A 55,414-nucleotide genomic window follows, 5' to 3' on the forward strand; every position below is an offset into this window, starting at 1 on the left:
GCTGGACGATGAACAGGTTCATCCCCAGCGGCGGGGTGATCAGGCCGATCTCCACCACCATCAGCGCCAGGATGCCGAACCAGATCGACTTCGAGGACTCGTCCAGGCCGAAGAAGTCCAGGCCCATGATCATCGGGTAGAAGATCGGGATGGTCAGCAGGATCATCGCCAGCGAGTCCATCACGCAGCCGAGGATCAGGTAGGTGACGAGGATGGCGAGCAGCACCAGCATCGGCGCCATGCCGCTGTTCTTCACCCATTCGGCCAGCTCGGTGGGCATCTGGGTCAGCGCCAGGCCGGAGTTGAGCAGATCGGCGCCGAGCAGCACGAGGAAGATCATCGCGGTGGTTTCCGCGGTGCCGAGCAGGCTGGTGCGGATGCCTTCCCAGCGCATGCCGCCCTGGACCACCGCGAGGATGCCGCAGGCCGCGGCGCCGATCGAGGCCGCCTCGGTGGGGTTGGACCAGCCGCCGTAGATGCCGACGATCACCACCACAAACACGCCGATCACCGGCAGCACGTTGACGAAGGCCTTGAGGCGTTCGGCGCTGCCGGCCTTGGCCTGCTCGTGGTCGTGACCGCCCTCGCGGGCGACCATGATGCGCAGCACGACCATGTAGCCGATGGCGGCGAGGATGCCGGGGATCACTGCGGCGACGAACAGCTTGGCGATCGACTCCTGGGTCAGCACGGCGTAGATGATCAGCGGCACCGACGGCGGAATCAGGATGCCCAGGGTGCCGCCGGCCGCCACCGTGGCGGTGGCCAGACGGCCGGAGTAGTTGTGCCGGCGCAGCTCGGGCAGCGCCACGTGGCTCATGGTCGCCGCGGTGGCCAGCGAGGAGCCGCAGATCGCGCCGAAGCCGGCGCAGGCGCCGATCGCCGACATGCCGATGCCGCCCTTCCAGTGGCCGATGAAGGCCGCCGCGCAGCGGAAGATCGCCCGCGACAGGCCGCCGTGGGTGGCGAACTGGCCCATCAGCACGAACAGCGGAATCACCGCCAGGTCGTAGTTGGACAGCCGCGAGTAGGCGAGGTTGTTGAGGGTAAACAGCAGCGACGACAGGTCGCCGTCGTTGACCGCCCAGAAGCAGGCCGCGCCGCCGATCAGCATGGTGATGCCGATATGCACGCGCAGCGCCAGCAGGGTGAGGGTGATCGCCAGGGCAATCAGGCCGAGACTCAGACCGCTCATGCGCGACCTCCCGGAGCAACACAGATGAAGATCCGGTAGGCGCTGGCCAGCGCCAGCAGGATCAGGCTGGGGACGATCAGCAGCAGCGGAATCCACAGCGGAATCGACAGCAGGGTGGAGACGTCGCCGTACTCCAGGTTGTCGAACAGCTGCAGGCCGGTGCGCCAGGCGAGGATCAGCGCGGCGAGCAGGCACAGCAGATGGCCACAGGCATCCAGGCTGCGCTGCACGCCGGCGGACATCTTCATGGTGAAGGCGTCGACCTTGATGTGGGTGCCGCGCAGTTCGCACAGCGGCAGGAAGGTGGCGATCGCCACCGCCGCGCCCATCTCCATCAGCTCAATGTCACCGCGGATCGGGGTGGCGAACAGCTTGCGGCCGATGATCGAGATCAGCGACATGTTGATCAGCGCCAGCAGCACCAGGCCACCGGCGAGGGCAAAGCCTTGGCAGGCCAGAAAAAGAACGCGGCCCAGTGGGCCGCGTTGCAGTTCCAGGCCGCCTTCGAAGGAAAGCGACTCGGCCATGATGGATTACCGGACCTGGGCCTGAGCCTGCTTCTGGGCTGCGGCAATCTCGCGCACTCCCTGCAGCAGGGCCGCGCCGTCGACGCCCTTGGCGGCGACTTCCTTGACCCAGTTCTGCGCCACCGGCTCGGCGGCCTTCTGCATGGCGGCGTAGTTTTCCGCGCTGATGTTGACGATCTGCTCGGCCGGGGTGGCCTTGATCGCGCCTTCCATGTGCTGGTCCCAGACGTTGCTGATCATGTTGTTGAGCGCCGGGCCGCTGTTGCGCTCGATGATCTCCTGCAGGTCCTTGGGCAGGCTGGCGAACTTCTTCTCGTTCATCAGCATGGTCAGCACGGTGCTGGTCAATGCCGGGGAGCCGGCCGGCGGCTCGCTGTGGAAGCTGGTCACTTCGTCGACCTTGACGTCGCGGATGGTGCTCCAGGTGAACAGCACGCCGTCGATCACGCCCTTGGACAGCGACTCGGTCATCTGCGGCGGCGGCATGCTCACCGGCGCGGCGCCGAGGGCCTCGACCAGCAGCGCCGAGGCGCGGTGCGAAGCGCGCAGCTTCATGCCGGTGAGGTCGTCGAGGCTGTCGATCGCCTTGCTGCGGGTATGGAAGCCCATGCCGCCGTCGCCGTGCATGGCCAGCACCTTGTAGCCCTTGAAGTCGTCCTGGGCGTACTGCTGGTAGAAGTTCCAGATGATCGGGTCGCCGTTGCGCGCACCGTAGGGAATCAGGAACGGCTGCTCGACCGCCTCGATGCGCGGGAACTTGCCCGGCGAGTAGGACGGTGCGGTCCAGACGATGTCGGCGACGCCGTTGCGCACCATGTCGGCCAGCTTGGCCGGGGTGCCGCCGAGCTGCATGGACGGATAGATCTGGCACTGCAGACGGCCGGCGGACTCGTCCTTCAGCTTGGCGCACCAGGGCTCGAACATCTCGCGCTGCTGATAGGAGGTGGACGGCAGGAAGTGACCGAACTTGAGGGTATAGGTCTCGGCGGCCTGGGCGGAGGCGGCGCAAGCAACGGCGGTGACCAGGGCGGCCAGCTTGAGGCGGATCATGGGGTGCTCCCGAATTATTCTTGTATCGGCTTGTTGGGCTTTGGGGGCTCTGGCTGCATGCGCTGCTGCCACAGGCAGTCAGGCAAAGCCGCACGTTCGGAGCATACCCAAAAAGAGATACAGATCAACAGGAAAAAAGTCTATTTAGGTATCCCTTACACCAAAACCCGTGAGCACCGGACAACCGGCCAGGCGCCAGCCGATCGAGCAAAAGCCGTCAAACCCTTGTTTTAGAGCACTTATCAAGCAAGCAGAGACCCGGCACGCCGTTCTGCAAGCGATACAAAAAACATAACCGAAGGCTTTCTATCGAATAAACATTCTTGACCCGCGGCCGCCGCCGACCGCGTGCGCGGGCCTACTGCAGCCCGCCGAAGCGCCGCTGGAAGCTCTCGCCGGCCTCCGGCAGCGGGCCCTCGGCGGTTTCCAGCACCTGGTTCAGCCACTGTTCGGCCGGCGCGCAGATCAGCCGGTAGATGTTGCGGCACAGCTGGCGCGCGGCGCGGCCTTCCCAGTCGCCGGGGAGCAGCTCGTCGGGCAGCTGCGGGTCGCGCAGCAGCAGCTTGCGGTATTCGTGGATCAGCAGGGTGCGGGCCAGGAAGCAGTCCTGCGGATCGAGCTGCGCCTGCTCGCGCAGCGCCTGCCACAGCGGGCGGAACAGCTGGATGAACTCGCTGTAGTGGGAGCCGAGCACGTCGATCTTCCAGCTCTCCTTGACCTGCAGGCGCAGCGCCCGGGAGGCCAGCACCTCCTGGGTGGTGGTCTCGAACAGGATGGTGTCGTCCAGCGCCTCCAGCTCCTGCAGGGTCGCCGCCACGTCGGCGCGGTCGCAGCGCGGGCTGGCCAGCACGGTCGGCGCCAGCGCGCCGAAGCCCTGCCACTCCAGCTCCTCGCGCACCTGCTTGCGCTTGTTGGGCTCCAGCTGCGACAGCACCGCCAGGCACCAGGTGCCGTCCCAGGCCGGCACGTTGCTGCTGTAGATGCGCTTGAAGGCCTTCTCGAAGCGCCGCCGGCCGGCGCCGGTCAGGCTGTAGTAGCTGCGCCGACCGACCTTGTCGGCCTTCAGCCAGCCGTCCTTGGTCAGGCGGAACACCGAGGTGCGGATCAGCCGCTGGTTGATGCCCATCGGCTCGAGCAGCTGGATCAGGCTGCCCAGCCACACCGCGCCGCCATGGGGTTCGATGGCATCGCCATACACGGTGACGATCAGCGAGCTGGCACGGATGGGCGTCTGCTGCTGGAAGCGCTGGATCAGATTGGCCAGAGGGGCGAGGGAAGTCATGGGAGCAGGGAATGGCCGAAAAAACGCGACTATACCTAGGGGATCGGGGCGAATGCTACAACCCGACCGCACCACTCGGACATTCCGCCAGCGCGCTGCACGACCGGGCGCATGGCACAGGCAGACAAGCATTTGGCAGACACAGCAATGCAGCGCCGCCCGCCTGCCGGCAGACTCGAAGTGGCCAATCCACCGCGTCAAGAGCGCGGTCCAACAACTAGAACAGGGAGCCATCCCATGCGAATAAGCCCCATCCTTGCCCGCACCGCGCTGGCGCTCGGCATCGTGCTGGCCGGCGCCGCCCACGCCGAGCTGCCGGTGGAGAAGGAAGGCCAGGTCACCCTGCCCTTCCCGCCGGAGCCGCACCGCGCCTACATCGTCGACGTCGAGTTCGAGAACATGATCGCCACCCGCGTGGTGGTGGTCGATCCGGACAACAAGCGCATGCTCGGCATGCTCAGCACCGGCGGCATGGCGCCGATGGTGCCCTCACGCGACCAGAAGCTGCTCTACACCGCCGACACCTACTGGTCGCGCTACGTGCGCGGCACCCGCACCGACATGCTGACCGCCTGGGACAGCTCGACCCTGTCGCCGCTCTGGGAGGTGGAGATTCCGCCCAAGCGCGCCAACAGCATCACCGAGCGCTACGCGCTGACCACCAGCAGCGACGACCGCTTCGTCTACGTCTACAACTTCACCCCGTCCACCTCGGTGACCGTGGTCGACATCCAGGCGCGCAAGGTGGCCAGCGAGGTCGCCATCGGCGGCTGCATCCTCAACTACCCGGTGGGCGCGCGGCGCTTCGCCTCGCTGTGCGGCGATGGCAGCCTGCAGGTGGTGACCCTCAACGACCAGGGCCAGGAGGTCTCCCGCCACCAGACGCCGATGTTCGACCCCAACCAGGTCAAGATGGTCGAGCGCGCGGTGGCCAAGGGCGACACCTACTACTTCACCACCACCGAGGGGGTGATCCACCCGGTCGACCTGTCCGGCGACAAGCCGAAGTTCCTGCCGACCTGGTCTCTCGTCAGCGACGAGGAGAAGAAGGCCGGCTGGGCACCCGGCGGCTGGCAGACCATGGCGCTGGCGCCCAAGCTCGATCGCCTCTACGTGCTGATGCACCCCGACCACAAGCCGCTGAACTGGGAAGACCCGAGCACCATCGTCTGGGCCTTCGATCTGAAGAGCGGCAAGAAGATCGCCACCCTCGAGGCGCCCGGCCTGATGTGGAGCCTGCACGCCACCAGCGACGACGCCCCGCTGCTGCTCGCCAGCACCGTCACCGGCGGTCTGGAGATCTTCGACCTGAACAGCGGCAAGCACACCGGCAGCATGGAGAAGGTCGCCAAGACCCCGACACTGGTGCAGAGCCACTGAGGAGCTTGCCATGCCACTCGATCCGATCCTGATCTACGCCTGCGCCCTGGCGCTGGCCGCGATCCTCGCCACGGCGGCGACCCACAAGCTGCGCGCGCCACGCTGGTTCGCCGCGCAGCTGGAAGCCTACGCCCTGCTGCCGGCGGCGCTGGTCAGGCCGGCGGCACGCGCCCTGCCGCTGCTCGAGGGCGCCGTCGCCCTCGGCCTGCTGCTGCCGGTCAGCCGCGGCCTGGCGGCGCTGGCGGCGGCGGCGCTGATGCTGGCCTACGCCGGCGCCATCGCCGTCAACCTGTGGCGCGGGCGCCGCGACATCGATTGCGGCTGCGCCGGTCCCGGCGAAAGCCAGCCGCTGCGGCCGATCCTGCTGCTGCGCAATGCCGTGCTGCTCGGCTTCGCCCTGCTCGCCGCGTTGCCCGCGCTGGCCCGCGACCTCGGCGCCTTCGACGGCTTCGTCGCCCTCGCCGCCGCTGCGGTGGTCCTGCTGCTCTACGCGGCGGCCGACGGTCTGCTGACCAACGCCCCGCGCCTGCTCAAACTGACTGGAAGGTAAAAATATGGAAGGCCTGATCATTTCCAACATCCTGCTCTGGGTCCTGCTGATCGTCCTCGCCTTCGTGGTCATGGGCCTGGTGCGCCAGATCGGCGTGCTGCACGCGCGCATCGCCCCGGCCGGCGCGCTGATGATCGACAAGGGCGTGGCGGTCAACGAACCGGCGCCGCAGGTCACCGCCGCCGACCGCCAGGGTCGCCCGGTGAACTTCGGCTACCCCGGCGACCAGGGCCAGCTGCTGTTCTTCCTGTCGCCGACCTGCCCGATCTGCAAGTCGCTGCTGCCGGCGATCAAGGCGGTCGGCAAGGCGCGCCCGGATCTGCAGGTGGTCTACGTCAGCGACGGCGACATGGACGCCCAGGCCGCGCTGATCCGCGAGTTCAAGCTGGACGACGCGCCCTACGTGGTCGGCCCGGAAGTCGGCATGACCTACCAGATCGGCAAGCTGCCCTACGCGGTGCTGATCGACAAGGCCGGCACCCTGCGCGCCAAGGGCCTGGTCAACTCGCGCGAGCATCTGGACAGCCTGTTCGAGGCCGAACAGATGGGCATCGCCTCGCTGCAGGACTACCTGCACGGCCATGACCACGCTCACGTCCATAACCACGACCATGCCGTGAAGACCCACCCCTAACCCGGCCCGAGGAGACACCCCATGAAACTGCTGGATCTGTTGTTCGAGCGCTCCGCGCGCCGGGTCGCCGACGTGACCTCGCGCCGCCAGGCGCTGTCGCGTCTCGGCTCCTGGCTGGTGGCCGGCGCCGCCCTGCCGCTGCTGCTGCCCATCGACCGCGCCGCCAAGGCGCATGCCGGCGAAACCGGCATCCCCGGCGACCCGGGCGATCCGAACAGCTGCGACTACTGGCGCTACTGCTCGGTGGACGGCTTCCTGTGCAACTGCTGCGGCGGCACCGCCACCAGCTGCCCGCCCGGCACCGAAGTGTCGCAGGTGACCTGGGTCGGCACCTGCCGCAACCCGGCGGACGGCAAGGACTACATCATTTCCTACAACGACTGCTGCGGTAAGCACGCCTGCGGCCAGTGCGCCTGCACCCGCAACGACAGCGAGGAGCCGATGTACCGGCCGTTCAACAACAACGACGTCAACTGGTGCCTGGGCGCCAAGTCCAACAGCGTCTACCACTGCACCATCTCGGTGATCCGCGGCGTCGCGACGTGAGGGAGGGAGCCGCCATGCGCCTGCTGATCCTCGCCGGGCTAGCCGCCGCACTGGCGGCTCCCCCGGCACTGGCCCGCGCCTTCCCCGACCCGCAGCAGAAGCCGGCACCGGGCAACGAGGCGCCGCAGACGCCGATCGCCCAGGCCGGCTACAGCGCGGCGACCAACTACCAGCTGCAGTGCCGTGGCTGCCACCTGGGCAGCGGCGAAGGCGCGCCGCGCAACGACACGCCGAAGATGGCCGGTTTCGTCGGCAATTTCCTGCGCGTCGCGGGCGGCCGCGAGTTCCTCGTCCGCGTCCCCGGCGTGGCCCAGGCCGCGCTGAGCGACGCGCAGATCGCCGAGCTGCTCAACTGGATCCTCGAGCCCGGCGGCATGGCCGGCGCCAGCACCCCGGCGAACTTCCAGCCGTACAGCGCCGAGGAAGTGGGCAAGGTGCGCCACAACGCCCTGCTCAACCTGCCCGGCACCCGTGCCGGACTGATCGCACGGATGCGAGAGCAGGGCCTGGCCATCGAGGACGGCATGGGCACGCCGTAGTCTTTGCCGCAGCGGCTGCAACAACGCTCGGGCCGGCTTATGCCGGCCCGAGTCGTTTGTGGCCCTGTTGCGCCCCAGTCGCAGCGCCGCAAACAAAAACGGGCGAGGCATCGCTGCCCCGCCCGTCTTCACGGCCCGCTCGTTCAATCAGTGCGCGATGCACACCGACTTGATCTCGGTGTAGGCCTCGATCACCGCGCGGCCGAACTCGCGGCCGACGCCGGACTGCTTGACGCCGCCGAACGGCATGTTGGGGTCGAGCAGCACGTGGGCGTTGACCCACACGGTGCCGGCCTCGATGCGCGGCACCAGGTTCATCGCCTTGGTCAGGTCGTTGGTCCACAGGCTGGCGGCCAGGCCGTAGGGGCTGTCGTTGGCCAGGGCGATGGCCTCGTCCTCGCTGTCGAAGGCCAGCACCGAGAGCACCGGGCCGAACACCTCGTCGCGGGCGATGCTCATCTCCTGGCGCACGTCGGCCAGCACGGTGGGCTGCACGTAGAAGCCCGCTCCGGCCACCTCGCCGCCGCCGGCCACCACGCGGGCGCCCTCGCGGCGGGCCATCTCGACGTGCGCCAGCACGCTCTGCTGCTGCTTGCGCGACACCAGCGGGTTGATCGCCGCGCTGGCGTCCATGCCCGGGCCGATCTTCATCCCGCTCACCGCCGCGCCGAGGGCCGCGACGAATTCCTGATAGCGCGAGCGCTGCACGTAGAAGCGCGAGGCGGCGGCGCACACCTGGCCCTGGTTGAGCAGGCCGCCGAGCAGCGCGCCCTGCACGGCCTTGTCGAGGTCGGCGTCGGCCAGCACGATCATCGGGTTCTTGCCGCCCAGCTCGAGGGCGAAGCGGGTCATGTTCTGCATGGCGGCGATGCCGACGCCGCGGCCGACCTCAGTGGAGCCGGTGAACGACACCTTGCTGACCAGCGGGTGGCCGGCCAGGGCGTTGCCGATGCGGCTGCCGCGCCCGGTGACCAGGTTGAAGGCGCCGGCCGGCACCCCGGCCTCATGGGCCAGCTCGACCAGGCGCAGGGCCGACAGCGGCGTCTCGCTGGCCGGCTTGATCACCACGCTGCAGCCGCAGGCCAGCGCCGGCATGGCCTTCCACAGGGTGATCATCAGCGGGAAGTTCCACGGGATGATCCCGGCCACCACGCCGACCGGCTCGCGGCGGGCGAAGGCGGTGAAGCGCGCGCCCTGCGGGATAGGGATCGACACGTCGAGGCTCTGGCCCTCGATCTTGGTCGCCCAGCCGGCCATGTAGCGCATGAACTCGACGCTGGCGCCGACGTCGAGCATGCGCGAGACGTTGATCGACTTGCCCTGGTTGAGGGTCTCCAGCTGCGCCAGCTCCTCGCCGTGCTCCTCGACCAGCGCGGCGAAGCGCAACAGGATGCGCTCGCGGTCGGCCGGACGCAGGCCGGCCCATACGCCGCCCTTGAACGCGGCATGCGCCGACTGCACGGCGCGGTCGAGCAGCGCCTCGTCGGCCTCGGCCACCTCGGCGATGCGCTCGCCGCTGGCCGGGTTGACCACCGGGCTGCGCGGGCTGTCGTCGACCAGCCACTGGCCGTCGATGAAGCAGCCGTGGCGGCGCTGGAGAAAGGCCGCAACCTGCGGCAGGACACTGACGACACTCATCTTCACACCTCGTATCCGCTCTGGCGCGGGCGACGCTGGCTGCGCCGCCGCGGGACGCCGGACGGAGGCAAACAGCAACGCCCGGCATGGGCAGGCCATTGTGCGCAGGCGGATGGCGGGGTTCTTGTGGATGCATGCCAGGCGCATTGCTCAGGCTGCCAGCCTGCGCCATGCGCCGGGGATGCGCGCGGGCTCAGCCGTCGGGGCGGTGGCGCTTGCGGTACTCGCCGGGCGACACGCCGAAGCGCGCCTTGAAGGCGGTGGAGAAGTAGCTGGAATCGGAGAACCCCCAGGCATAGCCGAGCGCCGACAGCTTGAGGTCGCTGCCGGCGTGGCGCAGCGCCTCGGCGCACAGGTCCAGGCGGCGGTTGCGGATGTACTGCGCCACCACCAGCTCCTTGCGCGCGAACATGCGGTACAGGCCGCGCAGCGACACGCCGATCTCGCGGGCGAGCAGCTCCGGGCACAGTTCCGGCTCGCAGATGTGCCGCTCGATGAACGCCAGCGCACGGCGGAACAGCCGCTCGTGCAGGTCGTCGACATTCTCGCTGGCGCTGATCGCCGGACGCAGCAGGCTGACCAGCGCATCCAGGGTCGCCTCGCTTTCCAGCAGGCTGAGCCCCTCCTGGCGCGCCGACTCGTGCACCAGGCTGTTGGCCAGCACCGCCACCGGCGTGTGCGCCGCGATCACCTCGCAACTGCGCACCGCGGCGAAGCGCAGGCTGCGCTCGACCACCTCGCGCGGCAGGATCAGGCTGAGCTGGCGCGCCCCGGCGCCATAGCTGAAGTCGCTGGGCCGCGCGGCGTCGATCAGAGTGATGTCGCCCGGCTCGAGCACGATGCGCTGCGCGTCCTGCGCCATGCAGGCGCTGCCGGCGAGCTGGAACACCGCGTAGTAGCCCTTGCCGTCATTCGCCGCCACCTCCTGCGGGGTGCGGTAGAGACGGGCATGGGCGATGTCGACGAAGGACATCTGCAGCGCGCCGCCGCGGTACTGCTCGATGGCGCCGGCGAACTCGGGGCCGAGCGCCTTGGCGCAGAAGCGCCCGCACAGCGCGTTGACCCGCTGCAGCCAGCCGTCGAGCGCCTCGTCCACCGTGGTCTGCCTACTGTTCATCGCTGCTCACCTCGCGCTCGGCGCTGCTCGGCATGCCGGGCAGCGCCCGCTGACGGATCAGGAGGCGTCCTTGGGCTTCACCTCGGAAGCCGGCAGGCTCGGCCGCTCGGCCTCCAGCTCGGTCAGCGGCGCGCACTCCTCCATGGCCTCGCGGCAGCGCTGGGCGAGCACCTGGTACTCGCGGGTGCCGGCCTGCTTCCAGCGCACTTCCTTGTCGGTGAGCTGGCGGCTGACCCGCGCCGGCGCGCCCATCACCAGCGACTGCTCCTCGCAGCTAAAGCCGGCCTTGACGAAGGCGCAGGCGGCGACGATCGAGCGCGGCGCGATCTGCGCGTCGTCCATCACCACGGCGTTCATGCCGACCATCGCGTCCTCGCCGATCTGACAGCCGTGCAGCACCGCGCCGTGGCCGATGTGACCGTTGCGGGCGATACGGGTGACGCTCGCCGGGAAGCCGTGGATCACGCAGGTGTCCTGCAGGTTGGCGCCCTCCTCGAGGACGATGCGTCCGAAGTCGCCGCGCAGGCTGGCCAGCGGACCGACGTAGCAGCCGGCGCCGACGATCACGTCGCCGATCAGCACCGCGGTGGGATGCACGTAGGCGTCGGGGTGGACCACCGGGGTGACGCCGGCGTAACGGTAGCAGGGCATGGGGATTCCTCGTTTCTTGTTGTTGGTCTTTGCGGGTCTCCCCTCTCCCCTTGGGAGAGGGGCCGGGGGTGAGGGTACGCTGCCGGCCACCCTCACCCCAACCCTCTCCCGCCAGCGGGAGAGGGAGCCAAAATCAGGCGTGACGCCGACTCTGCACCACCACGAAGCGCCGCGCCACGAAGGCCGCGTCGGTCAGCGCGGCGTTGGCCGCCGGGTTGCCGCCGGTGCCGTGGAAGTCGCTGAACGCCGCCGACTGGTTGACGAACAGGCCGTTGTCCAGGTTGATCGACAGCGCCACGGCGACATCCTGCGCCAGTTCCTCGGCCTGCTCCAGCACCGCCTCGTCGGTGGAATACACCGCCAGGGTCAGCGCGCCCTTCTCGCCGAGGGTCTCGCGCACCAGCTGCAGGCTGTGCGCGGTGTCGTCGGTGGCGATGACGAAGCTGATCGGCCCGAAGCGCTCTTCCGCATACGCATCGCGCTCACTGGCGTCGACCTTGAGCAGCAGCGGGGTGCGCACGCGCGCCGCGGGGTACTCGGGATGCACGCGCGCCTCGCTGTCCAGGAGCACCTCGCCCAGTGCGCGGCAGGCGTCGATGCGCGCCAGGGTGGCCTCGGACTGGATGCAGCCGAGCACGCTGCAGGCGCGCTCGTTGTCGGCGAGGAACTTGCTCACCGCCGTGGCCAGCGCCTGCGCCACCTCGTCGAAGCCCAGCACGCCCTCCGGGGTGCGGATGCCCCCGCGCGGCACGTAGATGGCCTGCGGGGTGGTGCACATCTGCCCGGAGTACAGGCTGAGGCTGAACGCCAGGTTGCGCGCCACCGCCTTGAGGTCGGTCACGCTGTCGATCACCACGCTGTTGAGGCCGGACTTCTCGGTGAACACCTGAGCCTGGCGGGCGTTGTCCTCCAGCCAGTTGCCGAAGGCACTGGAGCCGGTGAAGTCGATCACCTTGACCCGCGGATCGAGGGCCAGCTGCTTGGCCACCGGCGCATCGAGGGTGTCCGGCACCAGGCTGACCAGCGCCGGGTCGAAGCCGGCCTCGGCGAGCACCTGCTGGGCGACGCGCACGGTCATCGCCACCGGCAGGATGGCGCCGGGGTGCGCCTTGACCAGCACCGGGTTGCCGGTGGCCAGGCTGGCGAACAGCCCCGGGTAGGTGTTCCAGGTCGGGAAGGTCGAGCAGGCGATCACCAGGGCGATGCCGCGCGGCACGATGTGGAAGCGCTTGTCGACCACCAGCGGGTCGAGCTTGCCCTGCGGCTTGGTCCAGCGCGCCGCTTCCGGCACCTCGCGCAGCAGCTTCCAGGCCTGCGCCACCGCCTCCAGGCCGCGGTCCTGGGAATGCGGGCCGGCGGCCTGGAAAGCCATCGGCAGGCCCTGGCCGGTGGTGTGCACGGCGGCGTGGGCGATGTCGAAGCTCTGCGCGTTGAGGCGCTGGAGGATCTCCAGGCACACGCCGATCCACGCCTGCGGGCCGGCGGCGCGCCAGGCCGGCAGCTGCGCCTGCAGGTGAGTCAGCAGGGCGTCGAGGTCCGGCTGATCGTAGGTGATGCCGAGATCGAAGCCGTAGGGCGAGCGCTCACCGCCGACGCGGCCCTTGACCGCCGGGCAGGCCAGCTCGAAGTGGCGGCCTTGCAGCGCCGCGAAGTTGGCCGGGCCGGCGGCCAGCGCCTCCTCGCCATAGGGCCGCTGGCTTTCCGGATAGGGCGTCCAGTGGTCGCGACTGGCGATGGCCTCGATGGCGCGCTCGAGCAGCGGCTGGTGGCGGGCGAACAGGTCGAGTGCGGAGACGGATGCAGGCACGGCGGGGTCCTCGTAAGTGACGGGGCTGACCGACAAACAAGACATTTGTCTAATGCCAGACCACTTTCTTGTATCACATCACGATAACCGCGCCCGACGGAGAAATCCATACACGGGGCAAAGCCCTTGAAAATCAAGGGAATGGCAGGAAAACAGCGCTTCTCAGCGGGATTTTCCGGGCATTCAGGCGCCCCGCCCGGCCTCGCCACCGTCCGTCGGCACTGACACGGATAGCGATAAAACAGACACGGAAAATGACTTTGAATTTATTGATCCGTATCACTTTATGGGTATACTCGACTGAAACGGCTGCTCCGCAAACAGCCTCACAGGCCCCATCCAGAGAGCCTGCTGGCGGACGCAACAACAATTCCAAGAAACGAGCCCGGCCCCGGCCGGCGTGCACCGCGAGGATGTTTCTCCATGCCTCAGACCCTGAGCGTCCTGCCTCCCGAACAGGGCGTGCGCCTGATCACCCTGCAGCGCCCCGAGGCGCTCAACGCCCTCAACACCCAGCTGCTCGGCGAACTCGCCGCCGAACTGGATGCCGCCGAAGCCTGCGCCGACACCCGCGCCGTGGTCATCACCGGCAGCCGCCGCGCCTTCGCCGCCGGCGCCGACATCAAGGAAATGGCCGAGCGCGACCTGGTCGGCATCCTCGAAGATCCGCGCCTGGCCCACTGGCAGCGCATCACCCGCTTCTCCAAGCCGCTGATCGCCGCGGTCAACGGCTTCGCCCTCGGCGGCGGCTGCGAGCTGGCCATGCACGCCGACATCCTCATCGCCGGCGAGGACGCCCAGTTCGGCCAGCCGGAAATCAACCTGGCGATCATGCCCGGCGCCGGCGGCACCCAGCGCCTGCTGCGCGCGGTCGGCAAGTCGCTAGCCATGCAGATGGTCCTCACCGGCGAGCCGATCGGCGCCCGCCGCGCCCTCGAGGCCGGCCTGGTCAGCGAGATCACCCAGCCGGAACTGACCGTCGAGCGCGCCGTGGCCATCGCCCGCAAGATCGCCGAGAAGGCGCCGCTGGCCGTGCGCCTGGCCAAGGAAGCCCTGCTCAAGGCCGAGGACACCGACCTGGCCAGCGGCCTGCGCTTCGAGCGCCACGCCTTCACCCTGCTGGCCGGCACCGAGGATCGCAACGAGGGCATCCGTGCCTTCCAGGAAAAGCGTCGGCCGATCTACAAGGGCCGCTGAGCGCGCCTGTCGCCCGCGAGCATTCCGGGGTCGCCCCGCGCCCCTCTACTAATAAGAGAACGCCTTTCATGAGCTTCGAACACATCCTCTTCACCATCGAGCAGGGCGTCGCCAGCCTGACCCTGAACCGCCCGGACCAGCTCAACAGCTTCAACGCGCAGATGCACAAGGAAGTCCGCGAGGCCCTCAAGCAGGTGCGCCAGAACGCCGAGGTGCGCTGCCTGCTGATCACCGGCGCCGGCCGCGGCTTCTGCGCAGGGCAAGATCTGGGCGACCGCAACGTGGCCCCGGGCACTGCCGCCCCGGACCTGGGCGAGTCGATCGAGAAGAACTACAACCCGCTGATCCGCGCCCTGCGCGACCTGCCGATGCCGGTGATCTGTGCGGTCAACGGCGTGGCTGCCGGCGCCGGCGCCAACATCGCCCTGGCCTGCGACATCACCCTGGCCGCGAAGTCGGCCAGCTTCATCCAGGCGTTCTGCAAGATCGGCCTGGTGCCGGATTCCGGCGGCACCTGGACCCTGCCGCGCGCGGTCGGCATGGCCCGCGCCAAGGCCCTCGCCCTGCTGGGTGACCGCCTCTCCGCCGAGCAGGCCGAGCAGTGGGGGATGATCTGGCGCTGCGTCGACGACGCCGCCCTGCAGGACGAGGCCCTCAAGCTGGCCCGCCAGCTGGCCACCCAGCCGACCTACGGCCTGGCGCTGATCAAGCGCGCGCTGAACGCCAGCGCCAGCAACAGCTTCGACGAGCAGCTCGACCTGGAGCGCGACCTGCAGCGCCTGGCCGGGCGCAGCGAAGACTACCGTGAAGGCGTCAGCGCCTTCATGGCCAAGCGCACTCCTGAATTCAAGGGCCGTTGAGATGAGCGCACTGCATAAAGACGCCGCCATCGCGGTGATCGGCGCCGGCGCCATGGGTGCCGGCATCGCCCAGGTCGCCGCCCAGGCCGGCCATCCGGTCGCCCTGTACGACACCCGCGAAGGCGCCGCCGCCCAGGCCATCGCCGGCATCGCCAAGCAGCTCGGCAAGCGCGTCGACGCCGGCAAGCTGGACGCCGCCGAGCGCGACGCCGTGGTTGCCCGTCTGACCCCGGCCGCCCGCCTCGAGGACCTCGCCGGCAGCGCCCTGGTGGTCGAGGCCATCGTCGAGAACCTCGAGGTCAAGCGCGGCCTGTTCGCCCAGCTGGAAGCGATCTGCGGCGACGACTGCATCCTCGCCAGCAACACCTCCTCGCTGTCGATCACCTCGCTGGCTGCCACCCTCAAGCGCCCCGAGCGCGTCGCCGGCCTGCACTTCTTCAACCCGGCGCCGGTGATGGCCCTGGTCGAGATCGTCGCCGGCCTGGCCAGCGACAAGGCGATCACCGACTGCCTGTACGCCACCGCCAAGGCGTGGGGCAAGAAGCCGGTGCACACCAAGTCCACCCCGGGCTTCATCGTCAACCGCGTCGCCCGGCCGTTCTACGCCGAGAGCCTGCGCCTGCTGCAGGAAGGCGCCAGCGACTGCGCCAGCCTCGACGCCCTGCTGCGCGACGCCGGCGGCTTCCGCATGGGCGCCTTCGAGCTGACCGACCTGATCGGCCACGACGTCAACTACGCGGTGACCTGCTCGGTGTTCAACGCCTACTACGGCGACTTCCGCTTCCAGCCGTCCTTGATCCAGAAGGAGCTGGTCGACGCCGGCCGCTTCGGCCGCAAGAGCGGCCGCGGCTTCTACGACTACGCCGAAGGCGCCGAGCGCCCCGCCGCGCAGAGCCTGCCGACCGCCGCCAAGCCCGCCTGCGTGGTGGTGGAAGGCGACCTCGGCCCGGCCGCCGCGCTGGTCGAGCGCCTGCAGGCTGCCGGCATCGAAATCATCCGCCGCGACGGCGCCGGCCTGCTGCGCGTCGGCGAAGTGGTGCTGGCGTTGAGCGACGGCCGCATGGCCGCCGAGCGCGCCCGCGATGAAGGTCTGCGCAACCTGGCGCTGTTCGACCTGGCGCTGGATTACGCGAAAGCGACCCGCCTGGCCGTGGCCTTCGCCGCCGGCAGCGACGAAGCCGCGCGCGAAGCGGTCGCCGGCCTGCTGCAGGCCGCCGGCATCGCCGTCACCGAGGTGACCGACAGCCCGGCGCTGGTGGTGCTGCGCACCGTCGCCATGCTCGCCAACGAGGCCGCCGATGCCGTACTGCAGGGCGTAGGCTCTGCCGCCGACATCGACCTGGCGATGTGCGCCGGGGTGAACTATCCCAAGGGCCCGCTGGCCTGGGCCGATGCCATCGGCGTCGGCACCGTGCTGGGCGCGCTCGACCACCTGCAGCGCAGCTACGGCGAGGACCGCTATCGCCCATCCCTGCTGCTGCGCCGTCTGCACTGCGCCGGAGAGCGTTTCCATGGCTGAGCATCATCACAATAACGACGACAACCAGCTGCCGCCCCAGGAACTGGCCGAGGCCTGCGCCGAAGCCATGTACGAGCGCGACCTGGCGGTGCGCCACCTCGGCATCAAGGTGCTGCGCATGGCGCCGGGCGAGGCCGACCTGCAGATGACCATCAGCGAGATCATGATCCAGGGTCACAACAGCTGCCACGGCGGCTACCTGTTCACCCTCGCCGACTCGGCGTTCGCCTACGCTTGCAACAGCTACGACGACGCCACCGTGGCGCTCGGCGCCAGCATCGACTTCATCGCCCCCGGCCGCCTCGGCGACGTGCTCACCGCACGCGCCAGCCAGGTCAGCCGCAGCGGCCGCACCGGCAACTACGACGTGCGCATCGAGAACCAGCACGGCCAACTGATCGCCGTGTTCCACGGCAAGTCCTACAAGATCCGCGGCACCGTCCGCCAGCAGGAGAACCAGGCATGAGCGAAGCCCTGATCATCGACGCCATCCGCACCCCAATCGGCCGCTACGCCGGCGCGCTGTCCGCCGTGCGCACCGACGACCTCGGCGCCGTGCCGCTGCGCGCGCTGATGGCGCGCAACCCGCAGGTCGACTGGAGCGCGGTCGACGACGTCATCTTCGGCTGCGCCAACCAGGCCGGCGAGGACAACCGCAACGTCGCGCGTATGTCCTCCCTGCTCGCCGGCCTGCCGCAGAATGTGCCGGGCACCACCGTCAACCGCCTGTGCGGCTCGGGCATGGACGCCATCGGCCTGGCCGCGCGCACCCTGCGCTGCGGCGAGGCCGAGCTGATGATCGCCGGCGGCGTGGAGTCCATGTCGCGCGCGCCCTTCGTGATGGGCAAGGCCGAGAGCGCCTTCTCGCGCTCGGCGGAGATGTACGACACCACCATCGGCTGGCGCTTCGTCAACGCCATCATGAAGAAGGAATTCGGCATCGACTCGATGCCGGAGACCGCCGAGAACGTCGCCGCGCAGTTCAACGTGTCGCGCGCCGACCAGGACGCCTTCGCCCTGCGCAGCCAGCAGAAGACCGGCGCCGCCATGGCGCGCGGGCGCTTCGCCCGCGAGATCGTCCCGGTCGAGATCGCCCAGCGCAAGGGTCCGGCCAAGGTGGTCGCCGAGGACGAGCACCCGCGTCCGGACACCACCCTCGAGCAGCTGGCCAAGCTCGGCACGCCGTTCCGCGACGGCGGCAGCGTCACCGCCGGCAACGCCTCGGGCGTCAACGACGGCGCCTGCGCGCTGCTGCTGGCCAGCCCGGCTGCCGCCGCCCGCTACGGCCTCAAGGCCCGCGGCCGGGTGCTGGCCATGGCCAGCGCCGGCGTCGAGCCGCGCATCATGGGCATCGGCCCGGTGCCGGCGACCCGCAAGGTGCTGGAACTGGCCAACCTCAGCCTGGCCGACATGGACGTGATCGAGCTCAACGAGGCGTTCGCCGCCCAGGGCCTGGCCGTGCTGCGCGAGCTGGGCATCGCCGACGACGACGCCCGGGTCAACCCCAACGGCGGCGCCATCGCCCTCGGCCACCCGCTGGGCATGAGCGGCGCGCGCCTGGTCACCACCGCGCTCAACGAGCTGGAAGAGCGCCAGGGCCGCTACGCGCTGTGCACCATGTGCATCGGCGTCGGCCAGGGCATCGCCATGGTCATCGAACGCCTGTAATACCGGGCGTAGCGCGGTTCGCCCCGTAATCGCGCTACGCCAGCGACACAACACACAACAACAAGAACGGGCGGCCTCGCCAGTCGCCCGTGGCTCCACACAAGAACAACGAGAGATGCCATGAACGCCATGAACAATGCCTCTGCGAACAGCGCCCTGCTCGACCCGATGGAAACCGCCAGCCTCGACCATCTGCGCCACCACCAGCTCGAGCGCCTGCGCTGGACCCTGCTGCACGCCTACGACAACGTGCCGGTGTACCGCCAGAAGTTCGACGCCCTCGGCGTGCACCCCAGCGATCTGAACTCGCTGGAAGACCTGGCCAAGTTCCCCTTCACCGGCAAGTCCGACCTGCGCAACAACTATCCGTTCGGCATGTTCGCCGTGCCGATGGAGCAGGTCTCGCGCATCCACGCCTCCAGCGGCACCACCGGCCAGCCCACCGTGGTCGGCTACACCGCCAACGACATCGACACCTGGGCCAACCTGGTGGCGCGCTCGATCCGCGCCGCCGGCGGCCGTCCGGGTGACCGTATCCACGTCGCCTACGGCTACGGCCTGTTCACCGGCGGCCTGGGTGCCCACTACGGCGCCGAGCGCCTGGGCTGCACGGTGATCCCGATGTCCGGCGGCCAGACCGAGAAGCAGGTCCAGCTGATCAAGGACTTCCAGCCCGACATCATCATGGTCACCCCCTCGTACATGCTCAACATCGCCGACGAGATGGAGCGCCAGGGCATCGACCCGCACAAGCTGGCGCTGCGCCTGGGCATCTTCGGCGCCGAGCCGTGGACCGGCCAACTGCGCGGCGAGCTGGAAAGCCGCCTGGGCATCCAGGCCATGGACATCTATGGCCTCTCCGAGATCATGGGTCCGGGCGTGGCCATGGAATGCGCCGACAGCAAGGACGGCCCGACCATCTGGGAAGACCACTTCTACCCGGAGATCATTGACCCGGTGACCGGCGAGGTGCTGCCGGACGGCCAGATGGGCGAGCTGGTGTTCACCTCGCTGAGCAAGGAAGCGCTGCCGATGATCCGCTACCGCACCCGCGACCTGACCCGCCTGCTGCCGGGCACCGCGCGTGCCATGCGCCGCATCGACAAGATCACCGGGCGCAGCGACGACATGCTGATCATCCGCGGCGTCAACGTGTTCCCGACGCAGATCGAAGAGCAGGTACTGAAAGTCAAACAACTTTCCGCCCAGTACGAACTGCATGTGTATCGCAATGGCAACCTCGACGGCATGGACGTGCTGGTCGAGCTCAAGCCGGAGTTCGAGCACCTCAGCGACGCCGAGCGCAGCGCGGTGAGCCGCGAACTGTCCCACCACATCAAGAGCAACGTCGGCATCAGCACGCGCATCAACATCTGCCCGTGCTTCAGCCTCAAGCGCTCGGAAGGCAAGGCCGCCCACGTGATCGACAAGCGCAAGAGCGCCTGATCCCGGCAGCCCGCAAGCCCCGCTCCGGCGGGGCTTTTTTATGCCTGCAAAGCGCCCGCACGGACTCCGCCCCGATCGTGCCCACGCTCCGCGTGGGCATGCCGCCACGGGCGCTCCTGCGCCCAGGGAGGCGGAGCGTCCCGGGCCGGGCTCCCACGCCGGAGCGTGGGAGCCATCAGGCTCAGAGGCTCTGAAAACCCTCCCGCTCATCGCTAAAAAGCACAAAGCGACACTAAAAACATTTGTTTGCTTTTGCTTTGTGTATCATATAAAAATACAGAACGCCCGGGCGCTGCCCTGCCTGCAACCATGGCTGGAGAAAACAAGAAAATGTACGCACAACTCGTCGAAACCGGAGTCAAGCGCGTCAAGGACCTCGAGGAGATGACTCCCGAGGAACGCGCCTTCCAGGAACGCATCGATGCCGAGATCAAGATCGAGCCGAAGAACTGGATGCCGGACGCCTACCGTCAGACCCTGATCCGCCAGATCTCCCAGCACGCCCACTCGGAAATCGTCGGCATGCTGCCGGAAGGCAACTGGGTCACCCGCGCGCCGACCCTCAAGCGCAAGCTGCAGCTGATGGCCAAGATCCAGGACGAGGCCGGCCACGGCATGTACCTGTACAGCGCCATGGAAACCCTCGGCGCCGACCGCGACGCGGAGATCGACAAGCTGCACAGCGGCAAGGCCAAGTACTCGAGCATCTTCAACTACCCGACGCTGAACTGGGCCGACATGGGCGCGGTGGGCTGGCTGGTCGATGGCGCCGCCATCGTCAACCAGGTGGTGCTGCAGCGCACCTCCTACGGCCCCTACTCGCGCGCGATGATCCGCATCTGCAAGGAAGAGAGCTTCCACCAGCGCCAGGGCTACGAAATCCTCCTGACCATGATGCGCCACGGCAACCAGGCGCAGAAGGACATGGTCCAGGACGCCATCAACCGCCTGTGGTGGCCGGCGCTGATGATGTTCGGCCCGAGCGACGCCGACTCGCCGAACAGCGCCCAGTCGATGGCCTGGAAGATCAAGCGCATGAGCAACGACGACCTGCGCCAGCGCTTCATCGACCAGACCGTGCCGCAACTCGAATTCCTCGGCTGCACCGCGCCGGACCCGGACCTCAAGTGGAACGAGGAACGCGGTCACTATGACTTCGGCCAGATCCAGTGGCAGGAGTTCTACGACGTGCTCAAGGGCAATGGCCCGTGCAACCGCGAACGCGTTTCCACCCGCCGCAAGGCGCTCGAAGATGGTCAGTGGGTACGCGAAGCCGCCGTCGCCCATGCCGCCAAACGCCAACAAAAACAAAACGCCGCCTGATCGGCGCCTGACTCGGAGAACCCCGCCATGTCCGAATGGATCCTTTTCGAAGTGTTTGTCCGCAGCAAGCACGGTCTGAACCACAAGCACGTCGGCAGCGTGCATGCCGCCGATGCCAACATGGCCCTGGAAAGCGCCCGCGACCTGTACACCCGCCGCAACGAAGGCGTGAGCATCTGGGTCGTGCCGTCCGCGCAGATCACCGCCACCGCCGGTGACGAGAAAGAACCCTTCTTCGACCCGTCCCAGGACAAGGTCTATCGTCACGCCAGCTTCTACGAGCTGCCGGACGAAGTCGGCCACATGTGAGGAAAGGGTCATGCCTGATAACAAGAACGACCTGATCGAATACCTGCTGCGCCTCGGCGACAACGCCCTGATCAACGGCCAGCGCCTGTGCGAATGGTGCGGCCGCGCGCCGGCGCTGGAAGAGGAAATGGCGCTGATGAACGTCGGCCTCGACCTCGTCGGCCAGGCGCGCAACTGGTACGAGTACGCCGCCGAGCTGCTGGCCGACGGCCGCGACGCCGATCAGCTGGCCTTCCGCCGCGACGAGCGTGCCTTCCGCAACACCCTGCTGGTCGAGCAGCCCAACGGCGACTACGCGGTGACCACCGCCAAGCTGTTCCTGTTCGACGCCTGGCACCTGCACACCCTGCAGGCGCTGACCGCCTCCAGCGACGCGCGCATCGCCGGCATCGCCGCCAAGGGCCTCAAGGAAGTCACCTACCACCTGCGCCGCTCCGGCGAGTGGGTCGAGCGTCTGGGCGACGGCACCGAGCAGAGCCGCCAGCGCATGCTCGCCGGCATCGACGAGGTGTGGCGCTTCACCAACGACCTGCTGAGCAGCGACGAGATCCAGCAGCGCCTGGCCGCCGCCGGCATCGCCGCCGACGCCACTGCCGTGGCCGCCGCCTGGCAGGCCAGCGTCGAGCAGGTGTTCGAGCGCGCCAGCCTGCCGGTGCCGCCGCCGGCCAGCTACTTCTACCTGGACGGCAAGCGCGGCCTGCACACCGAGCACCTCGGCATCCTGCTGGCCGAAATGCAGTTCCTGCAGCGGGCCTACCCCGATGCGACCTGGTAAGACGCCGAGTGGAGGCAACATGGTCAACCGATCCGAGATCGATGCCCTGTTCGGCGGCAGTCCCGTCGCCGGTCTGGGCGGCGAAGCGCAGCCCGGCCTGATCGCCTCCGACGGTGGCGCACGGGAGGCGGACGAGTCCGACCTGCCGCGCGCCTGGCAGGTGCTGGAACAGGTGATGGACCCAGAAGTGCCGGCGGTCAGCGTGGTCGACCTCGGCATCATCCGCGAGGTTTCCTGGATCGACGGCCACCTGATGGTGGCCGTCACTCCGACCTACTCCGGCTGCCCGGCCACCGAATTGATCGAAAGCGAGATCGCCAAGGCGCTGGAACAGGCCGGCTTCCGCGCCCCGCGCCTGGAGCGCCGCCTGTCCCCGGCGTGGACCACCGACTGGATCAGCGAGCAGGGCCGCGAGCGCCTGCGCGTCTACGGCATCGCCCCGCCGTCGGGCAGCAGCAGCAAGCGCAGCCTGCTCGGCGAGAAGGACGAGGTCTGCTGCCCGCAGTGCGGCAGCCACGACACCGAAGTGGTCAGCCAGTTCGGCTCCACCGCCTGCAAGGCCCTGTACCGTTGCCGCTCCTGCCTGGAGCCCTTCGACTATTTCAAGTGCATCTGAACGGCTCGCCCCACCGTGCTGGCCCCGCTCGGAACACAAGAGCCTGGAGAACAATAAGATGAGCAAGTTCCATACGCTGACCATTCGCGAAGTGCGTCCGGAAACCCGCGACACCGTGTCGGTGGCCTTCGCGGTGCCGGCCGAACTGCAGGACAGCTTCCGCTACACCCAGGGCCAGCACCTGGTCATGCGCACCCAGATCAATGGCGAGGAAGTGCGCCGCTCCTACTCGATCTGCAGCGCGGTCAGCGACAACGACCTGCGCGTGGCGATCAAGCGCGTCGACGGCGGCCTGTTCTCCAACTTCGCCAACGACCAGCTCAAGGCCGGGCAGACCCTGGAAGTGATGCCGCCGGCCGGCCACTTCTCGATCGCCCTCGACCCGGCGCGCGCCGGCGAGTACCTGGCGGTGGCCGCCGGCAGCGGCATCACGCCGATCCTGTCGATCGTCAAGACCACCCTGGAAACCGAGCCGCACAGCCGCTTCACGCTGATCTACGGCAACCGCTCCAGCGGCAGCACCATCTTCCGCGAGCAGCTCGAGGACCTGAAGAACCAGTACCTCGACCGTCTCAACCTGATCTTCGTGTTCAGCCGCGAGCAGCAGGACATCGACCTGTACAACGGCCGCATCGACGCCACCAAGTGCGACGCGCTGTTCTCCCGCTGGCTGGACGTGCCGAACCTGACCGCCGCCTTCATCTGCGGCCCGCAGGAAATGACCGAGTGCGTGCGCGACAGCCTGCGCAACCACGACCTGCAGCCCGAGCGCATCCACTTCGAGCTGTTCACCGCCTGCACCCCCGGCGCGGTTCAGGAGAAGCGTGCCGCCCGCGAGGCCGCCGCCAAGACCGCCGGCGCGGTCAGCCACGTCACCGTGGTCAGCGACGGCCGCACCCTGAGCTTCGACCTGCCGCGCAACACCCAGAGCGTGCTGGACGCCGGCAACGCCCAGGGCATGGACCTGCCCTACTCGTGCAAGGCCGGCGTGTGCTCGACCTGCAAGTGCAAGGTGGTCAAGGGCGAGGTGGAGATGGACGCCAACTTCGCCCTCGAGGACTACGAGGTGGCCGCCGGCTACGTGCTGTCCTGCCAGGCCTTCCCGGTCAGCGACGAGGTGGTGCTGGACTTCGACCAGCTGTAAGCCCCCGTCCCGATCGTCCCAACCCGCGGTGCGCCCTGCGCACCGCGGGTGAAAACAATTGCGGCCGGCCATGCCCCGACCGCCACCTGCCTTGCTCAGGAGATTCCCTGATGACTACCCTGCAAAGTTTCATCGGCGGCCGCTGGATCGGCGCCGACGCCGGCCAGGCGCTGAAGAGCGCCATCGACGGCCACATCGTCACCCACACCCACGCCGACCAGCTGGACTTCGCCGAAGCGGTGAGCTACGCCCGCCAGAGCGGCGTGCCGGCGCTGATGGCGATGGACTTCCAGACGCGCGCGCAGTGCCTCAAGGCGCTGGCCAAGTATCTGATGGAGCGCAAGGAGCAGCTCTACGCGATCTCCCACCACAGCGGCGCGACCCGCGTGGACAGCTGGATCGACATCGAGGGCGGCGCCGGCACCCTGTTCGCCTACGCCAGCCTCGGCAGCCGCGAGCTGCCCTCCGGCAACCTGGTCCATGAAGGCCCGGCCATCCCGCTGAGCAAGAAGGGCGGCTTCGCCGGCACCCACATCCTGGTGCCGCGCAGTGGCCTGGCCGTGCACATCAACGCCTTCAACTTCCCGATCTGGGGCATGCTGGAGAAGTTCGCGCCGACCTTCCTCGCCGGCATGCCGTGCATCATCAAGCCGGCCACCGCCACCAGCTACGTCACCGAAGCCGCCGTGCGCATCCTCCACGAGTCTGGCCTGCTGCCGGCGGGCAGCCTGCAGCTGATCATCGGCAGCACCGGCGACCTGCTCGACCGCCTGGACGGCCAGGACGTGGTGACCTTCACCGGCTCGGCCGACACCGCCGCCAAGCTGCGCGTGACCCCCAACCTGATCCGCAACTCGGTGCCGTTCACCGCCGAGGCCGACTCGCTGAACTGCGCGATCCTCGCTCCCGACGTCACCCCGGACGACGAGGAGTTCGACCTGTTCGTCAAGGAAATCGCCCGCGAGATGACGGTCAAGGCCGGCCAGAAGTGCACCGCCATCCGCCGCATCATCGTGCCGCAGAACCGCCTCGACGCCGTCGCCGAGCGCCTGTCCGCGCGCCTGGCCAAGGTGGTGGTCGGCGACCCGAGCAAGGAAGGCGTGAAGATGGGCGCGCTGGCCTCGCACGCCCAGTTCGAGGACGTCGCCTCCCGCGTCGACGCCCTGCTGCAGAGCAGCGAGCTGCTGTTCCGTGGCGAGGCGCAGTTCGTCGGTGACCAGGTCGCCGAGGGCGCGTTCTTCGCCCCGACCCTGCTGCAGAGCCGCGACCCGCATGCCGAGGGCGGCGCCCACGACATCGAGGCCTTCGGCCCGGTCAGCACCCTGATGGGCTACGCCGACATCGACGAGGCCGTCGCCCTGGCCGCCCGCGGCAAGGGCAGCCTGGTGTCCACCCTGGTCACCAAGGACCCGCTGGTCGCCGCCAAGGTGGTGCCGGCCGCCGCCGCGTGGCACGGCCGCGTGCACGTGCTGGACCGCGAGGCCGCGGTGGAGTCCACCGGCCACGGCTCGCCGCTGCCGCAGCTCAAGCACGGCGGCCCCGGCCGCGCCGGCGGTGGCGAGGAACTGGGCGGCCTGCGCGCGGTCAAGCACTACCTGCAGCGCACCGCGGTGCAGGGCTCGCCGAGCATGCTCAGCGCCATCACCGGCGAGTACGTGCGCGGCGCCAAGGTCATCGAGACCGAGGTGCACCCGTTCCGCCGCCACTTCGAGGAGCTGCAGATCGGCGAGTCGCTGCTGACCCACCGGCGCACCGTCACCGAGGCCGACCTGGTCAACTTCGGCTGCCTGTCGGGCGACCACTTCTACATGCACTTCGACGAGATCGCCGCCAAGGAATCGCAGTTCGGCAAGCGCATCGCCCACGGCTACTTCGTGCTGGCCGCCGCCGCCGGCCTGTTCGTCTCCCCCGGCGTCGGCCCGGTGCTGGCCAACTATGGCCTCGACACCCTGCGCTTCGTCAGCCCGGTGGGCATCGGCGACACCATCCGCGCGCGCCTGACCTGCAAGCGCAAGATCGACCAGGGCAAACAGTCCAGCCTCGGCACCCCGCAGGGCGTGGTGGCCTGGGACGTGGAAGTCACCAACCAGAACGACGAGCTGGTCGCCAGCTACGACATCCTGACCCTGGTGGCCAAGCGCGGCTGAGCCCTCTCCTAGAATTTCACCGCGATCGAGCGTCGCGGCGTCACTCCAGGCCGGTTTGCGGCGCGGCCCAAGCCCGTGGTTCCGTCACAAGCGGACAGCGGGTTTCGGCCCGCCCCAAGCCCCTGCTGCTGCCGATGGGGCAGCTCATCAGTAGGACTCCTGATCCGATTGCGCCGGCCATGAGCCGGCGTCTTTTTGTCCGCGCTTCAGCCTCCCAGCCAATCCAGCACGAAGGCCACGCCCACCACCACGGCGATACCGCTGGCCACCAGCGCCGCGCCGGCGGCGATGTCCTTGGCCGCGCCGATCTCCGGATGGCGCTCGGGATGCAGGTGGTCGATCAGCGCCTCCAGCGCGCTGTTGACCAACTCGGCCACCAGCACCAGGCCCACCGCCAGCGCCAGCAGCGCCCACCACAGCGCCGCCGGCCGCGTCGCCAGCAGCACCAGCAGCACCGCCGCCGCGGCCAGCAGGTGGGTGCGCAAGCTGCCCTCGCGCCGCACCGCCAGGCGCAGGCCGTGCAGGGCAAAGCCCATGCGCTTGATGAACGGCTGTCCCTTCATGCCCTGCCCCCTCGGTGCAACACCCTTGTCATGCAAGGGTAGCCAACCCAACCCGCATCCCCATGGCCAGCCGCGAACTTTTGCGCCGGGCCTGAAGCGCCGGCCTCGCTGCCCGCCGGGACGTGCTGGAGCCGTGCCGCACGGTCTGCGTGATCCTCGCGCCGGCCGATGGCCGAGCGGCCTGCAGCATTGGTCACCCCCGGCCGCGGCAGCGAACCTGACTCCCGCGACATTGCCGCCTACGCTTGCCTTGCAAGCGTCACCTTCGGTTGCTCCCGCGGCCGCCGATTTCCGGCCGCCGGCAAAGGACTCCAGCATGGGCAAAGCGCCTCGCCGCAACTCCTCCCGCTGGCTGCCACGCCTGGCACCCGGCCTCGCCGCGCTGCTCGCCTACCGGCGCGGCGATCTGCCGGGCGATCTGGTGGCCGGCGTGTCGGTGGCCGCGGTCGCCCTGCCGGTCGGGATCGCCTACGCCCAGCTCGCCGGCTTCAGCCCGGTGGTCGGCCTGTACGCCAGCATCCTGCCGCTGCTGGTCTATGCCCTGTTCGGCACCTCGCGCCAGCTGATCGTCGGCCCGGACGCCGCGACCTGCGCGCTGATCGCCTCGGCGCTGGTGCCGCTGGCGGGCGGCGATTCCGAACGCTACCTGTCGCTGTCGGTGGCCCTCGCCGGGCTGACCGGGGTGTTCTGCATCCTGGCCAGTTTCATCCGCCTCGGCGCGCTGGCCGACTTCCTCTCCAAGCCCATCCTGGTCGGCTTCCTCAACGGGATTTCCCTGCACATCCTCGCCGGGCAGCTGGGCAAGCTGGCCGCGGTGCCCGTCACTGCGCCCGGCGTGGTGCCGGCCACCCTGCAACTGCTCGAGCAGTACGCCGACTACCACTGGCCGACCCTGCTGGTCGGGCTGACCGCCTTTGCCGTGCTGTTGCTGTCGCCGCGCCTACTGCCGCGCCTGCCGGCGGCCCTGCTGGCGCTGGTGGTCGCCGCCGCGCTGGTCGCCGTCTTCGGTCTCGACCAGCGCGGCGTGGCGGTCATCGGCGCGGTGCCCGCCGGGCTGCCGGAGCTGAAGCTGCCGGACGTGCCCTGGCACCAGGTCGACGAACTGGTGGCGGCGGCGCTGGGTCTGGCACTGGTCAGCTTCTCCAGCATGATGCTGACGGCGCGCAGCTTCGCCGCCAAGAACCACTACGAAATCGACGCCGACCGCGAATTCGCCGCCCTCGGTGCCGCCAACCTCGCGGCAGCGCTGACCCAGAGCTTCGCCATCAGCGGCGCCGACTCGCGCACGGCGATGAGCGATGCCGCCGGCGGCCGCACCCAGCTGGCCGGCGTCATCGCCGCGCTGTCGATTGCCGCGGTGCTGCTGTTTCTCAGCGAACCCCTGCGCTTCGTGCCGATCGCCGCACTGGCCGCGGTGCTGATCATTGCCTCGCTATCGCTGCTGGATGTGCGCAGCCTGGTCCTGCTGCTGCGCTTCAGCCGGATCGAATTCGCCTTCGCGATGCTGGCCACCCTCGGCGTGGTCTGGGTCGGCGCGATCAAGGCGATCCTGGTGGTGCTGATCCTCTCGCTGATCCGCTTCGTCATGCTCTCCTCGCGGCCGCGGGTGGATGTACTCGGCAAGGTCGCGGGCATCTCCGGCTTCCATCATCTGGCCAACCACCCGGAGGCGACCACCTGGCCCGGCCTGCTGCTGTTGCGCTTCAATGCGCCGCTGGTGTTCTTCAACGCCAACTACTTCAAGCAGCAGGTGGAGCGTGCCGTCGAGCGCGCCGGCGACGGCCTGCACTGGCTGGTCCTCGACGCCATGCCGATCACCCAGATGGATGTGACCGGCTACTTCGCGGTCGAGGAACTGAGGGCGACCCTGCGCCGGAAGGGCATCCAGCTGGCCGTCGCCGGGCGTTACCAGGAGATCATGGCGTGGCGCAAGGCGCATGCGCTCGACAATGATGACACCCTGTACTTCCCGACCATGCGCAAGGCGGTGAAGGCGTTCCTGGAGCGGCAGGCTGGGGGTGAGGCAGGCCAGGGGTGAGCGCTGCGCGGGGCCGCTGCCGGCAGCGGCCGTCCTGCCCGCTCGGGCCATCGCGGTCATGCCCCCGTCAGGCGCGCATGCTACCCTCCAGCGGGTATCCATTTTTCATGCCTATTGCATGCACTCCCCATGAACTTCAGCCAAAGCCTGCTTCTCCTCGCGCTGCTCATCCTGGTCAGCGCGTTCTTCTCCCTCGCCGAAATCGCCCTGGCCGCCTCGCGCCCGGTGCGACTGCGGCAGATGGCCGATGAAGGCAGCATCAATGCCCTGCGGGTCATCCAGGTCCAGGAAAAACCCGGCCACTACTTCACCGTGGTGCAGATCGGCATGAACGCGCTGGCCATCCTCGGCGGCATCGTCGGCGAGGGCATGTTCAGCCCGCTGTTCACCGAACTGTTCGCCCTGCGCCTGGACGCGCAGCAGGCGGCCACCCTCGGCTTCGTGGTGTCCTTCATCCTCACCACCTCGCTGTTCATCGTCATCACCGACCTGATTCCCAAGCAGGTCGCCATGGCGGTTCCCGAACAGCTCGCCATCCGCGTCATCGGTCCGATGCGCATCCTCTCCACACTGCTCAAGCCGCTGGTGCTGGTCTACTCCTGGCTGGTCAGCAGCCTGATCAACCTGCTCAAGCTGCCCAAGCAGCGCGACGACAGCGTCACCCCCGAGGACATCATGGCCATGACCCAGGCCGGCGCCCAGTCCGGCACCCTGGCGGCCAGCGAGCAGCAGGTCATCGAGAACATCTTCGAGCTGGAAACCCGCACCCTGCCCAGCGCCATGACCCACCGCGAAGGCATCGTCTTCTTCCTGCGCGACGACCCCGATGCGCTAATCCGCTCGCGGATCGCCGACGAGCCCTACTCGGCGTACCCGGTGTGCGACGGCGACATCGACCACATCGTCGGCTACGTCACCATCAAGGACCTGTTCCAGCGGGTGCTGCACGACCAGCCGATCTCCCTCGAAGACCCCGCGCTGATCCGCAAGCCGCTGGTGGTGCCGGACCGCCTGACCCTGGCCGAAGTGCTCAAGCAGTTCCGCCAGGCCGGCGAAACCTTCGCCCTGATCGTCAACGAATACAGCCTGGTGGTCGGCCTGATCAGCCTCAACGACGTGATGAGCATCGTCATGGGCGACATGGTCTCGCCCTGGTACGAGGAGCAGATCGTCCGCCGCGACGAGAACTCCTGGCTGATCGACGGCGTCACCCCGATCCAGGACGTGCGCCGCGCGCTGGACATCGACAGCGTGCCCCACGAGGACGAGTACGAGACCCTCGCCGGCTTCCTGATGACCATGCTGCGCCGCGTGCCCAAGCGCACCGACAGCGTGACCTGGGGCGGCTACACCTTCGAGGTGATGGACGTCGACAGCTACCGGATTGACCAGGTGATGGTCACCCGCACCGTGCCGCAGGTTGGCGCGGAGGGTGCCGTCCCGGCCAAGGGCTGAGCGCGCCACGCCTCGGCCGGCCACTGCCCGCCGAAAACCAGCCCGACCCGCAGCGCGCCAGACAGCGCCACTCAGTGGAAGATGTCGTGCAGCACGTCGTTGATCACCCGGGTCGACACCGAGATCAGCACCAGGTCGTTGCCGACCCGCACCCACTCGTGACCGTAGTAGCGCGGCAGCTGGCGCTCCAGACGGCCGTCCAGCCAGTGCCTGTCGATCCCCGGCGGCAGCGGCTTGCCGCGCTGCAGGTTCTTGCGGATCCCCGGCGGCAGCGCCGGCCCCGGCCGCCAGTAGTCGCGATGCCCGCCGATCACCACGCGCACCCGGTCATGGTCGACGCGGAAGCGCCCCGAGCGGCTTTCCTCGCGGCGGTCATCCAGCCAGCGCGGCTCGCGGTCGTGGTCTCGATCGCGGGATTCGTAGCGGTCGCGCTGCTCGTGGCGCTCGCGCTGTTCGTAACGATCCTGGCGCTCCTGACGCTGTGGCGTCACCTGTCGCCCGGCGCCGGACTTGCCCTCGGACTGCCCGCGCATCGGCGCCTGCCCATGCCCACCGCGGCCCTGGTCCGGCTGGGCGAGCAGCGCCGCAGAGCCGGCGGCCAGGACCAGGCCGGTGAACAGCACGATGGCGGAACGTGACTTGAACATGAGTAAGGCTCTCCATGACGGGAAGGGTCCCTGGCGGATTCGACCGCAGCGATGGGCCGGGTTCCGCGAGCGGGGACACAGGCTGCAACAGGACTCAGCATAGCCGGCCAACGCCGGCAGGCTGGGGGCGGCCAACCGGTTACAGACTGTCACCGGTTGAAATGACCACCAGCCGGTGGGGCTGCGCCTGATGTGGCGCTGCTGGTGAGCGGGCCGCATGGGGAAGATGTATCTCCCGTTGCGCGCCAAAGCAAAAAGCACGCTGAACAGCACCCTTCAGAGCACCTATAATGGCTCTCCAGTGATTATCAAAGCAGGAGCAAACCGATGACTCACCTGGTGCTGTCCGACGTCGCCGCCAGCATTTCCGAGCTGAAGCGCAATCCCATGGGCACGGTCGCGGCCGGCGAAGGCGGCGCGGTGGCCATCCTCAACCGCAACGAACCGGCGTTCTACTGCGTGCCGGCCCAGGCCTACGAGGCCCTGCTGGCGCGCCTGGAAGACCTCGAACTCAACGCCCTGGCCGACAGCCGCCAGGACTCGCCGGAAGTCGAGGTGTCGCTGGATGACCTATAAGCTGGTCTTCAAGGAAGAAGCCCTCAAGGAATGGCGCCGCCTCGGCGATACCGTCCGCGAGCAGTTCAAGAAGAAACTGGCCGAGCGCCTGGAAAACCCGCTGGTCCCGGGCGACCGCCTCAGCGGCAGCCACAACCGCTACAAGATCAAGCTGCGCTCGGCCGGCTACCGGCTGGTCTACGAAGTCCGCGAGCAGGAGATCGCAGTGGTGGTGATCGCCGTGGGCAAGCGGGAGCGCAGCGAGGTTTATCGGGAGGCGGGGAAGCGTTGAGGGCATCCCCGGCCAAGGCGGATTCGATCACGAGGATTACACCATGCCCTGGCAAACCTTCCCCCACGAAGCCGACATCGGCGTGCGCGGTACCGGCGCCACGCTGGACGAGGCGTTCGCCGGCGCGGCGCTGGCGTTGACCGCCGCGATCTGCGACCCGGCCACGGTGCTGCCGCGCGAGGCGCTGCAAATCGACTGCGAAGCCCCGGACCTGGAGCTGCTGCTGGTCGACTGGCTCAACGCGCTGATCTACCGCATGGCCACCCGTCGTCTGCTGTTCGCGCGCTTCGAGGTACAGATCGACGGCACCCGCCTGCACGCCAGCGCCTGGGGCGAGGCGGTGGATGTGGCGCGGCACCAGCCGGCGGCGGAGGCCAAGGGGGTGTCGTTCTGCGAGCTGAAAGTCGTGCAACAGGAAGACGGTCAGTGGCTGGCCCAGGCGGTGGTCGACGTCTGAGTCGTGGTGCGCATGGCGCTCCCTACCCGGAAGGTGTGTAGCCGCAGGGTGCGCCACGCATACCGCAAGTCAGTCTGTGTCAGGGAGGCCTAGTGCTCTTTACGTGGGATCAGCACCTGGTCGACAAACTTGCGGGTGGCTGCATCAGTACCTACTGCATGATCAGGACATCGATGTGCGGTGAGCCAAGGAGAAGGGTTAGCCGAGTTGGCCGGTGTGCTCCAGGCGTAACGCAGCATCTCACCGAGCACTTCGCCGGTTTCGAGATCAATGACCCTGACCGTGCTGCTGGCCACCCCCAGAGCGCGCTCCTCGGGAATCACATGGTCTTCGAAAGTCACGCCATAGCGCGGGGCAGGATCGGGGGCGGGAATCCTGTCGAGAGTCCAGCTATAGATATTCAGGTCGTAGTTCGGGTCACGCGCCAAGGCCATCTGCACCCCCTTAGCCGTAGTGTCTTTGCGGCCTACGACTTTTACAGACCCGCTGTATCGATAGTGCTGGCCATCCTGAGCATCGATCACATCGACATAGCGGTAGCCAGGATACTTTTTGGGGCCGAGCTTGTCAGAGGTATTGATAGAACCACGATACTCCTTGGTAATGGGACGCGGCACACCGCCAAAGGCGAAGGCCGCTTCGTAACCGAGGAAGGTCTTGATGTATCCATCTCCCATGTTTTCCCTGGCAAACGCCGCCCCCGGCCAATTCGGGTCGGCCCATTCACGTGAGCTGGCTTGCGGACGCAGCTTGAGCAACACCACACCCTCCACATCCGGCACGACCTTGTAGATTTTCTCGCCCACCACGGTCCGGCACTTCTCCTCCCACAGCGCCTGACCGGCCTTGGCTCGCGCGAGAGCCTGCTCCGCCTTGGTCGGAGGAACCTGTCCGGTCGAGCGCAACCAGGTTGTCCAGCCCCACTGGAGCGTGCCCCCCCCCCCCCGGCCAGGGTCAGCAAAACAGCAGTCCAGATGATCGTCCCTTTCTTCATGCGGCAAGCCTCCTGCTCACACCCGCCTATCCGTGGAAGTGACTACCCTAGTCGGCTCGGTCTCGAAGAGCCATCAGAGAATATTTTTCTGCCGACTGGCTTCTGAAAAAGTCGAAGCGCAGCGCCTTTCACGGAATAGTGCATTGCACAGTTCGACAACTTTCCCCCAACGGCCTGGGTGTTGTGCCAGGTATTTGGCAGTCGACCCGCGAAAGTTCGGCCTGCCACCCGACAGGGCGATGACCGCTCACCCAGCGGTCCGGCGAACTCCCCCTCCCCTCGCTACGCTGAAAGGACTCCGGCGGCGAGCCGATACCCGCCGCCGCTCCATGACGAGGGAGGCGCCCCGATGCCCCACACCAAGCTGCTGTTTCGCAACGCCGCGCGCGAGAAGGTGCTGCGCGGCGCCACCCAGCTGGCCGACGCGATCCGCGTGACCCTCGGCCCCAAGTCCAAGTCGGTGCTGATCCAGAAGAAGTGGGGCACGCCGACGGTGTGCAACGACGGGGTGACCATCGCCAAGCTGGTCGAGCTGGAAGATCCCGAGGAGAACCTCGGCGCGCAGATGCTGCGCCAGGCCGCCGAGCGCACCGGCGAGGCGGTCGGCGACGGCACCAGCACCTCCACGGTGCTGGCCCACGCCATTCTCGCCGACGGCGTGCGCAACGTGGTCGCCGGCGCCAGCGCCATCGACCTCAAGCGCGGCCTCGACCGCGGCCTGCAGGCGGCGGTCGACTCGCTCAAGGCGCAGTCGCGCACGGTGCAGACGCGCAAGGAGAAGGCCCAGGTGGCGGCCATCTCGGCGCACAACGACGATCCCATCGGCGAGCTGGTCGCCGACGCGCTGGAGAAGGTCGGCGGCGAGGGGGTGATCACCGTCGAGGAGTCGCGCACCACCGAGACGGTGGTCGACGTGGTCGAGGGCATGCGCTTCGACCGCGGCTACATCTCGCCCTACTTCATCACCGACGCCGAGAAGATGCAGGCGGTGCTGGAGGACCCCTTCCTGCTGCTCTGCGACCACAAGATCGGCCTGCTCAAGGAGCTGGTGCCGCTGCTCGAGCAGATCGCCAAGAGCGGCCGGCCGCTACTGTTCATCGCCGAGGACATCGACGGCGAGGCGCTGGCCACCCTGGTGGTCAACCAGATCCGCGGCGTGCTGCGCGCGGTGGCGGTGAAGGCGCCGGGCTTCGGCGACCGGCGCAAGGAGATGCTCCAGGACATCGCCGTGCTGACCGCCGGCCAGGTGATCTCCAGCGAGCTGGGCCTGCGCCTGGAGCAGGTCGAGCTGCGCCAGCTCGGCCGCGCCAAGCGCGTGGTGGTCGACAAGGAGAGCACCACGCTGATCGGCGGCGGCGGGCGCAAGGAGGCCATCGAGGCGCGCATCGCGCAGATCCGCAAGCAGATCGAGACGGCGAGCAGCGACTACGACCGCGAGAAGCTGCAGGAGCGCCTGGCCCGGCTGGCCGGCGGCGTCGGGGTGATCCGCGTCGGCGCGCCCACCGAGGCGGAGATGAAGACCCGCAAGGACGCCCTCGACGACGCCATCTCGGCGACCCGCGCGGCCATCGAGGAAGGCATCGTACCCGGCGGCGGCATGGCCCTGCTGCGCGCGGTGCCGGCGCTGGCAGCGCTGGAGGAGCAGTGCGTCGGCGACGAGCGGACCGGCGTGCAGATCCTCCGCCGCGCCCTGGAGGCGCCGACCCGCAGCATCGCCGAGAACTCGGCGGTGGACGCCGGCGTGGTGGTGGCGCGCATCCTCGGCGAGACCGGCCCGGTGGGCTTCGATGCGGCAACCAACCAGTACGTGGACATGTACCAGGCCGGGATCATCGACCCGACCAAGGTGGTGCGCATCGCCCTGGAGAACGCGGTGTCGGTGGCCAGCGTGCTGCTGCTCACCGAGGCGACCCTGACCGAGGTACCCGGCAAGGACGAGCACGAACACGAGCCGTCCATGCCGGGCATGGAGTGAGGTTTTTCCCTCTCCCCCAGCCCCTCTCCCGCGAGCGGGCGAGGGGCGCCAAGTGCACAGGAGCCTGCCGATGCGCCCGAAGCTGATCGACAAGACGCCCGCCGAACTGCGGGTGGAGCCCAACTGGCCGGCCACCGCCGCGGCGCGCGCCGCCTTCTCCTGGGCGGAAGAGGCCAAGGGGCTGAGCGGCCTGCCCGGCGGCGGGCTGAACCTCGCCTACGAGGCAGTCGACCGCCATGCCGCCGGACCGCTGCGCGAACACTGCGCCCTGCGCCTGCTGTTCCGCGACGGCTGCCGCCGCGAGGTCAGCTACGGCGAGCTGGCGCGACAGACCAGCCGCTTCGCCAATGTCCTCGGCGGCCTCGGCGTACCGCCCGGCGCGCGGCTGTTCGTGCTGTGCAACCGCGGCCTGGAGCTGTATCTCGGCGTGCTCGGCGGCCTCAAGGCCGGCTGCGTGGTGTCGCCGCTGTTCTCCGCCTTCGGCCCCGAGCCGCTGCAGACCCGCCTGCGCCTCGGCGAGGGCAGCGTGCTGCTGACCAGCGAATCTCTGTACCGGCGCAAGGTAGCGCCGATCCGCGACCAGTTGCCCCTGCTGAAACACGTGCTGCTGTTCGACGACAACGGCGGCACGGTGCAGATCGCCGCCACCCACGACCTGCGCCAGCTGATGGATCGGGCAGCGGACGACTTCACCGTGGCGCCGACCAGCGCTGACAGCCCCTCCTTGCTGCACTTCACCAGCGGCACCACCGGCACCCCGAAGGGCGCGCTGCACGTGCACGGCGCGGCGCTGACCCACCTGGTCACCGGCAAGTACGCCCTCGACCTGCACCCGGACGACGTGTTCTGGTGCACCGCCGATCCCGGCTGGGTCACCGGCACTTCCTACGGCATCCTCGCCCCGCTGCTGCTCGGCGTGACCAGCGTGGTCGACTGCGCCGACTTCGACGCGGTGCGCTGGTACGGCATCCTCAGGAGCGAGAAGGTCAGCGTCTGGTACACCGCGCCCACCGCCATCCGCCTGCTGATGAAGGCCGGCGACGAGCTGGCCCGCGCGCACAAGTATCCCGACCTGCGCTTCGTCGCCAGCGTCGGCGAGCCGCTCAACCCGGAGGCGGTGTGGTGGGGCCAGGAGGAGCGCTACCGGCGCTGCTTCGCCGGCGACTGGTACCTGAGCGGCGACCTGGCCCGCCGCGACGCCGACGGCTACTACTGGTTCGTCGGCCGCAGCGACGACGTGATCAAGTCCGCCGGCCACCTGATCGGCCCGTTCGAGGTGGAGAGCGCGCTGCTCGAACACCCGGCGGTGGCCGAAGCGGCGGTGATCGGCAAGCCCGACGAGATCCTCGGCGAGACGGTGAAGGCCTTCGTCTCGCTGAAGGGCGACTTCACCGCCAGCGCTGAACTGCACGACGGCCTGCTCGCCCACGCCCGCCGGCGCCTCGGCGCGGCGGTGGCGCCCAAGGAGCTGGAGATCCTCGACAGCCTGCCACGCACGCGCAGTGGCAAGCTGATGCGCCGCCTGCTCAAGGCCCGCGAGCTGGGCTTGCCCGAGGGCGACACCTCGACCCTGGAGAATCCGTGATGAGCGCGGCGCCCTACCCGGCCGAGTTCGCCATCGCGCTGCTGCGCGACATGCTGCGCATCCGCCGCCTGGAGGAGCGCGCCGCCGAGCTGTACGGCGAGGGCAGGATCCGCGGCTTCCTGCACCTGTACATCGGCGAGGAGGCGGTGGCCACCGGCGCGTTGCACGCCCTGGAGGCCGAGGACGCGGTGGTCGCCACCTACCGCGAACACGGCCATGCGCTGCTCTGGGGCGTGCCGATGGACGCGATCATGGCCGAGATGTTCGGCAAGCAGGAGGGCTGCTGCCACGGCCGCGGCGGCTCCATGCACCTGTTCGACGCCGCCACGCGCCTGTTCGGCGGCAACGCCATCGTCGCCGGCGGCCTGCCCCTGGCGGTGGGCCTGGCGCTGGCCGAGCGCCTGCAGGGCGGCTCGCGGATCACCGCCTGTTTCTTCGGCGACGGCGCCATGGCCGAAGGCGCCGCCGCCGAGTCGCTGAACCTGGCCGCGCTGTGGCAGCTGCCGGTGCTGTTCTGCTGCGAGAACAACTACTACGCCATGGGCACCGCGCTGGCCCGCGCCCAGGCGCAGACCGACCTGGCCGCCAAGGCCGCTGCGTTCGGCGTGCCGGCCCGGGCGGTGGACGGCATGGACGTGGTCGCCGTACACCAGGCCACCCGCCTGGCCGCCAAGCAGGTGCGCGCCGGCCACGGCCCGGTGTTCCTCGAGTACCAGACCTACCGCTTCCGCGCCCACTCGATGTTCGACCCCGAGCTGTACCGCGACAAGGCCGAGGTGGAGGCGTGGAAGCAGCGCGATCCGATCCAGGGCTACGGCGCGCGGCTGATTGCCGACGGCCTGCTGGATGCCGCTGGCGTGCAGGCGCTGGAGAGCGAGGCAGCCGCCGAGGTGGAAGCCGCGGTGGCCTGCGCCGAGGCCGGCAGCCTGGAGCCGGTCGAGTCGCTGCTGGACGACGTGTACACCCCGGAGGGCAAAGCATGAGCCGCATCAGCTACCGCGAGGCGCTGCGCCAGGGCCTGCGCGAGGCGCTGGCGCGCGATCCGCGGGTTTTCCTGATGGGCGAGGACGTCGGCCGCTACGGCGGCACCTTCGCGGTGAGCAAGGGCCTGCTCGACGAGTTCGGCGAGGAGCGGGTGCGCGACACGCCGCTGTCCGAGCTGTCCTTCGTCGGCGCCGGCATCGGCGCGGCGCTGGGCGGCGTGCGGCCCATCGTCGAGGTGATGACGGTGAACTTCTGCCTGCTCGCCCTCGACCAGTTGATGAACACCGCCGCCACCCTGCGCCACATGTCCGGCGGGCAGTTCTCGGTGCCGCTGGTGGTGCGCATGACCACCGGCGCCGGGCGCCAGCTGGCGGCGCAGCACTCGCACAGCCTGGAGGGCTGGCTGGCGCACATCCCCGGCCTGAAGATCCTCGCCCCGGCCACCCTGGAGGACGCCCGCGGCATGCTCTGGCCGGCCCTCGAGGATCCCGACCCGGTGCTGCTGTTCGAGCAGGGCGCGCTGTACAACGTCGAGGGCGAGCTGGACGAAAGCGAGGTGGTCGACATCCGTTCGGCGCGGGTGCGTCGCGCCGGCACGGACCTGACCCTCATCGCCTACGGCGGCACCCTGGCCAAGGCGCTGACCGCCGCCGAACAGCTGGCCGGCGAGGGGATTTCCGCCGAGGTGATCGACCTGCGCGTGCTGCGCCCGCTGGACGACGCCACCGTGATGGCATCGGTGCGCAGGAGCCGCCGCGCCCTGGTGGTCGACGAGGGCTGGCGCAGTGGCAGCCTGGCCGCCGAGATCATCGCGCGCATCGTCGAGCAGGCGTTCTACGATCTGGACGCCCCGCCGGCGCGGGTGTGCAGCGCCGAGGTGCCGACGCCCTACGCCAAGCACCTGGAGGACGCGTCGTTGCCGCAGGTGCCGGCGATAGTCGCGGCGGCCAGGGAGCTGCTCGGCCGGTAGGAGCGAGCTTGCTCGCGATCCGGGAACACGACAAAAGCATCGCCAGCAAGCTGGCTCCTACCGAGCCGCAGCACACGGAGGACCGATGATCGAATTCCGCATGCCCGCCCTCGGCGCCGACATGGACGAGGGCACGCTGGTCGAGTGGCAGGTCGCCCCGGGCGATGCGGTCAAGCGTGGCCAGGTGGTCGCCGTGGTCGACACCGCCAAGGCGGCGGTGGAGATCGAGTGCTGGCAAGCAGGCACCGTGTTCGAGCTGCTGATCCAGCCCGGCGACAAGGTGCCGGTGGGCACGCCCATCGCCACCCTGCTGGAGGCCGGCGAGTCGCCGGAAACCGCGCCACGCCGCCCGGTCAAGACCGCCGCGAAACAACCGGCCAAGTCGCAGGCAGCAGCCCCCGCGCCAGCCGCTGCTCCGACCACGGCAGGCCCGACCAGCCGCCCGCGCATCTCCCCGGCCGCGCGCCAGCGCGCCGCCGAGCTGGGCATCGACGCCGCCGCGCTGACCGGCACGGGCGCACAGGGCTCGGTGACCCTGGCCGACGTCGAAGCAGCCGCGACCGCAAAGCCCACCGCGCAACCGGCCACAGCGCAGCAACGCCACGCCGCCATGCGCCAGGCCATCGCCGCAGCGATGAGCCGTTCCAAGCGCGAGATTCCCCACTACTACCTGAACGAGACGGTGCCGCTGGGCGCCGCGCTGGCCTGGCTCAGCGCGCACAACGCCGAGCTGCCGCCCGAGCGGCGCCTGCTGCCCGGCGTGCTGGTGCTCAAGGCGGTGGCCCTGGCGCTGCGCGACTATCCGCAGCTCAACGGCTACTGGCAGGACGGCGCCTTCCAGCCGGGCCCCGGCATCCACCTCGGCGTGGCGGTGGCACTGCGCCAGGGCGGGCTGATCGCCCCGGCGCTGCACGACGTCGCCGACAAGCCGCTCGACCAGCTGATGGCCGAGCTTGGCGATCTGGTACAGCGCGCGCGCAGCTACTCGCTGCGCAGCTCGGAGCTGGGCGACGCCACCCTCACCGTCACCCAGCTCGGCGACCAGGGCGTGGATGGCGTGTTCGGGGTGATCTACCCGCCGCAGGTGGCGCTGGTCGGCGTCGGCCGCATCGCCGAGCGGCCGTGGGTGGACGAGGGAAAGCTGTGCGTGATGGCCAGCGCCCAGTTCAGCCTGGCCGCCGACCACCGCGCCAGCGACGGCCACTACGGCGCGCGCTTTCTCGCCGAGATCCGCCGCCTGCTGCAGACCCCGGACCGTCTCTGAAGAGGGAAAAACCGATGGATGACGCCCAGCTGCGCCAGCACGTGTTCACCGCCCTGCAGGGCATCGCCCCGGAAGTCGAGCCGGAGACCCTGCGCGGCGACCGCCCGCTGCGCGACGAGGTCGACCTCGACTCGATGGACTGGCTGCGCTTCCTCGCCGTCCTGCACCAGCGCCTCGGGGTGAACATCCCCGAGGCCGACTACCAGCAGCTCACCACCCTGGACGTGCTGCTGGCCTATCTGCAGCGGCGCCTGGCGGAATGAATCAGCCCTGCGCGGGCAGCGCCCGGGTCCACACCAGTCGCGCGGTACGTGCCTCGCTGGTGCCTTCCTCTAGGCGGGCCGACAGCGACAGCACCCCGCCTTCCAGCTCGGCGACGCGCTTCTGCGAGCCGCCTTCCCAGTTGGGGAACAGGCTGTGGCGGACGTGGTGCTGGACGACGTTGCCGTCGACCTCGTAGGGTCCGGCGTAGGTCAGGTAGCTGCCGTAGGCGGCGGCCTTCTCCGCATCGCTGGCCGACCACTGGCCGCCACTGGTGAAGGGCTCGCGGTCCTTGCGGGCGATCACGCAGAACATCCCGTAGGGGCCGTACTCGATGAAGCCCTCCAGCTCCTTGCCCATCGGCAGGACGACGCGGCCGTCGTCGTACAGTTGCTCCCAGGACAGGATGTTCCAGCGTCCGCGAATGGTTTCCTTGTTCATGCCTTGTTCTCCTCGCGCGCCGCGCACAGGAAGTCGATGAGTAGTCGGGTGAAGTCGGTGGCCTTCTCGATCTGCACCCAGTGGCCGCACTCGCCGAACACGTGCAGCTGGGCGTGGGGGATCAGGCGGATCAGCCGCTCGGAAGCCTCCAGCGGGATCACCTGGTCGTCGCGGCCGTGGATGATCAGGGTCGGCTGCGGCAACTGGCGCAGCGCCTTCTCGTCCACCGCGAGCAGCTCGATGCCCTGCTGGCGCGGCGCCGGGAACAGCTGGGCGAAACGGCTCTGCACGTCGTCGCGGATGCTCGCCTCATAGCGCATGCGCACCAGGTCGTCGGTGATGATGCCGTGGTCCCAGGCGAACACCTGCATCAGCTCGCGCATCGCCGCCAGCGAGGGCTGGTAGCCCCACACCTTGTCGAGACCCTCGGTGAGCGGGAACGACAGGCCGGCGGAGCCCATCAGCACCAGCCGGCTGACCCGCTCGGGATGGCGCAGGGCGAAGGCCAGGGCGATGGCGCCGCCGAACGAGTTGCCGACCACCGCGACCCTGGGGATGTCCAGGGCGTCGAGCAGGCCGACCAGCTGCGCCACCCAGGCCGCCGGATCGAGCGGACGATCCATCGGGCAACGGGTGTAGCCGAAGCCGAGCATGTCGGGGGCGATCACCCGCGCCCGTTCGGCGAGCGCCGGGATCACTCCGCGCCAGTTGGCCCAGGCGGTGACGCCGGGCCCCGAGCCGTGGATCAGCAGGATGGCGTCACCCTCGCCGCGGTCGTGGTAGTTGATCGTGCAGTCGCCGACCTGGAGGCTGTTGGCCACCTCCGGGGAGGCGGCGGGGATAAGGGTCGTCATTGGCTCACCTTGGCGGTTTGGCTGGTGGTTACTACGGGGGCGCGCAGTCCGCGTTTGGACAGGTCCTTGAGAATCTGCCGGGCGTGCTCGCGCTTGTCGGCCGGCAGCCAGGTGCGGTCGTGGCCCCACAGGCTCATGCCCGAGAGTTCCTCGACCTGCCAGTCGGGGCCGATGGTGCGCGCCGCCCAGCCCAGCTCGAGCATCCAGCCGTCGGGGTTCTTCAGGTAGAACGAGGTCACGTGGTCGTTGATGTGGCGGCCGAGGGTGACGCCGATCGACTCGGGATTTTCCAGCGCCAGGTCGTGGGCGCGGCCGAGGTCGTCGAAGTCGTTGTACTCGAGCATCAGGTGGTACAGCGTGCGCGGCCCGCCGGTGTAGGCGATGCCCAGGGTGTGGTGGCGCGGGTTGACGTGGAGGAACTCGACGCGGAAAGGCACGCTGGTGTAGTCACTGACCTTGAACTGCAGCACCTCCTTGTAGAGGTGACACATCGCCTCGAAGTGGGGGGTGATGAAGGCGACGTGGCCGAGGCCCATGTCGCCGGTACGGAAACCGCCCAGCGGGCGGCCGGGCACGAAGGGCGTGGCGGCGTCCTGCAGGCCGAGGGCGACCTCGACGCGGCAGCCGTCCGGATCGGCGAAATGGAACAGGTCGGCGACCCCGCGCAGGGCGATTTCCTCGCCGCTGCCCGGACGGGTCTCGTAGCCAGCCCCCTGCAATGCCTCGCGCGCCTGCGCGAAGGCGGCCGCATCGCTGGCCTCCAGGCCCATGACCATCGAGGACTCGCCGTCAACGGCCTGCAGCACGAAGCGCTGCACCTTCTCGTCCACGCGCAGCCGCGCACACTCGCCCGGCTGCACGATCTCGACCTGCATGCCGATGTGCTCGCCGGCCATCTTCAGCCACTCCGCCAGGTGCGGGGTGTGCACCACCACGTAGCTCAATGCCTTGATCATCTTGTCGTTCTCCTCTGCAGGGCCGCCGCGCGCCGGGCGCGCGGCGGCCGGCGACTATTCGGCGGACATGCCGCCATCCACCGAGATGCTGGTGCCGGTGACGTAGGAGGACTGCTCCGAGAGCAGCCACAGCACCGCTGCGCTGACCTCCCCGGGGCGGCCGATGCGCCGCATCGGTACGCCGTCGTCGTACAGGTGCTCGTCGCCGCCGGTGACACGGTCGAAGCTCGGCGTCTTGATCGGCCCCGGGCACACCGCGTTGATGCGGATGCCGCGGGTCGCGTAGTCCAGCGCGGCGGCGCGGGTGGCGCCGACGATGCCGTGCTTGGCCGCCACGTAGTAGGCGGTGTGCGGCATGGCCTTGAGGCCGAAGATCGAGGCGTTGTTGACGATGGCGCCGCCGCCGCTGTGCAACATGGCGGCGATCTCGTACTTCATCATGTACAGGACGCCCTTGAGGTTGATGTCGATGACCTCGGAGAAGTCCTCCACCGGCGTCTCGTGCACGTCGTTGAACGCGCGCTGCAGGCCGGCGTTGTTGAAGGCGCCGTCGACGCGGCCGAAGGCGTGCATGGCCAGCGCCACCAGCGCCTCACAGTCGGCCGGGTTGGCCACGTCGGTGGCGCGGAACGCCGCCTGGCCGCCGGCCGCGACTATCTCCTCGACCACCGCCAGGCCGGCCTCGGCGTTGCGGTTGCCGATCACCACGCGGGCGCCGGCCCGCGCCAGCGCCAGGCTGGCGTCGCGGCCCATGCCGCTGCCGCCGCCGGTGACGATGACCACCCGGCCATCCAGCTGATAATCCAGATTCATGCAGTAGTCCTCTCAGGCTCGGGGGATACGACCGAGCACCGCCTCCAAGGCGATGCCGATGGCCAGCAGGCGGCGGTCGCTGCCGGCCGGGCCGTCCAGCTCCAGGCCGACCGGCAGGCCGCTGGCGGCGCCGAGACCGGCGGGCAGCTGGATGCCCGGCAGGCCGGCGCTGGCCGACGGTTCGGTGTTGCGGATCAGCCGCTCGAAGCAGGCCGGCTCGTTGACCTCGGGGCCGGCCGTCGGCGCCACCAGCGGGATGGTCGGGAAGATGAAGGCGTCCAGCGCATGGCGCGCGAACAGCTCGGCGTAGTGGGCCTGCAGCACCGGCCGCCCATCGGCCATGGCCGCCGCGTACAGCGGCGCGGAGTCGACCAGCCCATCGGCGCCCGGCACCTGCTGCGGCAGCACCAGCTGCTGGTAGATCGCCTGCACGTCCGGGCTGGCGATGCCGCGCGCCAGCTCGTCGATGTCGATGCCCGGTCCCTGCTCGCGCAGCCAGGTCTGCATCGCCGGGCGAGCCTCGTGGATCACCACCAGCGTGCCGATCGGCTGGGTGAGCGCCTGCAGGCGTTCCTCGGCGACTTCCACCAGGGTCACCCCAGCCGCGCGCAGCTTGTCCAGCGCCGCCTCGGCGACCGCGCGGGTGTCGGCGTCGAGATCGCGCCAGAAGCCCGGTGCGATGCCCAGGCGCAGGCCAGCCAGGGTTACCGGCGGCAGCGCGCTTTCGCCGCTGATCAGGCCGTCGAGCAGGGCGACGTCGGCCATGCACAGCGCCATCGGCCCCACGGTGTCGCGACTCGGCGCGATGGGGATCACCCCGCGTCCGGAGTAGCGGCCGTGGCTGGGGCGCAGCGAGGCGCAGCCGTTCAGCGCGCAGGGGATGCGCATCGAGCCGCCGGTGTCGGTGCCCAGCGCGGCCAGGGCCATGCGCGCGCCGAGGGCCGCCGCGCTGCCGGAGGACGAGCCGCCGGCGATGCGGGTGAAGTCGTAGGGGTTGCGCACCCCGGTCAGCTCGCCGGTGTTGAACGCCGGGTTGTAGCCGGTGGCGCCGAAGGCCAGCTCGTGCATGTTGGTCTTGCCCAGCACGATGGCGCCGGCCTCGCGCAGCGGACGCAGGCTCGGCGCATCCTCGCCGGGGACGAAGTCGGCCAGCGCCGGGGTGCCGGCGGTGGCCGGCAGGCCGGCGGCGTGGATGTTGTCCTTGACCACGATGGGGATGCCGGCCAGCGGCTTGAGCGGCAGGCCGGCGCGGCGCGCCGCATCGGCGGCATCAGCCGCGGCCAGCGCGCCGGCGGCGTCGAGGGTGACGAACACGTTCAGCTCGCGGCCGGCTTCGGCGCGTGCGAGGCAGGCCTCGACCAACTGGCGGCTGCTCAGGCGGCCCGTGCGGAAGGCGTCGACCGCCTCGGCGATGGTCAGGTCGGTGGCGCAGGCGGCTTGCGCGAACACGGGCAATTTCATGGGCGGCTCCCAGCTGCGGAGAAGGAATCGAAGGCGGCGTCCTTGAACGCCTCGGGACTCGGATAGGCGACCTTGCTGTGCGCCAGACCGAGGTCGAGGAACAGCTCGCAGAGCTTGTAGGCGACCTGCCCGGGGTTGAGCACCGGCACCGGCAGGTGCTTGGCCAGATAGGCGTGCGACTGGTGCATGGTGGTCGAGCCGAGCACGATCACGTCGGCGCCGTCCTCGGCGATGGCCCGCTGCGCTTCCTCGAGCAGGCGGCCGAACACCACTTCCTCCTTGCCCTGCAGCAGCGCCTCGGTGTCCGGGCGCACGTCGATGGCGCGGATCGACGCCAGCCGCGACTCCAGGCCGTACTCCTTGAGGGTCTTGCGGTACAACGGGAACCAGCGCGGCCACATGGTCAGGATGCTGAACCTGTGGCCGAGCATGCTGGCCAGGTGGAAGGCACCCTGCCCCGGCGCCAGCACCGGGATGCTCAGCCGCGAACGCAGCGCGGCGAGGCCGGAATCGCTGACGGTGTTGATGCACACCGCGTCGAAGCCCTCCGCCTCGGCCTGGATGCCGGCGGCGATCACCGCCTGCTCCATGATCGCCATGTCGTAGTAGCTGTCGGCCAGGGTCAGCACCTGGCCGGCGCCGACGAAGCTGACCTCGATGTCCGGGCGGATCAGCTCCGGCGGCAGCTGCGACTCCACCAGCGGGCGGGTCGCCTCGCTCATCGGCACCGGGAAGATCATCTTGATGCGCTTGCTCATCGTGTCGGTGCTCCTCACAGGCCCAGCTCGTGGCGCGGGCGGGTCAGGGTGTCGATCAGCGCGTACATGATCTTCTTCGCGCAGGGGATCAGGTCGGGGACGTAGGTTGCGCCCATGCCGCCGAGGCCCTCGGCCACCGGCAGCGGCGCGCCCTGCGCCGGCCACGGCCAGCCGATGCGCGCGGTGGGGATGCCGAGGCGACGCAGCGCGGCGCCGTCGGTCTGCCCGCCGAGCAGGTCGGCCTGGCCGTGCGGGCGGTGCTCGATGTGCTCCCAGCCGCGCTGGCACGACTGGATGATCCAGTTCTGCGGATCGGTGCTGCCACCGGCCACCGAGCCGTACATTTCCCAGTCCAGGTCCAGTTCGGGACGCTGCGCCTGCAGCTCGCGGACGAAGGCGGCGAACTGCGCCTTGACGTCGGCCGGGCTGGTGCGCGGGTTGACCCGCACGTCGAAGAAGATTTCGGTGACCGCCGAGGGGAAGGCCGGGCGCTGCGGATCGCCGCCGCGCACCCCGGCGATCCAGCCGTGCGGCTTGATCTGCCCGGAGGTGTTGCGCTCGGCGTAGTCGATGATCCAGCGCTCCAGTTCCTGGATCACCGTCGCCGCCGGCACCACCGAGCTGCGGAAGCCCGGGATGTCGCGCGGTACGCCGGCATAGCCGAGGGTGCCGTGCACCCGCAGCTTGAACCAGGCCATGCCCGGCTCCTCGTGGTAGACCCAGTTCCACGGCTTCATGATCACCGCGAAGTCCGGCGAGCCGCCACGGTTGAGCAGATGGAACACGCCATTGGACATGCCGGCGTGGTCGCGCCCGGCGATGTCCACCGGCATGCCGCCATCGGCCATGCCGACCAGCAGATCGCCGACCAGCGGCACCTCGGCCTCGATCAGCGCGGTGGCCACCTCGGTGAGGGTGGCGACCATGCCCTTGGGATTGGAGGCGCCGAGGCCGAACACCCAGTCGTCGATCATCCGCGCCGAGGGCTGCATGTCGGCCTCGGGCGCCTTGCCAGTGAGGATCTCCTGGGTCTCGTCGCCCTCCAGGTGGGTATCGATGGGCGCATACAGCAGCACGCTGGCGCCGCCGCCGCTGCCGCGGCGCTCGGCGAGCACGTTGCCGCTGATCGGGCTCATCGGCTGGTAGCGCGCCGACAGGCCGACCGACTCCAGGTGGCGGGCCATGAACTGGCTGGCCGCGCCGGCCGCGCCGGTCGGGCTGTGGATGTTGGTCAGCTCGAACAGCAGGTTCTGCAGGCGCTTGGGGTCGATACGCGCGCAGGCCTGCTCGTACCACATCATCTGCTCGGCCGAGAGCGGCACGGAAACGGTCGGTTGCATGGGGAAGCTCCTCAGTGGCTGGCCACAAACTGTTCGCTGAAGATGTTTCCCGGCGCGACGCCCAGCTCGATCAGCCGCGCGGTGGCGGCATTGATCATCGGCTGCGGGCCGCACAGGTAGGCCACGGTGTCCGGGCTGACCACGTCGCCTTCGCGCAGGGCGCTGACCGGGCTGCCGTGGTGCAGGCCCTCGGTCGGCTCGCGGTCGACGCAGATGCGCGCCTCGAGGCTCGGCAGCCACTGCTGGCGCAGCTCGATGTCGTCGAGACCGAACAGCACCTCCGGGGTGGCGCAGCCGAAGCTGAGCAGCATCGGCGGCTTCTTGCCGCCGTTCTGGCGCAGGGTGTCGATCATCGACAGGATCGGCGCCAGGCCGGTGCCGCCGGCGACGAAGATGTGCGGCGCGCGCTTGTGCTCCTCGCGCAGGAAGAACGCCCCGTACGGGCCGCGCAGGGTCAGCACGTCCTCGATCTGGGCCTGCTCTTCCAGGTAGCCGGACATCGCGCCGCCCGGCAGCAGGCGCACCAGCAGCTGCAGCCTGGGCAGGTCGGCCAGCGTGCTGGACGGCGAGTAGCTGCGCACCACGCCGAAGCCGGGCACCTCGATCTGCACGAACTGGCCGGGGCGGAACTCCAGCCAGTCGCCGTCGGCCAGCTCCAGGGTCAGGCGCACCACGTTGACGGCGATGCGCTCGATGGAGTCGATGAAGGCATGCACTTCCTTCGCCACGCTGGAGCCGACCTCGCTGCCGTAGGGCACCTCGAAGGTGCAGTCCGACTGCGCCTGGCACAGGCACAGCAGGCGCTGGCCGGCGGCGTACTCGCTGGCCAGCAGCGACGAGCTGGCGCCGGCCCGGGTGCGCGCGTCGCCTTCGGCGAGCTGGGCGACGCAGCTGGAGCAACCGCCCGAGCGGCACTGGTAGAGCAGCGGGATCTCCGCCTCGATGGCGGCATCGAGGATGCTCGCCTCGGCGGGTACGGCGAAGCTGCGGCTGACGCCGTCGGCAAAATTCACGGTGACCTGGTGGGTTGCGTCTTTCATGATCGGGTGCCTCCGTCTTACAGGCATCGGCGACCAGCAGCGATGGCGTGCTGGGCACCAGGATTGGAGGGCGGCTGAACGGCCCGCCCGGTTACTGCTGACTTGCCCCGATCATAGGAAGCGCCTCCCGGGCGGGCGCTCCCGCGAGTTACCGGGTTATCCCGCCAGTGCAAATTCCTGCTGCCGCAGTCGGATATCGTGACGGCCAGCAACCAGGGGGCACGGGGGGACGAATCGCGGACAAAAAAAAGCCCGTACCGCCGCGGTACGGGCCTTAAAGGGCAGTCCTGTCAGAAACTGCCGGGACGAATCTTGTGCCAGTCGCTGACCTTCTGCAGCGCCATGCCGGCGCGGCACAGCACGCCCTCCCCGCCCTTGCCGGCGATGAACTGGCCGCCGATGGGCAGGCCGGCCGCGGTGAAGCCGATCGGCAGGCTCAGGCACGGGTGCCCAGTGACGTTGAACGGCGCGGTGAACTGGATCAGCCGGCGGTTGGCCTCCGGGTCCTGGGCCAGCGCGCCGAGCTGTGCGTGGGTCGGCGCGGCATACGGCTGCACCGGAGCGAGCAGCAGGTCGACCTCGCCCAGCACGCACTCCAGTTCGCCATGGAAGCGCTGCGCGTCGAGCAGCACGCGCTGGTAGTCCATGCCGGACAGCGCGCGGCCGCCGTCGATCAGCCGGCTCAGCGCCGGGCCGTATTCGCCGGCGCGGCTCGGGTAGGTGGCGGCGTGCGCCACGGCGGTCTGCACGCCGCAGTGTTGCTCCCAGTTGGCGCTCACCGCGCGGGTATCCGGCATGCGCACGCGCAGCAGGCTGCCGCCGCCGTCGCGGATCATCGCCAGCACCTCTTCGAGGGCCTCGATGATCTCCTCGTCGACGCCGTCGCTCAGCCAGGCCTCGTCGATGCCGATGCGCAGGCCGCGGAACGACTCCTCGACGCTGGGGATCTCCAGGCACACGCTGGGCAGCGAGGTGGGGTCCAGCGGGTCGTGGCCGGCGATGGTCGACAGCAGGAACAGCGCGTCGCGCGCGCTGCGGGTGAGCGGCCCGACGTGGTCGAGGCTGGCGGCCAGCTCGAAGGTGCCGTGGCGACTGACCCGGCCCCAGGTCGGCTTGAGGCCGGTCAGGCCGTTGGCTGCGCAGGGAAAGCGGATCGAGCCGCCGCTGTCGGTGCCCAGCGCGGCGTAACACAGCCCGGCGGCGGTGGCCACGCCGCAGCCGCTGGACGAGGCGCCGGCCCAGTGGTCGGCGCCCCAGGGATTGACCGGCGCGGTGAACGCCGGGTGGTGGGTGGCGAAGGCGCCCTCGGTCATCTGCAGCTTGCCGAGCAGCACGCTGCCCGCCTCGCGCAGGCGCGTCACCACGGTGGCATCCTGCTGCGGAACGAAATTGCGGTGGATCGCCATGCCCGCCGCGGTGGGGATGCCGGCGGTATGGAACAGGTCCTTCACCGCCAGCGGGATGCCGTGCAGCGGACTGCGGCACTGGCCGCGCGCCAGTTCCTCCTCGGCCTGGCGCGCCTGCGCCAGGGCCAGCTCCGGTGTGACGTAGGCGTAGCTGTGCAGCCCGCCGTCCAGCCGGTCGATGCGCGCCAGCTGGGCCTCGGTGACCTCGACCGGCGACAGCTTGCGCGTACGGATCAGCAGGGACAGCTCGTGCATCTCCAGGTAGTGCAGATCGCTGGGAGTGTTCATGCGTAGCCTCCGATGAAGGCCGTCGCCACGGCGTTGAATTCGTCCGGGCACTCGCTCTGCAGGTGGTGGGCGGCGTTGCCCATCACGTGCAGGCGCGCGTCGGCGAAGCGGTTGAGCATCAGCATCGGCACGTCGATGCCGCCGAACCAGTCGTGCAGACCCCAGAAGATCAGCGTCGGCGCCTGCACCTGGGCGAACACCGCGGTGAGATCCTCCCACTCGCCGAAGGCGCCGGGGGTGTCGAGCAGCTCGAGCAACGCCGGGTTGGCGCTGGCCTCGTAGCGCAGGCGCAGGGTCTCCTCGTCGAGCTTGGTGTCGTCGTGCAGCTCGTAGCGGCAGATCAGCTCGCGCATCTTCGCCAGACTCGGCCCGCCGCCGGCCAGGTAGTAGTCGCTCATCAGGGTCGCGGCGTGCTTGCTGAACAGCGGCAGCGGCTGCAGCACGCCATGCGCCAGCGGCTGCGAGGCGATCAGCGCCAGGCGGCCGACCCGCTCGGGATGGTCGGCGGCGAAGCGGATCGCCACGCAGCCGCCGAGCGACTGGTTGACCAGATGGGCGCGCGGGATGCCCAGCGCATCCAGAAAGCCCAGCAGCTTGCGCGCATGCCAGCCGAGCGCCGGCCCCTCGATCGGCACCATGTCGGAGCCGCCGAACTGGGCGAAGTCGAGGAAGTAGCAGGTGTGGCGGGCGGCGAAGGCTTGCGCGCTGAGGCGGAAGTTGCTCCACGCGCTGCTGCCGGGACCGCCGCCGTGGGTGAAGATCACCGGCAGGCTGTCGGCGGGACCGTCGACCACACGGTAGTGCAGGCGCACGCCATCCACGGTGACGAAATGGCTGCGAGAAAAGACGTCGTTATGCATGCGACAGGCTCCCGGTTGCCCGCTGCCCGGCGCGCGCCGGGCAGCGGAGCGCTCTTACTCTTCGATCTTCTTGACCTTGTAGCCGGGACGGTGGCCGTCGGCGGTCTGCTTGAAGATCAGGCTGAGGTCCTTGACCGAGCCCTGCACGCCGCGGCCGGGCTTGGCAATGCCACGGTTCCAGCGCGAGGACAGCTTGCGCCAGGTGATCGGCGAGATGTCGGTGGCCACCAGCTGCTCGTCGTCCCAGCCGGTGCCGTCGGCGTAGAAGTTCTGCATGGCCTCGCGGGCGTACAGGTCGCAGTCGTTGAAGCCGTGCAGGCACAGCGGCTCGTACACCGTCTTGTAGCGGTACTCGTGCTTGGCGCGCTCCTCGGGGGTGTTGCACACGCGAACGAGGATTTCCCAGTACTCGTGGGTATCGTCGGTGATCGGCACGTACCACTCGTACTGCACCACATGATCCTGCGGCCAGTTCTCCACCATCAGCACGCCCGGCAACACCACCGAGGTGCGGTAGTAGCGGCCGTTGACGCCGTCGACCTTGAGACCGAGCTCCTCGTTCTCCAGCACCGGCTGCCAGCTCTCGGTGAACATCATCTGCATCATGCCCTTCGGGCCGTTGTCGTCCTCGACCAGCTGGATGGCGTCGTCGCCGACCGGCAGCAGGCCGAGCGGCAGCACCCAGTTGTTGACGTGGACGATGCTGTTGTCCTTGTGGACGAAGATGTGCGCGTTGTCGAAGCCGTTCTCGCAGGCGATCCGCCAGTTGCCGAAGCCGGTGCGGTGCATGCCGAGCACCACCGCGTTGTCGTCGAGCACGCTCGGCGAGGCCGGCCACAGCGGGTGCGGGAAGCGGTCGCTGTTCTCCGGGAAACGGAACGGCAGGTCGGAGGACAGCGGCGGCACCTCCTCGTCGGGGAAGTCGTCCTCGCGGACGAACACGAAGATCATGCCGTTGACTTCGTGCACCGGGTAGGTGGTGATGCCGGTGGTGCCGACCAGCTTGTCGTCCGGGTTGGCGACGATGGTCGCCAGCTTGCCGCTTTCCAGGTCGAAGGTGAAACCGTGGTACCAGCAGGAGATGGTGCTCTTGTTGAAGCACATCGGCTTCTCGGACAGGCGCACGCCGCGGTGCAGGCACTGGTCCTTGAGGGCGAACACCTTGCCGTCGACGCGACGCAGGACGATCGGGATGCCGCAGATCTGGATGCCCTCGACCTGATCCTCGCCCAGCTCGTGAGTGAACAGCGCCGGGTACCAGTGGTTGATGAAGCCCCAGGCGGCGTCCTTGTACGGCTGGTACTGGCTCTGGGTCTTGGCGTTGTTGGCGCGGGCATCGCTGATGCCGGTCTTGACTTGGCGACGGCGGATGATGGGCTGCTCGGACATTGGAAACCCCCGGAAGGCTGACTTGGAGTGGATACCGCCCTGTGCGGCACCCTTGAGAGTCATCCTAAGAAGCGGGGAGCGGGCTGACGCTCCAATGACCGAGGGGGTTATCCCGGCAGTGCAGAAAAGAAGGAGGAAGGGGCGGACGTCCCTGTCCGGGCGCTCAGCGCGCGAGGGTTTCCGAGGGGCTTTCGCCGAAGCGGCGCTTGTAGTCGGTGGTGAAATGACCGAGGTGGCTGAAGCCCCAGCGGAAGGCCACCGCCGTCACCGTGGTGCTGCCGGCGCTGCTCTGCTGCAGCTCCTCGTGCACGCGGCGCAAGCGTACCTCCTTCAGGTACAGCATCGGCGAGGTGTTGCGGAAGCGCCGGAAGCCGGCGAACAGCGAACGGCTGCTGACCCCCACATGCTCGGCCATCTCGACGATGGAGATCGGCTCGTGGGCATGCTCCTCGATGTAGCGCTCGACCCGCTTGACGAACGACGGGGCGATCGACTGCGCCTCGTCGGCACACAGCTCGCCACTGTAGTTGTTGGGCTGGCAGGTCAGCAGCGCGGTGACCATCGCCTGCTCGAACTGCGCGGCGAGCAGCGGCGGCAGGCTGCCCTCGTCGTGGGACAGGTTGTCGTAGATCCAGCCGACCATGCGCATCCAGCGCTGCCCCTGCGCGGTATCCAGCGGCATGTCCGGCTTGAACTCGACCGGCTTGCTCAGGGTACGCCCGAGGTGCTGCTGGCAGATGCGCTCGAGCAGGCTGCGGTCGACGCGCATGATCAGCTTTTCGGTGTCCTTGCGATGGTGGATGCGGCACGGCAGGTGGGCGTTGAGCACCGATGCCTGGCTGGGTGTCGAGCAAATCTGCCGGCTGCCGAACTCGATCACCTCCTGGCCGCGGATCGGCATCATGACCAGAGAAAAGGTGTCGAGCACGCCGGGGTCGATGGTGATGTCGCTGCCGTAGCTCATGCGCCCCACGCTGATGCCGCCGAGGCGCCGGTAGTAGATGCGCGTATCGACTGGAGCCTGGCGGTCCTGGTTGCGCAGGCGGTTCTCGCAGAAGATGCGCTCGCCCCAACGGCGGGCTTCTTCGAGATCCTGGGTGTGGCATACCTCGAACTTGGCCAGCACGGCATCCGGGGGAGTCGCGGTGGAAAAAGCCAGACTTTGCATGTTTCGTTCAGCCTCTATTTTATTGTTATAAGGCGCATGGTCGTTGTTCATCACTGGCATCCCCTCTCCGCTCGCTGAACTTGCACGCACGCGGTTCAGGGGTGACTCATGTCGGTGCGAACACTCGCCATCGTCAGTCGTCCCATCATGCGCGGGGTACCGAAATTGCTGGACTGGACTCGTAACACATCCGCAAAATTCGACCACCTACGCATTTACAGCAAGAAGAATGCCATCCGACTAGCATTTCTTGATTCAGATCAATTTCTTGTTGGGGAGTATCTAGTACGCAGCTGCCAGCCGGAAGCTGGCTCTTTGGAGGGTGGGCTACGCAACAGCCTGCCCGCGCGGCGCGCCTACCATCACGAACAATAGACGCGCCGGCGTGTTACCGGTGTTACTCCAGGCATGCCGGGTTCCCATCTGCACGATCACATCCCCCTGGCGCAGCAGCCGGCGACCGCCATCATCCAGTTCGAGGGTGATCTCGCCTTCCAGCACCACGCCGTAGTCGATGGTGTCGGAGCGATGGAAGCCGGGGGCGTCGGCCTCGAACAGCTCGCCCAGCCCGGGCAGCCGTTCGCACAGCTCGCGGGCGGCCGCTTGGGGATCGAAGTCCGCCGGCATTGCCGAGGCTTCGGGCGGAAAGGTGACGCGCATCGCGCAACTGCCGCCAGGCGCCGGCAGTACCGAAGGTGGCGGGCTGGTCGGGTCGACGGGATGTGCGGGAATGGGCCCCGGGGCGGTCTGCCAGATCAGTTCGACGGCAAAGCCGGGGAACTGGCGGAACTCGCCGACGCTGGGCAGCGGGCCGCTGCTGGCGATGATCGAGCGGCCGGCCTGATCGTGGCCGGTGATGATGCGCTGGGATGTCATGGCAACGATGCTCCGTGGTAGCGCAGACGCGGTCCGCTCGCTGACGCCGACGGCCCGCGTCGCCGCATGGGCTGAAGGTCAGCCGTGGACGATGTGGAAGTTGGTGAAACCGTTGGCCTGGCTCTGGATGTCCTCGAGCGCCTGGTTGAGCTGCGCCAGCGGATAGGCGCGCTCCTCGAGCAGCGCCAGGTCGAGGATGCCCGATTCGACCATGCGGGCCATCTCGTCGCCCTCGGCGGTGGTGAACCACAGCGAGCCGATGTACTGCAGCTGCTGGCACATGAACGGATGCGGGTCGATGGGGATCGGCCCGGCGACCCCGCCGATCTGCACGATGCGCCCGCCGCGGCCGACCGCGCCCATGGCATCCACCGACAGCGCGGCCGGCGCCTTGGCACCCAGGGTGTCGAGCATCACGTCGACGCCATCGGGAACAATCTCCAGCACCTGCTCGCGGATCGGCCGCGCGCCGATCGGCACGATCTCGACGCGCCGCGGGTCCAGCTCCTTGAGGCGCTCCAGCGCCATGCGGTCGCGGGCGGCGACCACCACCTTGGCGGCACCGAAGGCCAGCGCCAGCAGGGTAGCGCCGACGCCGAGGGTGCCGCTGGCGCCGAGGATCAGGATGCTCTGCGCCGGGCGCAGGGCGGCCTTGCGGATCGCCGAGTAGGCGGTGCCGAGGTAGCCGAAGCGGGTGGCCCGGGCGCTCGACAGGTTGTCCGGCAGGCGCACCAGGTTGGTGGCCGGCGCGGTCAGGTACTCGCCGTAGCCGGCGTAGGGGTACTTCGCGAAGATCGCCTGCGAGCCGGGGCCGAAGCCGAAGTAGCCGAGGAAGGTGTAGGCCGTGCAGCGCGGCGTTTCGCCCTGCTTGCAGTGGCGGCACTCGCCGCAGCCGATGCCGGGATTGACGTAGACGCGGTCGCCCGGCTTGAAGGAGGTGACCGCCGAACCGACCGCGACCACGGTGCCGGCCGAGTCGAGGCCGAAGATCGCCGGCAGCGCCGGCAGTGGCAGGAACGGATACCACTCGGGGAAATGGGTGGTGACGTTCTTCAGGTTGGGGATCACCGTGCTGGCTTCGATCTTGACCAGCACGTCGTGGGCGCCGGGCTCGGGGCGCGGTACTTCGTCGAGAACGAATTGCGCACCGATTTCGTGCAGGCGCGCGGCTTTCATGGTCGGCATCTTGCTGTTCTCCGCTGGCTGGACAGCCCGCCAGGGCCGCCGGACCGGCTTTGTCTGGAAGGGGGGCAGCGGGACCGGCGCTAACCGGCCCCGCCAGTGGTGGCGCCAATCAGCGGCCGGCCCGCTGCAGGGTCTGCAGGGAGAAGTCGCTGGACTTAGCGTCGAAGTTGGTCTTCCACGACTTGGTGTCGATCATCGACAGGGTGGCGTGGTTGCGCTGGAAGTCGATGACCGCGCCGGCGGTGGTGCGGATGTCGCCGTCGGCGGTGTTGGAGTAGGAGTGGAACTCCATGAACTTCCAGAATTCGCCCTTGCGGTCGTAGGCTTCGGCGTAGTGGAAGCGTGGGTACTTCACGTCCATGTACAGCACCTTCTTGCTATACGGGTGCGCCGACGGGGTGATCGCCTCGACCACATAGACCTCGCGCGGCTCGAAGCTGTTGTTGTTCATGTTCCAGTAGGGGGCGGCGTCCTCCAGCACCGGGTACTTCTCGGCGAAGCTCTTGCCCTGCGGATTCCACAGACCGGTCTTGCTGTTGGTCACCGCGAGCACCCAGCGCTTGCCGACCAGCTTGTACTCGGGGTACCAGCACGGCCTGGCGTTGAAGATATCCAGGTC

Annotated in this window: 54 protein-coding genes (1 of these 54 cut by a window edge); 28 read left to right on the plus strand and 26 right to left on the minus strand. The window is 69.0% G+C overall.

Translation table 11 applies throughout. The annotated features are described in order from the left end of the window. The 4 genes from BM297_RS18430 to paaX form a co-directional block, all read right to left on the minus strand. Window positions 1–1,195 (minus strand): TRAP transporter large permease (locus BM297_RS18430; RefSeq protein ID WP_139231082.1); only part of this gene is annotated, 1,195 nt, incomplete at its 3' end. Then, a complete protein-coding gene (locus BM297_RS18435; protein ID WP_092434362.1) occupies window positions 1,192–1,722 on the minus strand; it encodes a TRAP transporter small permease in 531 nt (176 codons plus the stop codon). The genes BM297_RS18435 and BM297_RS18430, both read right to left, overlap by 4 nt. A 6-nt stretch (window positions 1,723–1,728) precedes the next feature. Further along, on the minus strand, window positions 1,729–2,772 hold the full coding sequence (locus BM297_RS18440) for a TRAP transporter substrate-binding protein (protein WP_092434365.1): 1,044 nt from the start codon (window positions 2,770–2,772) through the stop codon (window positions 1,729–1,731). A 358-nt stretch (window positions 2,773–3,130) separates the two neighbouring features. After that, entirely contained in the window at window positions 3,131–4,054 is a 924-nt protein-coding gene (paaX, locus tag BM297_RS18445; RefSeq protein ID WP_092434368.1) for a phenylacetic acid degradation operon negative regulatory protein PaaX, read from the minus strand. A gap of 237 nt (window positions 4,055–4,291) precedes the next feature. On the opposite strand from paaX, the gene BM297_RS18450 reads away from it, so the two are divergent. From BM297_RS18450 to BM297_RS18470, 5 genes are read left to right on the plus strand one after another with little or no spacing between them, the layout of a single operon-like run. Then, entirely contained in the window at window positions 4,292–5,434 is a 1,143-nt protein-coding gene (locus BM297_RS18450; protein WP_092434371.1) for an amine dehydrogenase large subunit, read from the plus strand. 10 nt (window positions 5,435–5,444) lie between these two features. Next, window positions 5,445–5,984, plus strand: a complete 540-nt coding sequence (locus BM297_RS18455; RefSeq protein WP_092434374.1) for a MauE/DoxX family redox-associated membrane protein — start codon at window positions 5,445–5,447, stop codon at window positions 5,982–5,984. A gap of 4 nt (window positions 5,985–5,988) precedes the next feature. Next, window positions 5,989–6,618 carry a methylamine dehydrogenase accessory protein MauD gene (mauD, locus tag BM297_RS18460; protein WP_092434377.1) on the plus strand — a complete coding sequence of 210 codons (630 nt, stop codon included), beginning with the start codon at window positions 5,989–5,991 and terminating at the stop codon, window positions 6,616–6,618. 21 nt (window positions 6,619–6,639) lie between these two features. Continuing rightward, window positions 6,640–7,164, plus strand: coding sequence for a methylamine dehydrogenase light chain (locus BM297_RS18465; RefSeq protein ID WP_092434380.1), 525 nt, complete (start codon window positions 6,640–6,642; stop codon window positions 7,162–7,164). Window positions 7,165–7,178: 14 nt separating this feature from the next. Then, window positions 7,179–7,703 (plus strand): cytochrome C, encoded by a 525-nt coding sequence (locus tag BM297_RS18470; RefSeq protein WP_092434383.1) that lies wholly within the window; start codon window positions 7,179–7,181, stop codon window positions 7,701–7,703. A 147-nt stretch (window positions 7,704–7,850) separates the two neighbouring features. On the opposite strand, the gene BM297_RS18475 is transcribed toward BM297_RS18470, so the two are convergent. From BM297_RS18475 to paaN, 4 genes are all read right to left on the minus strand, one after another. Continuing rightward, the gene (locus BM297_RS18475) at window positions 7,851–9,341 is read right to left on the minus strand and encodes an aldehyde dehydrogenase family protein (RefSeq protein WP_092434386.1); all 1,491 of its coding nucleotides are present in this window, start codon (window positions 9,339–9,341) and stop codon (window positions 7,851–7,853) included. Between the two features lie 193 nt (window positions 9,342–9,534). Beyond that, complete coding sequence (feaR, locus tag BM297_RS18480; protein WP_092434388.1) at window positions 9,535–10,458, minus strand: transcriptional regulator FeaR; 924 nt, start codon at window positions 10,456–10,458, stop codon at window positions 9,535–9,537. A gap of 57 nt (window positions 10,459–10,515) precedes the next feature. Further along, the gene (gene paaY, locus BM297_RS18485) at window positions 10,516–11,109 is read right to left on the minus strand and encodes a phenylacetic acid degradation protein PaaY (protein WP_092434391.1); all 594 of its coding nucleotides are present in this window, start codon (window positions 11,107–11,109) and stop codon (window positions 10,516–10,518) included. 133 nt (window positions 11,110–11,242) lie between these two features. After that, on the minus strand, window positions 11,243–12,916 hold the full coding sequence (gene paaN / locus BM297_RS18490; protein ID WP_245768296.1) for a phenylacetic acid degradation protein PaaN: 1,674 nt from the start codon (window positions 12,914–12,916) through the stop codon (window positions 11,243–11,245). Window positions 12,917–13,339: 423 nt separating this feature from the next. Between paaN and paaF the strand changes: the two genes are divergently transcribed. The 12 genes from paaF to paaZ all read left to right on the plus strand — a co-directional run bounded on the left by paaF (window position 13,340) and on the right by paaZ (window position 25,920). After that, window positions 13,340–14,113: a 2,3-dehydroadipyl-CoA hydratase PaaF gene (gene paaF / locus BM297_RS18495; protein WP_092434397.1), complete on the plus strand. Its 774-nt coding sequence runs from the start codon at window positions 13,340–13,342 to the stop codon at window positions 14,111–14,113. Window positions 14,114–14,181: 68 nt separating this feature from the next. Next, on the plus strand, window positions 14,182–14,973 hold the full coding sequence (gene paaG, locus BM297_RS18500) for a 2-(1,2-epoxy-1,2-dihydrophenyl)acetyl-CoA isomerase PaaG (RefSeq protein ID WP_092434400.1): 792 nt from the start codon (window positions 14,182–14,184) through the stop codon (window positions 14,971–14,973). A 1-nt stretch (window position 14,974) separates the two neighbouring features. Then, complete coding sequence (gene paaH / locus BM297_RS18505) at window positions 14,975–16,492, plus strand: 3-hydroxyacyl-CoA dehydrogenase PaaH (protein ID WP_092434403.1); 1,518 nt, start codon at window positions 14,975–14,977, stop codon at window positions 16,490–16,492. Further along, on the plus strand, window positions 16,485–16,958 hold the full coding sequence (paaI, locus tag BM297_RS18510) for a hydroxyphenylacetyl-CoA thioesterase PaaI (RefSeq protein ID WP_092434406.1): 474 nt from the start codon (window positions 16,485–16,487) through the stop codon (window positions 16,956–16,958). Before paaH ends, paaI begins: the two co-directional genes overlap by 8 nt. Then, complete coding sequence (pcaF, locus tag BM297_RS18515; RefSeq protein ID WP_092434409.1) at window positions 16,955–18,160, plus strand: 3-oxoadipyl-CoA thiolase; 1,206 nt, start codon at window positions 16,955–16,957, stop codon at window positions 18,158–18,160. Before paaI ends, pcaF begins: the two co-directional genes overlap by 4 nt. 120 nt (window positions 18,161–18,280) lie before the next feature. Next, window positions 18,281–19,606, plus strand: a complete 1,326-nt coding sequence (paaK, locus tag BM297_RS18520; protein WP_092434412.1) for a phenylacetate--CoA ligase PaaK — start codon at window positions 18,281–18,283, stop codon at window positions 19,604–19,606. 330 nt (window positions 19,607–19,936) lie between these two features. Beyond that, window positions 19,937–20,929 (plus strand): 1,2-phenylacetyl-CoA epoxidase subunit PaaA, encoded by a 993-nt coding sequence (gene paaA / locus BM297_RS18525; protein ID WP_092434415.1) that lies wholly within the window; start codon window positions 19,937–19,939, stop codon window positions 20,927–20,929. A gap of 27 nt (window positions 20,930–20,956) precedes the next feature. After that, complete coding sequence (paaB, locus tag BM297_RS18530; protein WP_090212460.1) at window positions 20,957–21,238, plus strand: 1,2-phenylacetyl-CoA epoxidase subunit PaaB; 282 nt, start codon at window positions 20,957–20,959, stop codon at window positions 21,236–21,238. Between the two features lie 10 nt (window positions 21,239–21,248). Next, window positions 21,249–22,013 (plus strand): 1,2-phenylacetyl-CoA epoxidase subunit PaaC, encoded by a 765-nt coding sequence (gene paaC, locus BM297_RS18535; protein WP_092434418.1) that lies wholly within the window; start codon window positions 21,249–21,251, stop codon window positions 22,011–22,013. A 19-nt stretch (window positions 22,014–22,032) separates the two neighbouring features. Next, a complete protein-coding gene (gene paaD / locus BM297_RS18540) occupies window positions 22,033–22,629 on the plus strand; it encodes a 1,2-phenylacetyl-CoA epoxidase subunit PaaD (RefSeq protein ID WP_092434421.1) in 597 nt (198 codons plus the stop codon). A 58-nt stretch (window positions 22,630–22,687) separates the two neighbouring features. After that, window positions 22,688–23,773, plus strand: a complete 1,086-nt coding sequence (paaE, locus tag BM297_RS18545) for a 1,2-phenylacetyl-CoA epoxidase subunit PaaE (RefSeq protein ID WP_092434424.1) — start codon at window positions 22,688–22,690, stop codon at window positions 23,771–23,773. A gap of 110 nt (window positions 23,774–23,883) precedes the next feature. Continuing rightward, window positions 23,884–25,920: a phenylacetic acid degradation bifunctional protein PaaZ gene (gene paaZ / locus BM297_RS18550; RefSeq protein WP_092434427.1), complete on the plus strand. Its 2,037-nt coding sequence runs from the start codon at window positions 23,884–23,886 to the stop codon at window positions 25,918–25,920. Window positions 25,921–26,126: 206 nt separating this feature from the next. On the opposite strand, the gene BM297_RS18555 is transcribed toward paaZ, so the two are convergent. Next, on the minus strand, window positions 26,127–26,483 hold the full coding sequence (locus BM297_RS18555; RefSeq protein ID WP_092434429.1) for a diacylglycerol kinase: 357 nt from the start codon (window positions 26,481–26,483) through the stop codon (window positions 26,127–26,129). Window positions 26,484–26,799: 316 nt separating this feature from the next. On the opposite strand from BM297_RS18555, the gene BM297_RS18560 reads away from it, so the two are divergent. Continuing rightward, a complete protein-coding gene (locus tag BM297_RS18560; RefSeq protein WP_092434432.1) occupies window positions 26,800–28,521 on the plus strand; it encodes a SulP family inorganic anion transporter in 1,722 nt (573 codons plus the stop codon). A gap of 129 nt (window positions 28,522–28,650) precedes the next feature. Beyond that, the gene (locus tag BM297_RS18565) at window positions 28,651–29,976 is read left to right on the plus strand and encodes a polyamine export protein PaeA (protein ID WP_092434434.1); all 1,326 of its coding nucleotides are present in this window, start codon (window positions 28,651–28,653) and stop codon (window positions 29,974–29,976) included. A gap of 71 nt (window positions 29,977–30,047) precedes the next feature. Here BM297_RS18565 and BM297_RS18570 read toward each other — a convergent pair whose 3' ends face one another. Further along, on the minus strand, window positions 30,048–30,623 hold the full coding sequence (locus BM297_RS18570) for an anti-virulence regulator CigR family protein (RefSeq protein WP_092434437.1): 576 nt from the start codon (window positions 30,621–30,623) through the stop codon (window positions 30,048–30,050). A gap of 327 nt (window positions 30,624–30,950) precedes the next feature. Here BM297_RS18570 and BM297_RS18575 point away from each other — a divergent pair, with 327 nt between their 5' ends. The 3 genes from BM297_RS18575 to BM297_RS18585 are packed head-to-tail and all read left to right on the plus strand — an operon-like array spanning window position 30,951 to window position 31,927. Beyond that, complete coding sequence (locus tag BM297_RS18575) at window positions 30,951–31,199, plus strand: type II toxin-antitoxin system Phd/YefM family antitoxin (protein WP_092434441.1); 249 nt, start codon at window positions 30,951–30,953, stop codon at window positions 31,197–31,199. Continuing rightward, window positions 31,189–31,470 carry a type II toxin-antitoxin system RelE family toxin gene (locus BM297_RS18580; protein ID WP_092434445.1) on the plus strand — a complete coding sequence of 94 codons (282 nt, stop codon included), beginning with the start codon at window positions 31,189–31,191 and terminating at the stop codon, window positions 31,468–31,470. Before BM297_RS18575 ends, BM297_RS18580 begins: the two co-directional genes overlap by 11 nt. Before the next feature lie 43 nt (window positions 31,471–31,513). Next, complete coding sequence (locus BM297_RS18585) at window positions 31,514–31,927, plus strand: archease (protein WP_092434448.1); 414 nt, start codon at window positions 31,514–31,516, stop codon at window positions 31,925–31,927. Window positions 31,928–32,016: 89 nt separating this feature from the next. On the opposite strand, the gene BM297_RS18590 is transcribed toward BM297_RS18585, so the two are convergent. Continuing rightward, window positions 32,017–32,832: a hypothetical protein gene (locus tag BM297_RS18590; RefSeq protein WP_139231083.1), complete on the minus strand. Its 816-nt coding sequence runs from the start codon at window positions 32,830–32,832 to the stop codon at window positions 32,017–32,019. 438 nt (window positions 32,833–33,270) lie between these two features. Between BM297_RS18590 and groL the strand changes: the two genes are divergently transcribed. The 6 genes from groL (at window position 33,271) to BM297_RS18620 (ending at window position 39,962) form a co-directional block, all read left to right on the plus strand. After that, complete coding sequence (gene groL / locus BM297_RS18595) at window positions 33,271–34,896, plus strand: chaperonin GroEL (RefSeq protein WP_092434454.1); 1,626 nt, start codon at window positions 33,271–33,273, stop codon at window positions 34,894–34,896. A gap of 70 nt (window positions 34,897–34,966) precedes the next feature. Further along, window positions 34,967–36,481: an AMP-binding protein gene (locus tag BM297_RS18600; RefSeq protein ID WP_092434457.1), complete on the plus strand. Its 1,515-nt coding sequence runs from the start codon at window positions 34,967–34,969 to the stop codon at window positions 36,479–36,481. After that, entirely contained in the window at window positions 36,481–37,464 is a 984-nt protein-coding gene (gene pdhA, locus BM297_RS18605) for a pyruvate dehydrogenase (acetyl-transferring) E1 component subunit alpha (RefSeq protein WP_092434460.1), read from the plus strand. Before BM297_RS18600 ends, pdhA begins: the two co-directional genes overlap by 1 nt. Continuing rightward, window positions 37,461–38,435 (plus strand): alpha-ketoacid dehydrogenase subunit beta, encoded by a 975-nt coding sequence (locus BM297_RS18610; protein WP_092434462.1) that lies wholly within the window; start codon window positions 37,461–37,463, stop codon window positions 38,433–38,435. The genes pdhA and BM297_RS18610 overlap by 4 nt, the downstream gene beginning before the upstream one ends. Before the next feature lie 85 nt (window positions 38,436–38,520). Then, on the plus strand, window positions 38,521–39,699 hold the full coding sequence (locus BM297_RS18615) for a dihydrolipoamide acetyltransferase family protein (protein WP_092434465.1): 1,179 nt from the start codon (window positions 38,521–38,523) through the stop codon (window positions 39,697–39,699). A 14-nt stretch (window positions 39,700–39,713) separates the two neighbouring features. Next, complete coding sequence (locus BM297_RS18620; RefSeq protein WP_092434468.1) at window positions 39,714–39,962, plus strand: acyl carrier protein; 249 nt, start codon at window positions 39,714–39,716, stop codon at window positions 39,960–39,962. A 1-nt stretch (window position 39,963) separates the two neighbouring features. Here the strand turns inward: BM297_RS18620 and BM297_RS18625 are convergent, their stop codons facing one another. From BM297_RS18625 to BM297_RS18695, 15 genes are all read right to left on the minus strand, one after another. Then, window positions 39,964–40,401: a lipocalin-like domain-containing protein gene (locus BM297_RS18625; protein WP_092434471.1), complete on the minus strand. Its 438-nt coding sequence runs from the start codon at window positions 40,399–40,401 to the stop codon at window positions 39,964–39,966. Continuing rightward, window positions 40,398–41,255, minus strand: coding sequence for an alpha/beta fold hydrolase (locus BM297_RS18630; protein ID WP_092434474.1), 858 nt, complete (start codon window positions 41,253–41,255; stop codon window positions 40,398–40,400). The genes BM297_RS18625 and BM297_RS18630 overlap by 4 nt, the downstream gene beginning before the upstream one ends. Next, complete coding sequence (locus BM297_RS18635) at window positions 41,252–42,211, minus strand: VOC family protein (RefSeq protein WP_092434477.1); 960 nt, start codon at window positions 42,209–42,211, stop codon at window positions 41,252–41,254. The genes BM297_RS18630 and BM297_RS18635 overlap by 4 nt, the downstream gene beginning before the upstream one ends. A gap of 54 nt (window positions 42,212–42,265) precedes the next feature. Then, window positions 42,266–43,024 (minus strand): SDR family NAD(P)-dependent oxidoreductase, encoded by a 759-nt coding sequence (locus tag BM297_RS18640; RefSeq protein WP_092434481.1) that lies wholly within the window; start codon window positions 43,022–43,024, stop codon window positions 42,266–42,268. 12 nt (window positions 43,025–43,036) lie between these two features. Continuing rightward, complete coding sequence (gene iaaH / locus BM297_RS18645; protein ID WP_092434485.1) at window positions 43,037–44,485, minus strand: indoleacetamide hydrolase; 1,449 nt, start codon at window positions 44,483–44,485, stop codon at window positions 43,037–43,039. Beyond that, entirely contained in the window at window positions 44,482–45,243 is a 762-nt protein-coding gene (locus BM297_RS18650; protein ID WP_092434488.1) for an aspartate/glutamate racemase family protein, read from the minus strand. Before BM297_RS18650 ends, iaaH begins: the two co-directional genes overlap by 4 nt. Window positions 45,244–45,257: 14 nt before the next feature. Then, window positions 45,258–46,583: a M20 family metallopeptidase gene (locus tag BM297_RS18655; protein ID WP_092434491.1), complete on the minus strand. Its 1,326-nt coding sequence runs from the start codon at window positions 46,581–46,583 to the stop codon at window positions 45,258–45,260. An 11-nt stretch (window positions 46,584–46,594) separates the two neighbouring features. Continuing rightward, window positions 46,595–47,623 (minus strand): ring-hydroxylating dioxygenase ferredoxin reductase family protein, encoded by a 1,029-nt coding sequence (locus tag BM297_RS18660; protein WP_092434494.1) that lies wholly within the window; start codon window positions 47,621–47,623, stop codon window positions 46,595–46,597. A gap of 290 nt (window positions 47,624–47,913) precedes the next feature. Next, window positions 47,914–49,317 carry an amidase gene (locus BM297_RS18665; RefSeq protein ID WP_092434497.1) on the minus strand — a complete coding sequence of 468 codons (1,404 nt, stop codon included), beginning with the start codon at window positions 49,315–49,317 and terminating at the stop codon, window positions 47,914–47,916. After that, on the minus strand, window positions 49,314–50,177 hold the full coding sequence (locus BM297_RS18670) for an alpha/beta fold hydrolase (RefSeq protein WP_092434500.1): 864 nt from the start codon (window positions 50,175–50,177) through the stop codon (window positions 49,314–49,316). The genes BM297_RS18665 and BM297_RS18670 overlap by 4 nt, the downstream gene beginning before the upstream one ends. Window positions 50,178–50,231: 54 nt before the next feature. Continuing rightward, window positions 50,232–51,566 carry an aromatic ring-hydroxylating dioxygenase subunit alpha gene (locus BM297_RS18675; RefSeq protein ID WP_092434503.1) on the minus strand — a complete coding sequence of 445 codons (1,335 nt, stop codon included), beginning with the start codon at window positions 51,564–51,566 and terminating at the stop codon, window positions 50,232–50,234. Between the two features lie 163 nt (window positions 51,567–51,729). Then, window positions 51,730–52,734 (minus strand): AraC family transcriptional regulator, encoded by a 1,005-nt coding sequence (locus BM297_RS18680; RefSeq protein ID WP_092434506.1) that lies wholly within the window; start codon window positions 52,732–52,734, stop codon window positions 51,730–51,732. A gap of 327 nt (window positions 52,735–53,061) precedes the next feature. After that, on the minus strand, window positions 53,062–53,610 hold the full coding sequence (locus BM297_RS18685; RefSeq protein WP_092434509.1) for a cupin domain-containing protein: 549 nt from the start codon (window positions 53,608–53,610) through the stop codon (window positions 53,062–53,064). Window positions 53,611–53,688: 78 nt separating this feature from the next. Further along, entirely contained in the window at window positions 53,689–54,795 is a 1,107-nt protein-coding gene (locus BM297_RS18690) for an alcohol dehydrogenase catalytic domain-containing protein (RefSeq protein ID WP_092434513.1), read from the minus strand. 109 nt (window positions 54,796–54,904) lie between these two features. Continuing rightward, window positions 54,905–55,414, minus strand: the end of a protein-coding gene (locus tag BM297_RS18695) for a DUF1329 domain-containing protein (protein ID WP_092434516.1). The gene runs 759 nt beyond the window's last position; 510 of the gene's 1,269 nt are visible here — the last part of the coding sequence; its start codon lies off the right edge, out of view; it ends in the stop codon at window positions 54,905–54,907.

The organism is Geopseudomonas sagittaria (genome assembly GCF_900115715.1).
GTDB lineage: Bacteria > Pseudomonadota > Gammaproteobacteria > Pseudomonadales > Pseudomonadaceae > Geopseudomonas > Geopseudomonas sagittaria.

What these genes read in the sequence shown, in the direction of transcription:
- BM297_RS18685 (WP_092434509.1), bottom strand. Translation starts at nt 53,610, where the DNA reads ATGACATCCCAGCGCATCATCACCGGCCACGATCAGGCCGGCCGCTCG.
- iaaH (WP_092434485.1), bottom strand. Translation starts at nt 44,485, where the DNA reads ATGAAATTGCCCGTGTTCGCGCAAGCCGCCTGCGCCACCGACCTGACC.
- BM297_RS18675 (WP_092434503.1), bottom strand. Translation starts at nt 51,566, where the DNA reads ATGTCCGAGCAGCCCATCATCCGCCGTCGCCAAGTCAAGACCGGCATC.
- paaD (WP_092434421.1), top strand. Translation starts at nt 22,033, where the DNA reads ATGGTCAACCGATCCGAGATCGATGCCCTGTTCGGCGGCAGTCCCGTC.
- BM297_RS18555 (WP_092434429.1), bottom strand. Translation starts at nt 26,483, where the DNA reads ATGAAGGGACAGCCGTTCATCAAGCGCATGGGCTTTGCCCTGCACGGC.
- BM297_RS18565 (WP_092434434.1), top strand. Translation starts at nt 28,651, where the DNA reads ATGAACTTCAGCCAAAGCCTGCTTCTCCTCGCGCTGCTCATCCTGGTC.
- groL (WP_092434454.1), top strand. Translation starts at nt 33,271, where the DNA reads ATGCCCCACACCAAGCTGCTGTTTCGCAACGCCGCGCGCGAGAAGGTG.
- paaY (WP_092434391.1), bottom strand. Translation starts at nt 11,109, where the DNA reads ATGCCCTGCTACCGTTACGCCGGCGTCACCCCGGTGGTCCACCCCGAC.
- paaA (WP_092434415.1), top strand. Translation starts at nt 19,937, where the DNA reads ATGTACGCACAACTCGTCGAAACCGGAGTCAAGCGCGTCAAGGACCTC.
- BM297_RS18640 (WP_092434481.1), bottom strand. Translation starts at nt 43,024, where the DNA reads ATGAATCTGGATTATCAGCTGGATGGCCGGGTGGTCATCGTCACCGGC.
- BM297_RS18470 (WP_092434383.1), top strand. Translation starts at nt 7,179, where the DNA reads ATGCGCCTGCTGATCCTCGCCGGGCTAGCCGCCGCACTGGCGGCTCCC.
- paaZ (WP_092434427.1), top strand. Translation starts at nt 23,884, where the DNA reads ATGACTACCCTGCAAAGTTTCATCGGCGGCCGCTGGATCGGCGCCGAC.
- BM297_RS18690 (WP_092434513.1), bottom strand. Translation starts at nt 54,795, where the DNA reads ATGCCGACCATGAAAGCCGCGCGCCTGCACGAAATCGGTGCGCAATTC.
- BM297_RS18620 (WP_092434468.1), top strand. Translation starts at nt 39,714, where the DNA reads ATGGATGACGCCCAGCTGCGCCAGCACGTGTTCACCGCCCTGCAGGGC.
- BM297_RS18440 (WP_092434365.1), bottom strand. Translation starts at nt 2,772, where the DNA reads ATGATCCGCCTCAAGCTGGCCGCCCTGGTCACCGCCGTTGCTTGCGCC.
- BM297_RS18455 (WP_092434374.1), top strand. Translation starts at nt 5,445, where the DNA reads ATGCCACTCGATCCGATCCTGATCTACGCCTGCGCCCTGGCGCTGGCC.
- BM297_RS18475 (WP_092434386.1), bottom strand. Translation starts at nt 9,341, where the DNA reads ATGAGTGTCGTCAGTGTCCTGCCGCAGGTTGCGGCCTTTCTCCAGCGC.
- pcaF (WP_092434409.1), top strand. Translation starts at nt 16,955, where the DNA reads ATGAGCGAAGCCCTGATCATCGACGCCATCCGCACCCCAATCGGCCGC.
- BM297_RS18665 (WP_092434497.1), bottom strand. Translation starts at nt 49,317, where the DNA reads ATGAACACTCCCAGCGATCTGCACTACCTGGAGATGCACGAGCTGTCC.
- BM297_RS18630 (WP_092434474.1), bottom strand. Translation starts at nt 41,255, where the DNA reads ATGACGACCCTTATCCCCGCCGCCTCCCCGGAGGTGGCCAACAGCCTC.
- BM297_RS18570 (WP_092434437.1), bottom strand. Translation starts at nt 30,623, where the DNA reads ATGTTCAAGTCACGTTCCGCCATCGTGCTGTTCACCGGCCTGGTCCTG.
- feaR (WP_092434388.1), bottom strand. Translation starts at nt 10,458, where the DNA reads ATGAACAGTAGGCAGACCACGGTGGACGAGGCGCTCGACGGCTGGCTG.
- BM297_RS18635 (WP_092434477.1), bottom strand. Translation starts at nt 42,211, where the DNA reads ATGATCAAGGCATTGAGCTACGTGGTGGTGCACACCCCGCACCTGGCG.
- paaK (WP_092434412.1), top strand. Translation starts at nt 18,281, where the DNA reads ATGAACGCCATGAACAATGCCTCTGCGAACAGCGCCCTGCTCGACCCG.
- BM297_RS18650 (WP_092434488.1), bottom strand. Translation starts at nt 45,243, where the DNA reads ATGAGCAAGCGCATCAAGATGATCTTCCCGGTGCCGATGAGCGAGGCG.
- BM297_RS18615 (WP_092434465.1), top strand. Translation starts at nt 38,521, where the DNA reads ATGATCGAATTCCGCATGCCCGCCCTCGGCGCCGACATGGACGAGGGC.
- paaI (WP_092434406.1), top strand. Translation starts at nt 16,485, where the DNA reads ATGGCTGAGCATCATCACAATAACGACGACAACCAGCTGCCGCCCCAG.
- paaE (WP_092434424.1), top strand. Translation starts at nt 22,688, where the DNA reads ATGAGCAAGTTCCATACGCTGACCATTCGCGAAGTGCGTCCGGAAACC.
- BM297_RS18655 (WP_092434491.1), bottom strand. Translation starts at nt 46,583, where the DNA reads ATGCAACCGACCGTTTCCGTGCCGCTCTCGGCCGAGCAGATGATGTGG.
- BM297_RS18610 (WP_092434462.1), top strand. Translation starts at nt 37,461, where the DNA reads ATGAGCCGCATCAGCTACCGCGAGGCGCTGCGCCAGGGCCTGCGCGAG.
- BM297_RS18560 (WP_092434432.1), top strand. Translation starts at nt 26,800, where the DNA reads ATGGGCAAAGCGCCTCGCCGCAACTCCTCCCGCTGGCTGCCACGCCTG.
- BM297_RS18585 (WP_092434448.1), top strand. Translation starts at nt 31,514, where the DNA reads ATGCCCTGGCAAACCTTCCCCCACGAAGCCGACATCGGCGTGCGCGGT.
- pdhA (WP_092434460.1), top strand. Translation starts at nt 36,481, where the DNA reads ATGAGCGCGGCGCCCTACCCGGCCGAGTTCGCCATCGCGCTGCTGCGC.
- BM297_RS18660 (WP_092434494.1), bottom strand. Translation starts at nt 47,623, where the DNA reads ATGAAAGACGCAACCCACCAGGTCACCGTGAATTTTGCCGACGGCGTC.
- BM297_RS18465 (WP_092434380.1), top strand. Translation starts at nt 6,640, where the DNA reads ATGAAACTGCTGGATCTGTTGTTCGAGCGCTCCGCGCGCCGGGTCGCC.
- mauD (WP_092434377.1), top strand. Translation starts at nt 5,989, where the DNA reads ATGGAAGGCCTGATCATTTCCAACATCCTGCTCTGGGTCCTGCTGATC.
- BM297_RS18600 (WP_092434457.1), top strand. Translation starts at nt 34,967, where the DNA reads ATGCGCCCGAAGCTGATCGACAAGACGCCCGCCGAACTGCGGGTGGAG.
- BM297_RS18670 (WP_092434500.1), bottom strand. Translation starts at nt 50,177, where the DNA reads ATGCATAACGACGTCTTTTCTCGCAGCCATTTCGTCACCGTGGATGGC.
- paaF (WP_092434397.1), top strand. Translation starts at nt 13,340, where the DNA reads ATGCCTCAGACCCTGAGCGTCCTGCCTCCCGAACAGGGCGTGCGCCTG.
- paaX (WP_092434368.1), bottom strand. Translation starts at nt 4,054, where the DNA reads ATGACTTCCCTCGCCCCTCTGGCCAATCTGATCCAGCGCTTCCAGCAG.
- paaC (WP_092434418.1), top strand. Translation starts at nt 21,249, where the DNA reads ATGCCTGATAACAAGAACGACCTGATCGAATACCTGCTGCGCCTCGGC.
- BM297_RS18435 (WP_092434362.1), bottom strand. Translation starts at nt 1,722, where the DNA reads ATGGCCGAGTCGCTTTCCTTCGAAGGCGGCCTGGAACTGCAACGCGGC.
- BM297_RS18625 (WP_092434471.1), bottom strand. Translation starts at nt 40,401, where the DNA reads ATGAACAAGGAAACCATTCGCGGACGCTGGAACATCCTGTCCTGGGAG.
- BM297_RS18450 (WP_092434371.1), top strand. Translation starts at nt 4,292, where the DNA reads ATGCGAATAAGCCCCATCCTTGCCCGCACCGCGCTGGCGCTCGGCATC.
- BM297_RS18580 (WP_092434445.1), top strand. Translation starts at nt 31,189, where the DNA reads ATGACCTATAAGCTGGTCTTCAAGGAAGAAGCCCTCAAGGAATGGCGC.
- BM297_RS18680 (WP_092434506.1), bottom strand. Translation starts at nt 52,734, where the DNA reads ATGCAAAGTCTGGCTTTTTCCACCGCGACTCCCCCGGATGCCGTGCTG.
- paaH (WP_092434403.1), top strand. Translation starts at nt 14,975, where the DNA reads ATGAGCGCACTGCATAAAGACGCCGCCATCGCGGTGATCGGCGCCGGC.
- paaB (WP_090212460.1), top strand. Translation starts at nt 20,957, where the DNA reads ATGTCCGAATGGATCCTTTTCGAAGTGTTTGTCCGCAGCAAGCACGGT.
- BM297_RS18575 (WP_092434441.1), top strand. Translation starts at nt 30,951, where the DNA reads ATGACTCACCTGGTGCTGTCCGACGTCGCCGCCAGCATTTCCGAGCTG.
- paaG (WP_092434400.1), top strand. Translation starts at nt 14,182, where the DNA reads ATGAGCTTCGAACACATCCTCTTCACCATCGAGCAGGGCGTCGCCAGC.